Consider the following 57,671-nt stretch of genomic DNA (forward strand, 5'->3'; position numbering starts at 1 on the left):
AGCACCGGCTTGCGTGGCTACTACCCCAACAGCCACGGCAAGAGCCAAGGTGGACTTGTACATGTTTCACTCCTCAAGTTTTTTAGTTCTTGTGTTCAATGGCTGGGGATCTGTCGCCCCCTGGCCGCTGATGGGCGATTAGCACCAAAGTGTGATTGACCAGTCAATCGCGACTGGTCATTTCGAGACTATGGTCTAACGCGCCGACTCACTGAACACAGGTTAAAGACATTCCAATAAATCCAAAAAGAATTGTTTCTTAGTTTTTAAGATGATTATGGAATAATGAGCGCAACAGCTCAACTGCCGTGCCAGAGATTTTTTTAATTTCCTTAGGCTCTTAGTAGATTTTTTTTAGATCGATATCGCTGGGAGCCGCCCACCTTCCCTTAAACCGATTAGCTCCTAAGCTAATTCTAAAAAGTTATTTATTTTCATTTTCTTAGATCATCTAGTCTTCTCGCCAGTCGATCCCGACCGCCTGACAAGGAGTTGCGCCATGACCCTGCACACACCGATTCGCCTGCTGGCAGCTCTGTCGCTGGCGGGTGCGAGTTTCTTCAGCCAAGCGGCCGACCTCACCGTTGCCTACCAGACCACCGTCGACCCGGCGAAAGTCGCCCAGGCCAACGGCGAGTATGAAAAAGCCAGCAAGGCCAGCATCGACTGGCGCAAATTCGATGGGGGTGCCGAGGTCATCACGGCGGTTGCTTCAGGCGATGTGCAAATCGGCTACCTGGGTTCCAGCCCCCTGGCCGCAGCAGCCACTCGCAAGCTGCCGGTAGAAACCTTCCTGATCGCCACCCAGATCGGCGCCGCCGAAGCGCTGGTGGCGCGCAATGGTTCGGGAATCAATACACCTGCGGACCTGATCGGCAAGAAAATCGCCGTACCCTTCGTCTCCACCGGCCACTACAGCCTGCTGGCCGCACTCAAGCAGTGGAACATCGACCCTGCGAAAGTCACGATTCTCAACCTCGCCCCACCGGCGATCATCGCCGCCTGGAAGCGCGGTGATATCGATGCCACTTACGTTTGGGACCCGGCCCTGGGCGTGGCCAAGGAAAACGGCAAGGTCCTGATCACCTCGGGTGAACTGGCCAAGACCGGCGCCCCCACCTTCGATGCCTGGATCGTGCGCAAGGACTTCGCCGCCAAGCATCCGGAAATCGTCAAGGCCTTCGCCAAGGTCACCCTCGATGCCTACGCCGACTACCGCAAAAACCCACAGGCCTGGCTCGCCGACAAGAGCAACGTCGACAAGCTGGTGAAGCTCTCCGGCGCCAAGGCCAGCGATATCCCCGTGCTGCTGCAGGGCAACGTCTACCCGCTGGCCAAGGACCAGGTGACGCAACTGGGCGCACCGACGACCCAGGCGATCACCGATACCGCCACCTTCCTGAAGGAGCAAGGCAAGGTCGATAGCGTGCTGGCGGACTACTCGCCTTACGTCAACGCCACCTTCATCACCCACTGACGTCGAGAAGCGCAGCCATGGCCCTGTTACAACTGGAGCGCATCAGCGCACAGTACCCCGGCGCAACCGCGCCGGTGCTGGCGGACATTTCTCTGAGCCTGGGGCCCCGGCAATTGCTGGTGGCCCTCGGCCCTTCGGGCAGCGGCAAGACTTCCTTGCTGAACCTGATCGCCGGTTTCGTCGAACCCAGCGCCGGGCGGATCACCCTCGACGGCGTTGCGGTCAAAGGGCCGAGTGCCGAACGCGGGGTGGTGTTCCAGGACGACGCCCTGCTGCCCTGGCAGGATGTGCTGGCCAACGTCGCCTTCGGCCTGGAACTGGCCGGTGTGCCGCGCCAGCAACGGGAGCAGCGAGCGAAGGAAATGCTGGCGCTGGTGGACCTGGCGGGTTTCGGCAATCGCCGAATCTGGCAATTGTCTGGCGGGCAGAAACAGCGCGTGGGCCTGGCCCGCGCCTTGGCGGCCGACCCACGGGTACTGCTGATGGACGAACCCTTCGGTGCGCTCGATGCCTTTACCCGCGAGCAAATGCAGGAGCTGTTGCTGCAGGTCTGGCAGCGAAAACTGGTGCCCTGGCATGGCCAGAGTCACTGAGCCCGAACCGCCAACGAGACTAATCATGAGCCTGACCATCACGCCCCTTAGCCCAGCCCTCGGCGCCCAGATCAGTGGTGTCGACCTGAGTGCCGAGCTGAGCCTGGAACACCGCGACGCCATCGAACAAGCATTGCTCGAACATCAGGTGCTGTTTTTCCGTGATCAGCCGCTCACTCCACAGCAGCAGGCGCGTTTTGCGGCGCGTTTCGGTGATCTTCACATCCACCCGATCTATCCGAATGTGCCGGAGCAACCGCAAGTATTGATTCTCGACACGGCCGTGACCGACGTGCGCGACAACGCTGTCTGGCACACCGACGTGACCTTCCTGCCGACACCGGCCCTCGGCGCGGTGCTGAGCGCCAGGCAGCTTCCGACCTATGGCGGCGACACCTTGTGGGCCAGCGGGATTGCCGCTTATGAAGCGCTCTCCGAGCCGCTGAAAAAGCTGCTCGAAGGCCTGACCGCGACCCATGACTTCACCAAGTCCTTCCCGCTCGAACGCTTTGGCACCACTGCCCAAGACCTGGCCCGTTGGGAGCAGACTCGACGCAACAACCCGCCACTGTCACACCCGGTGATCCGTACCCATCCGGTCAGCGGACGCAAGTCACTGTTCGTCAACGAAGGCTTCACCACCCGCATCAATGAGCTGCACGAAGCTGAGAGCGAGGCAATCCTCAAACTGTTGTTCAGCCATGCCACCCGCCCGGAATTGACCATTCGCTGGCGCTGGCAGGAGAACGACGTGGCCTTCTGGGATAACCGCGTCACCCAGCATTACGCGGTGGATGACTACCGGCCGCAGCGGCGGGTGATGCACCGGGCGACGATATTGGGCGACAGGCCGTTCTAGTCGTTACCCCTCGTTCCCACGCTGCGTGGGAACGAGGAATCCTGCGCACCAACGGCGGCTTGATCTGACCCTTGCCTCAGCGCACCAGATGCAGGAACTGCAAGTGCCGCTCGTACTGGTCGAGGATGTCGTTGATGATCTGCTCCTTGCTGTAGCCGACCAGATCGTAGTCCTGGCTACCCTCGCTCAGATGCACTTCGGCACGATAGTAACGGCGGTTCTTCAACTCGGGAGTTCCCATGCCGCCACGCGCGAAGGAGGGCGTGAAATAGCCGCGCATCTGCACTTGATAGATGAACGGGCGCTCCTCGCCATGGCCGACTTCCAGGCTGACGTTATCGTGGTTCAAGTCCTCCTGCGTGGCCACGTTCAGCCCTTTCTCGGCGAACACCTCGGTCACCTCGGCGATGGCCGGGCGCACCGAGCTTTCCATGAAGCGATAAACCTCATCGCGCGACGGGAAATGCAACGCATGGCTCAAGCGCTGCCGCCAGCCACCGCGGCCGGAAGCCGAGACCGGCGCCAGCGAATAAAGCTGGGCAATCTGTCGCTGCGATTCCAGGTAGAACGCCTTGTGCAACCCCCACATCATCGCCAGCAGAATCAGCGAGAACGGCAGCGAGGTCAGCACTACTGCCGATTTCAATGAGTCGATGCTGCCGGCGAACAATAGACCGCCGGTGACCAGCCCGGTCATCACCCCCCAGAACACGCGCAGCCAGTTCGGCCCGTCCTCATCGGCGCCGCCGCCACGCGCCGACAGGGTCGAGAGCACCACGGTGCCGGAGTCGGCCGAGGTCACGAAGAAGACGAAGCTGATCAACACCGTGACGGCGATCACCGTCTTGCTCCAGGGGTAGGTCTCCAGCAGCAGGTAGAGGGTCATCGAGGGATTATCGATGGCCGATTGGCCCAGCGCGGTCATGCCGTGATTGAGCACTTGATCGAGGGCGCTGTTACCGAAGATCGACATCCAGGCCAGCGTGAAGCCCAGCGGAATCAGCAACACGCCGAAGACGAACTCGCGAATGGTCCGCCCACGCGAAATACGGGCAATGAACAGACCGACAAAGGGCGACCAGGCAATCCACCACGCCCAGTAGAACACCGTCCAGTTGCCCAGCCAGTCACCCGGGTCCTTGTAGGCGTAGACATCGAAACTCTTGCTCGGCAAGGCGCCGAGGTAGTCGCCCAGGTTCTGGATCAAGGTATTGAGCAATTGCTGGGTGGGACCTGCGAACAACACGAACAGCAGCAGCGCGCAGGCCAGCAACATGTTGATGTCGGACATCACTCGCACGCCCTTGTCGACCCCGGCGACGGCGACAATGATGGCCGCGCCCATCATCAACGTGATCAGGATCACCTGCACCCATTGGGTGTGGGCAATGCCGAACAGGTAGTCCAGGCCGGAATTGAGGTGCAGTACACCAAAGCCCATGTCGGCACCCAGGCCGAAGACAGTGGCGATGATGCCGAAGCCATCGACCGCATAGCCGATCGGCCCGTTGATGCGTTTGCCAATCAGCGGATACAGGGCCGAACGCAAGGCCAGCGGCAGGTTGTGACGGTAGGCGAAATACGCCAGGGCCATGCCGACGAAGGCGAACACTCCCCAGCCATGCAAGCCCCAGTGCAGGAACAGCAACTGCATGGCCTGCCGCCCGGCTTCCCGGGTGCCGGCTTCGCCCTGGGGCGGTTGGAGCATATGGGTCAGCGGCTCGGAAACGCAGAAGAAGAACAAGGTAATGCTGATGCCGGCGGCGAACAGCATGCCGGCCCACGACAGGTAGCTGAACTCGGGCTCGTCGTGGTCGGCACCGAGCTTGATCTTGCCGTAGCCGGACAAGGCGGTGACCACCACGAAGACCAGGTACAGCGTCATCGCCAGCATGTAATACCAGCCGACCGTGTTGGCCGCCCAGTTCTGCGCCGCCAGCAACCATTGCCCGGCGCGCTGCGGCTGGGCGATGACCACCAGGCCGAATAACAGGATAAAACTCGCCGAGAAGTAGAACACCGGCGGGTTCATGCCGATCCTGGTGGCGCTTGTTGAGGTAGAGGTATTCACGTGTTGAACACCTCGCAGACGAAGGGAAACTCCGGATAGAACAAGATCGGCCTCCTGGCGTGCTTAACTTGAACAAGCATTCAAGTTAAGCACGAATCGGAAGGCCAAGACCAATCGACGGGATCGCCGGTCGCTCACCGCCGGTCCGCTGGAGTGATGCAAAGCCTTTAGATCTGCGCCTCGAAGTGAATCGTCACGACGCCTTCAAACTGGCTGCCAGGATGATCCAGCATCCGGGTTACGGCCGCAGCCTGGGCCTCGAAATGCAAGGCAGCCGGTTCATTGAAGGCCGCATTGACGGTGCGAAACGCCAGCGCGCCACCTGCTCCGACCGGCAAGCGCTCACGACGCACCGGGCGACCGCTGGCGACCTGGACATGAGCGGGCAATGTCACGGCGACGCTGTAGGGCACCAGCACATCGTCGGTGCCGCGCTTGCGCATGGCGCACTGGCCCGCCGACTGGTACTGGCAGGTGGTGTACATCTTGAACGGGCCGGAGGCCCAGACCCTGAAGGGCATCTCCCGCTGCAGGCCGGTCGGACGTTGGCCTTGGTGTACCCAACTGCCCCAGCCCCCCTTTGGCTCCAGAACGGCCAGATTGGAGCCTGGCGGGAACTCGGTCTTGAGGTGATGGTTGACGGCCAGTTCGAAATTCAGGGTCACCGTGCTGGTGCTCAGGTTGCTGACACCGTTGCCCGGATCGAAGTCCCCACCCGGGCCGACAGTAAAGGTCTGCTGAGCGGAGTACATGCCATTGGGCAAGTCCAGCGGTGGCGGCAGCATCAATTCGAAGCCGATGCCGAACTCATCGATGTCGACCGGGTTGAGAAAACCAGTCTCCTCGTTGAGCGAATGGGAATGGCATCCCGTGGGAGCCGCAGGACTCCTGGTGGCCCATACGTAATAAACCTCGGTGGGCCGATGCGCATAGTAGAATGCCTGAAGATATTGGCATCCCCCGCCTACATACGCTGTGTTGAGGGGATGACTGTTGCCGCCGCCGTTACGAGCGCTTGCTTTCTGGCTGATATGTGTCATGCGGAACTCGACCGGATAACTGCCCCCCGTGGCGTTATTGGTAATCCTGAAGTTGCGCTGAGCAGGCAGTTGGATGAAGAATCGATCCCGTACGTCGCCGGCTCCGCGTTCGGTCTCTTTTGAATAGGTAACAGGCAACCCCACCGAGAAAGCATTGAGCCCACGACAATGGTTCGGCCAGCGAACGCAAAAGGCCGCTTGTGGCGTCGTATTGATGAAGCGGGTATTCATTGGGTCCTTCGGGTCCGGCTCGTAAAACGCCTTGATCGTCACCGTTTGCGCCTGAACTGACAGCGCACCCGCCGCCAGCAGAACGACCATGACCAGACGCATCAGCGCACACTGCAATTTAGAACGTGGCATGACAATCAACTCCTGGCTCCCGGGTGCATGTCATTGATGGCCAGGCTCGACTTCTCGCAGGAGACGTCCCCAGCCAGTAATACATCCTGTTCACGACGATGATCGCCTTTGCCCAGATCCAGCAGGCAGAGGGTGGCATCGCGCAGGCGCACCTCCAGTGTCGGCGTGGTTTGGCTCATCTCAACGGCGAAGAAGCCGTCGGCCTCAGTGACGCTGCGGCTGGCATGATTGATCAACAGGGCTCCGCTCAAAGGCCGGCCGCGCCCATCGACCAGGCGGCCGATAACGGTCAGGGTCTTCATCACCCTGATCTGCTGGTAGCTCACGCCACCACGGTTGAGGTGGTAGCCGACTGCCTGCGGCTGGATGCTGGCGGCATGGGCTTCGTCGCCGGCGAAATCGAACTGGACGCTGCCGGCCTTATAGGCCGTGACCGGCACGACGTTACGGCCGGGATGCATAATCGCCGAATAGCCATTGAGATCGTCTGCCCGCAGAGTGATCGCTTCGCCGTCGGTTTCCACGTCAACGATCAGGCCGGCCTGGAAATTTTGGTAATCGCCGGAGGCCGCCAGCGTTCCTGCCCCCAGTGCCACGGTACTATCCAGGTTCAGCCCGCCCAGCCAGGCATTGTCCAGGGTCGATTGCTGCGCATGGATATCGCCGCGCAGGATCTCGTTCTGGTAACTGGCGCTGCCGCCCACGCCTACGCCATAGCGATCGGCGGTCAGGGATGTGGAAACAGCTTGCAGCGCTCCTTCGGTGAACGTTTGCTGGTAAATCAGCGAGGCATTCTGGTCCCGGCCACCGTCGCGGGAGGTCCGGCTGCCAAAGCTGCCTGACACGCGCCGACCGTCCCTGCCCAGCAACACATTGAGCGACAGGTCGAAACCGCGATTGCGACGCTCACCCGTGCTGAGCGTGCCCGGGCGATCGAACAGTGACAAGCGCCAGGTCGAATCGGAGCCCAGGAACTTGCCGCTACGTAGCCAGCTGATATCCAGACCGGCACCCTTGAGCGCGCCATTGCTATGGGAGAGGCGCACGGTGGCGCTGTCCTCGCGGGACAAGCGCTGCTGCAACGAAATCGAGCTTTGCTGGACCTGCTCCACTTGGCTGGCCCGCCGTCTGCGATCACTTTCATAGCGGGTGACATCCAGCCAGCTACGGCTGTGGTTGAGCACCAGGCTACCCTCGCGGTGCCGGTAGATGCCCTGCAGATCGAAACCATTGCCGACGCCCGCCGTATGGAACAGGTTGCCGTAGAATTGCAGGTCATCGCGCACGGCCCAATCGAGCGCCGTGCCGTATTGCATGGCCTCGTCCACCCGTTGTGCCGACAGTCCGACGACCGCGCGCGGGTGAGCCAGATAATTGGCAACGACCCCGGCACTCAGTTGGCTGCTCTGCTCATCACTCCAATTGCTCAACAGGTTGCTTTGTTGACCGATGAAGGCACTGTAACGCAACGGCTGGTCGGGGTTGCTCCAATTACTGGGCTTGTAAATGAATTCCTCATTGCGCTGGGTCACTTCACCGTCTTCGACCAGGCGCACTTCGATTTCATAGATACCGCCGGGCAATCTGCGCGTATCCAGGGTCTGCAGCCCCGGTTGGACCGGCTGACTGTTGATCAGCACGCCGTTGCGATAAATTTCTACCACCCCGGGACGAGTGGGCGTGACATGGATCGGCGTGGCGCTTGGCATCCCGTTGTCGATGGCCAGCAGATCGCTGGTGCCATACATGACCCCGACCGTACCCTCCGGACGGCTGCCCAGCAGGCGCGGCTGGCGCACGATGCCATTGTCGTCGGGGGTGAAGAAGCCCAACCGCCAGAAATGATCTTCAACCAAGCGTTCCGCGTACAACTGCTGGGCATAGTAGCGAAGCTTGTCTGCGTCCTGACTGTCGGCACTGCGGTGAAACTGGCCCCCAGCCACGCCGGTCCACAGGCCCAGGCTACCCTGCGCCTCGAAGGCGTAGCGGCCCGAGGTCGGCTGGCCTTGTCCGCCGGTAAGGTTCAACTGGTTACCGATCAACAGGCCATGGCTACCCTGATCCGGAAGGCGGTGGTAGCGCGAAGCCTGTGCATCATGCTCGGCCTTGCGCGTCAAAATCGAAACCTGGGACGTCACCAGGCTGTAGTCCAGCGCCAACAGGTCATGCGGGCAGGCCTTGCTGCACGCGCCCAACGGCCAGCCATCGGCGAGGGTATCGCGCCAGCGCTGCTGCTCGATCGGGCCATAGGCGCTCTCGCTCAGCTCGGTGAACTCTATGAGTTGCAGGCTTTCATCACGCCCCAGAATGACCAATGCTTCGCCCAGAGGGCGACCGTCGAGGTTCACCCGCACCGCCAGCGGCACATCGAAAAAATGCGCGTGAAAGTCGGCCGGCAGCCCTTTGGCCTGGCCCAGCACACCCAAGGGGCTGGCACTGGTGTGCATGCCCATTCCCAGGGTGCCCAGGCACAGCAGCCCAAGGGCTGCCCATCGAAATCGGGAGCTCATACGGAAACTCGAGTAAAGCCCTGAACAGCCGCTCGCGATGCGAGCGACTGTGGGTTTCAGGGAGATGAGCGGGAAGGGTGTTACGGCGCGGCGGTTTCGAACATCATGCCGACCATGCCCTGGTAGGAGCCCGGCACGTAACTGCCGCTGGTGGGGGCCAGGGCCGCCAGTTCGAAGTCCACCATTCTCCCGCCCGTGGCTGCGCCATTTGGAACAACGATGTTACTGGCGGTCGTCAACTCGACACCGTGCACCTTCACTTGCAGATCAATCGAGTTGCCGCCACTGGAAATCGCCGCCGGCGAGGTCAGGTAGGCGCTGATCGGTCCGATGGTGCTTTTGACATTGAACTGCTTGCGCAGCGTGCTCAACTCTTCTCTAACAGGGTCCCAGGACAGCTCCTGAGGGACACTGGTCCAGTTGTCACCGACCGGCGTAACCACATAGAAGCTGTCGGTAGGCACGGTGGCGACGACCGTCACTTGGTGCTGGACGGGGTCAGCGGCCTGGGCGCCAACTGCAAAAGCCAGTGCCAGGGGAGCTGCCAAAATTATCTTTTTCACATTAAGCCTCATTGCTTTTCAATCAATGTTGGAGAGATCAACCGGCTATCTCGACGGTGCGGGTCTTCTCACCTTCGATCAGATCGAAGCGATATGAGCGACCCGCGGCTTTCTCGAACACACGCTCAGTGCCGGGACGAACGTGATACTTGCTGGGCACTTCGCACCGCTTGCCGTCGGCGGAACAGTCGTTGAAGTGATCCAGGATCAATGTGGTATTGCCTACGTTGGCGACCAGAAACCGATGCGGTTCTTCCTTGAGTTCGGCGCGGAACAGGGGCTGAGTCGGTCGCACGAACAGAATCGCGCCATAACCGGCCATCACATTGATCCCGGTCGACAAGGCTTGGCGGTAGTCGCTGGATTGACTCGCCGACAGCCCGAAACCATCGCCTTGGTCGGGCAATACTGGCTCGAAACGCACGCGAAAATAGCGCTCGAACTCACGCTCACCCATGTAGAGCAGGCGCAAGGTCTGCATGCCGCTGGCGGGCACGATCAGGCGCGCTGGGCTGACCACCAGGCTGCGCGTGCTGGCGCCTGGCGCGGCATCGCCATCAACAGGCACTTCTCGGCTGTTACCGTCCTGGTCGTAGATGAGTTCGGCGACACTGACCTTGACGAAGGCGGTGGCGTCGCCGGCATTGCGCACGCGTTTGAGCAGCGTGCTTTTCTGGCCTTCCATGTAGTCGTACATGGCGCCGATATTGATATCGGGGGCCGCTTGCAGCATCAGCGGCGCCCATAGCAGAACGAATAGTAGCGGTCTCATATTTCCCGGCTCGCAGAGCACTGCCCCAATCAGCGTGTGGGAGTAGTTTGCGAAAACCGCAGGCTTGATCAGACCGGACGCATCTCAAGGAGACAGGAGAAATTTCCCAAGCTGTTATTGGATTGCAGAGACAAAAAAACCGCCTGATTCGTCATCAGGCGGTTTCATGAAAAACAACTCCCGGGAAAGAAGACCGTTTATTTCTGCGTCCCGTCATCATGCTGCAGATTGGCCTGGGTCAGGTTGCTCCCTGCCGCCACGCTACGCGTCAGCCAGACATTCCCGCCGATGGTCGAACCCTTGCCGATAGTGATTCGCCCAAGAATAGTCGCCCCGGCATAGATCACCACATCGTCCTCGACGATCGGGTGACGTGGCTGCCCTTTCTGCAGCTGGCCATCTTCATCGGCCGGGAAGCGCTTGGCACCCAGGGTCACGGCCTGGTAGATGCGTACCCGCTCGCCGATGATCGCCGTCTCGCCGATGACCACACCGGTGCCGTGATCGATGAAAAAGCTCGGGCCGATCTGGGCGCCGGGGTGGATGTCGATACCGGTCGCCGAATGGGCGATCTCCGAGCTGATCCGCGCCAGCAATGGCAAACCGGCTCGATACAGGTGATGGGCCAGGCGATGGTGGATTACCGCCAGAATCCCCGGGTAGCACAGCAACACTTCATCGACGCTGCGGGCGGCCGGGTCGCCGTGATATGCGGCCAGCACATCGGTGTCGAGCAAGGTGCGCAAGCCCGGCAAGGCCGCGGCGAAGTCCTGGATCAGGCGGACCGCGTGGCTATCGAGCTCGGCATCATCGGCCTTGCCCCTGCGCGCCACATAACGCAGTTCCAGTCGAGCCTGGGCCAACAGCGCGTTGAGGGCGACATCGAGGGTATGCCCGACATAGAAGTCCTCACTTTCCTCACGCAGGTCCACCGGCCCCAGTCGCATGGGAAACAACGCGCCGCACAACTGCTCAAGGATCGTACGCATGGCTTCGCGCGACGGCAGTTCACGACCGCCCTGTTCGCCACTGCTGCGTCCGTTCTTGCTCCGCCACTCATCACGGGCTGCACGCAATTGACCGACAATCGTCTGTAACTGCCAATGTCCTGAACGGCTCTGGGCCTGTACTTGCGCACTCTCGCTCACGGTTGCCACTCCTGCCACGCTTGATGGTCGGCGGCACCGAAAAACTGGCCGCCCTCTGGGCGTCCACTGTACGGCAAATCGTCATGTTCAAAAAATAACGGATTCTGTTCCCAGCGCCTCTCCAAGACATAAGCGCCATTTTCCACGACAGTTGCCCAGTGCCCGATGGCTGCCTATAGTCGAGACTTTTCCTACAGCTGAAATCCCATGATCAATCAACAGCTCGCTCGCTTCAATCGCCTGGATTTACTCGGTGCCCCGACCGCACTGGAAAAGCTCGAGCGTCTGTCCGAGTGGGCTGGGCGCGACATCTACGTCAAGCGCGATGACACCACCCCGCTGGCCCTGGGTGGCAACAAATTGCGCAAGCTCGAATACCTGGCAGCCGATGCACTGGCTCAGGGTGCCGACACGCTAATCACGGCGGGGGCGATCCAGTCCAACCATGTTCGGCAGACCGCCGCCCTGGCCGCCAAGCTCGGCCTGGGTTGTGTCGCCCTGCTGGAAAACCCCATCGGCACTACCCAGAGCAACTACCTGCACAACGGCAATCGACTGCTGCTCGACCTGTTCGACGCAAAAGTCGAACTGGTCGAAAACCTCGATAACGCCGACCAACAACTGGATGCGCTCGCCGAACGCCTGCGCAACAGCGGCAAGAAGCCGTACCTGGTGCCCATCGGCGGCTCCAATGCCCTGGGTGCGCTGGGCTATGTGCGCGCCGGTATCGAGTTGGCCGCGCAAATCGAACACACCGGCCTGACGTTCGCCGCCGTGGTGTTGGCTTCGGGCAGTGCCGGTACCCATAGCGGCCTGGCCCTGGCCCTCAGCGAGGCGCTGCCGCAGTTGCCCGTGATCGGGGTCACCGTTTCGCGCAGCGATGCAAACCAGCGCCCGAAAGTACAGGGCCTGGCCGAACGCGCCGCCGAACTGCTGGGGATGCCTGTGCCCGACAGCTTCAAGGTCGAGTTGTGGGATGAGTTCTTTGGCCCGCGTTACGGCGAGCCCAATGCCGGGACCCTCGCGGCGATCAAATTGCTGGCAAGCCATGAAGGCCTGCTGCTCGATCCCGTCTATACCGGCAAGGCCATGGCCGGCTTGCTCGATGGCATTGGTCGACAGCGCTTCAACGACGGCCCGCTGATTTTCCTGCACACCGGTGGGGCACCGGCATTATTCGCCTACCCTGACATGTGGACGGCTTGATACACGCGAACGCCTTAATTCACAAATAGAATATTAAAATGATTTTTTATTATTTTAAATAATATAACAAATCGCTCTATAGTTTTTCCCGCATCACCTGAAACACGATGATTGCCTGACCTTCACAACAACATTGGGGCTTTTCATGAGAATTTCTGCATTCGGTAAACACCTGCTTTCCGCCAGCCTGGGCCTGGTGCTCGGTGCCAGCCTGCTCGGTCAGGCGGTCGCTGGTGAGCAACTGCAAAAAATCAAGGATGCCGGCGTTATCAACGTTGGCCTGGAAGGCACCTACCCGCCGTTCAGTTTCGTGGATGCAGACGGCAAGCTGGCCGGTTTTGAAGTGGAGTTCTCCGAAGCGCTGGCCAAGGAACTGGGGGTCAAGGCCAAGCTACAGCCGACCAAATGGGACGGCATCCTCGCCGCGCTGGAATCCAAGCGCCTTGATGCGGTGATCAATCAGGTGACCATCTCCGAGGAACGCAAGAAGAAGTACGACTTCTCGACGCCCTACACCATCTCCGGTATTCAGGCGCTGACCCTGAAAAAGAACGAAGGGACCATCAAGACCGCCGCTGACCTGGCCGGCAAGAAAGTCGGTGTGGGCCTTGGCACCAACTACGAGCAGTGGCTCAAGGATAACGTGCCACAAGCCATCATCAAGACCTACGACGATGATCCGACCAAGTATCAGGACCTGCGTGTAGGCCGTATCGACGCCATCCTGGTCGACCGTCTGGCCGCTCTCGAACTGGTCGCCAAGGCCAAGGACACCGCGGTCTCCGGCGAACCCTTCTCTCGCCAGGAAGCCGGCATCGCCCTGCGCAAAGGCGAGCCGGAGCTGTTGGCCGCGATCAACACGGCCATCGAGAAGCTGCGCGCCGACGGCACCTTGAAAAAGCTATCGGAAAAGTATTTCAACGCTGACGTCACCCAATGATCGAAGAAAGTCTGCAGCTTGCGCTGGACTCTGCGCCCTTTCTGCTCAAGGGCGCGTACTACACGGTCATCCTCAGCCTCGGGGGCATGTTCTTCGGCTTGCTGATGGGGTTCGGGCTGGCGCTGATGCGCCTGTCGCGCTTCATGCTGCTGCGCTGGATCGCACGGGTCTACGTGTCGTTTTTTCGCGGCACGCCGCTGCTGGTCCAGTTGTTCGTGATTTATTACGGGTTGCCGCAGCTGGGGCTGGAGCTCGACCCGCTGCCGGCGGCCCTGATCGGCTTCTCGCTGAACATGGCGGCCTATGCCTGCGAAATCCTGCGCGCGGCCATCAGCTCGATCGATCGCGGCCAATGGGAAGCCGCCGCCAGTATCGGCATGACCCGTGGCCAGACCCTGCGCCGGGCGATCCTGCCCCAGGCGGCGCGCACCGCATTGCCGCCGCTGGGCAACAGTTTCATTTCGCTGGTCAAGGACACGGCGCTGGCAGCGACCATCCAGGTGCCGGAGTTGTTCCGCCAGGCCCAGTTGATCACCGCCCGCACCTTCGAAATTTTCACCATGTATCTTGCCGCCGCCTTGATCTACTGGGTTCTGGCCAGTGTGCTCGCACACTTGCAGAACCGTCTGGAAGCGCGGGTCAATCGGCACGACCTGGAGTCCTGACAGCATGATTGTGGTTGAAAAACTGACAAAGAAATTCAATGGCCAGACGGTCCTCGAGGGCATCGACCTGCGGGTCGAAGCCGGCGAGGTCATTGCGATAATCGGCCCCAGCGGGTCAGGCAAGACCACCTTCCTGCGCTGCCTGAATTTCCTGGAAGTCCCCACCAGCGGCCGGATTCGCATGGGCGACATCGAAATCGACGGCAGCCGGCCGCTGAGCCAGCAACAAGGCCTTGTCCGCCGCTTGCGCCAGCAGGTCGGCTTCGTGTTCCAGAATTTCAATCTGTTCCCCCATCGCACCGCGCTGGAGAACGTGATCGAGGGCCCGCTGGTGGTGAAGAAAACCCCACGTGGCGAAGCCGTCGCCCTGGGGCGCAAACTGATGGCCAAGGTCGGCCTGGCAGGCAAGGAAGACGCCTATCCACGCCGGTTGTCCGGTGGCCAGCAACAACGCGTGGCAATCGCCAGGGCGCTGGCCATGGAACCGGAGGTGATTCTCTTCGACGAGCCGACCTCTGCGCTTGACCCTGAGCTAGTCGGAGAAGTGCTGGCGACCATTCGTAGCTTGGCCGAGGAACACCGCACCATGGTCATCGTGACCCACGAAATGAGCTTTGCCCGTGACGTGGCCAACCGGGTGATCTTTTTCGACAAGGGCGTCATCGTCGAACAGGGTGAAGCCAAGGCGCTTTTCGCCAATCCCCAACAGGAGCGTACCCGTCAGTTTCTCAGCAAGTTTCTTACCTCGGGCAACTGACACCCCCTAACTTGATAATTATCTCCGCTTGTCGCGACCTTCGTTGATTGAAGGCCTCGCGACATTGCGCCTGCACCATAAATATATAAGCGCATGTACTTACATACCACCTTATAAGTCACGCCGTGTACCGCGTATAAAATTCTACTTCTACGGAAATAAATCCCCCCTGATATCTTACTGCAATCACCCTCCTTTCTGAACCTGGCCTGAACAGCTAAATCTCAAGCATTACAAGGCTTCCACCCAGTCAGCAACGTACACTCGAGTTAACGATTTCTGGCTTGATCGGTAGTTTCAGCTCATCCAAAAGAAACGGAGGCGTAGGACACTTCTGAACTAATCAAGATCCCCCTTATTCGCTTGACACTTGCCCCCGCAAAAACCTATCTATTCGAACGCCAAGCACATTGCCAACTAAGAGACTTTATATCCGCTGCTCGCATTCGGTTATGTGCATGCCACGAAGAATGTCTGTAACGCGCTGCTTCAGGGAATACACCATCGGATAGCCAGGAGAAACATCAAGATGCCCCATGCGTACAAAGGATCCTTACTGCCGCCGCCCTCACTTGCACACAAGGGCATCGGCCTGCATGCCGCCGCCAATCTTCAGGTCAGGATCGACCCCAGCCCCGGCATGGATGAAGGCGACCTGCTGGAGTTGTTCTGGGACGACTGCTATGTCACTTCGCATCCGTTGACCCAGGCCGAACTGGGGAGGCCGGTCTTTCTCAGCGTTCCGGAAAGCTTCCCCGACGGCGCGACCGCACGGATCCACTACCGATGGATGAAAACAGGGCGTTGCCCGCGCATTTCCTCCTCTCTGCCCGTGCGGATCAAGCTCGATTGCCCGGGTGGCCCGCCGCTTCACCCGGGCGAGGAGGAAAACCAGGCACTGGCGCCGCTTGTGCTGCCCAAGGCCCTGCGCCAACAAGGCATCAGCGCCAGGAATATCAGGAACGGCGTGCCCTTTTCCATCGAGCCTTATCTGAATATGGCCCGTGAGGATGAAATCACGCTGCGCTGGGGCGATGTTCGTCTCGACCTGCCCTTGCTTGAAACCCGCGATGTCGGCAAGACGGTTCACGGCAACGTGCCGACGGCCGTCATTCTGGAGGCCGGCGAAGACGATCATCTGGAGATCAGCTACTGCATCATCGACCGGGTCGGCAACAGTTCGCGCTGGTCGCCACCGCTCTCGCTCAGGGTTTTCGGGCTCGACCGGCACAAGCCTGAGTACTTCTATTGATATTACTAAAAGTTAGTATATTTATTTTTTAAGTGCCATTAGGGTATATATACCGGACCACCGGACCACCGCCTGTTAGTTATCGCTGCAACCCACGCAGCGCTCCATATGACGCGAGGAAGGTATGGTCAGGAACACGATTACCCCAGTGCATAACGCCAGGGCATTGAGTGCAGCCAAGGTGCGGTACTGATGTCCAGTCTGGCAAATTCCCACATCCAGAGTGATCTGGACCACGCCCCATTACTCTTGCCTGCCAAGGTCTTGCGCAGTGATGCCCAGGCCCTGCAGGCAGCCCATGAATTGGCTGATGCCGCCCGCCTGCAGGCAGCCCGTCGCGATCAGCAGCGCAAGTTGCCCTGGGCCGAAATCGAGCATTTCACTCGCAGCGGGCTGGGCAGCATTTCCATCCCGAAGCAATACGGCGGCCCACAGGTTTCATTCGTGACCGTGGCCGATGTGTTCCGGATTATCTCGGCAGCCGATCCCGCGCTGGGGCAAATTCCGCAGAACCAGTTCGGCATCCTCCAGCTGCTCCAGGGCGCTGCCAGCGAGCGGCAAAAGGAACAGCTCTTTGCATCGGTGCTCAACGGCTGGCGCATTGGCAATGCCGGGCCCGAGCGCGGCAGCAAGAACACGCTGGAACTGAAGGCTCGCATCACTCGCAGCAGCGATGGCTTCGTCATCAACGGGCAAAAGTTCTACTCCACTGGCGCGCTGTTCGCCCATTGGGTGGCGGTCAAGGCCATCAACGACGAAGGCCGGCAGGTCATGGCCTTTGTGCGCCGGGGTACCCCGGGGCTGCGCATCGTTGATGACTGGTCGGGCTTTGGCCAGCGCACCACGGCCAGCGGTACCGTGCTGCTGGACAACGTGCACGTCGACGCCGACCTTGTGGTGGATAACTGGCGCCTGGCCGAAACGCCGAACATCCAGGGCGCCGTCTCGCAATTGATCCAGGCTGCCATCGACGCCGGCATTGCCGAAGCGGCCATCGACGACAGCATCCGCTTCGTTCGCGAACGCTCGCGGCCATGGGTCGACGCCCAGGTCGAGCGTGCCAGCGACGACCCCTATGTGATTGCCGACATCGGCCGTCTCAAGCTGGACCTGCATGCCGCCCAGGCATTACTGCGCAAGGCTGGACAGGTGCTGGACCAGGTCAGCACGGCGCCGATCGATGACCAGGCTGCAGCCCGCGCCTCCATCGCCGTCGCCGAAGCCAAGATACTCACCACCGAGATCTCGTTGCAGGCCAGCGAGAAGCTCTTCGAGTTGGCCGGCAGCCGCGCCAGCCTGGCCGAATTCAACCTGGACCGGCATTGGCGCAACGCGCGCGTCCACACCCTGCATGACCCGGTGCGCTGGAAGTACCACGCCGTGGGTGCTTACCACTTGAACGGTACGTTGCCTGCCCGGCATTCCTGGATTTGACCAGACCTCTGGAGCCCCTATGAGCTTTTTGCCGCAACCGCACGAACCCGTGACGGTCATCCAAAGTGATGCCCACGCCTTGAGCGTCGCCAGCGAACTGGCCGCTCTCTTGCGCCAGGACAGCGTCCTGCGCGACCGTGAACGGCGCTTGCCCCATGCCGAACTGGAGCTGTTTTCGCGCTCTGGCCTGTGGGGTATCAGCGTACCGAAAACCTTCGGTGGCGCCGGTGTCTCGAACGTTACCCTGGCCAAGGTCATCAGCCGGATTGCCCAGGCCGATGCATCGCTCGGGCAAATTCCACAGAACCATTTCTATGCCCTGGAAGTGCTGCGGGTCAACGGCAGCCACGAGCAGCAACAACGCCTGTACACGGAAGTGCTGGCCGGTCGGCGCTTCGGTAATGCACTGGCAGAACTGGGCACCAAAACCGCCCACGATCGCACCACTTCGCTGACCCGCGATGGCGCAGGCTTTCGCATCAACGGCCGCAAGTTCTACGCGACCGGCGCACTCTATGCCCAACGTATTCCGACCTCGGTGAAAGATGAGCAGGGCGTGCAACACCTGGCCTTCGTCGCCGCAGACAGCCAGGGCCTCAATGTCATCGACGACTGGAGCGGCTTTGGCCAGCGCACCACCGGTAGTGGTTCGGTGGTATTGGACAACGTACCTGTGGCCGCCGACGACGTCGTGCCGTTTCAGACAGCCTTCGAGCGCCCGACGCCGGTCGGTCCGCTTGCGCAGATACTGCATGCCGCCATCGACACAGGCATTGCCCGCGCCGCCTACGAAGATACCTTGCAGTTCGTCCATAGCCGCACCCGGCCCTGGATCGATTCAGGTATCGATAAAGCCATCGACGATCCGCTCACGCTCAAAAGCATCGGCCACTTGGCGATCCGCTTGCACGCTGCCGAGGCCCTGCTTGAACGCGCAGGGGAATACCTCGATCAAGCCCAGGCACAACCCACTGCCGAAACCGTGGCGGCCGCCTCTATCGCCGTCGCCGAAGCGCGCGCGATCAGCACCGAGATCTCCCTGGCTGCAGGCAGCACGCTGTTCGAACTGGCCGGCAGCCAGGCCACATTGGCCGAGCATGGGCTCGACCGTCATTGGCGCAATGCGCGTACCCATACCCTGCACGACCCCGTGCGCTGGAAGTACCACGCCATCGGCAACTACTACCTCAATGGCGAGCGTCCACCGCGGCGGGGGACGATCTGATGGCAAAGAAAAAGATCCTGCTCAATGCCTTCAACATGAACTGCATCGGGCACATCAACCATGGCTTGTGGACCCATCCACGGGACACTTCGACCCAGTACAAGACGCTTGAGTATTGGACCGAACTGGCCCGGCTGCTGGAACGTGGCCTGTTCGACGGGCTGTTCATCGCCGATATCGTCGGGGTGTATGACGTCTATCAGAATTCGGTAGAGGTACCGCTCAAGGAGTCGATCCAGTTACCGGTCAACGACCCGCTGTTGCTGGTCTCGGCAATGGCCACGGTAACCCGGCATCTGGGTTTCGGCCTGACCGCCAACCTCACCTACGAACCGCCTTATCTGTTCGCCCGGCGCATGTCGACCCTCGACCACCTGAGCCGCGGCCGCGTCGGCTGGAACATCGTTACCGGTTACCTGGACAGTGCCGCAAAAGCCATGGGCCTGCATGAACAGCCCGAGCACGACCGCCGCTACGACCAGGCCGACGAGTACCTGCAAGTACTCTACAAGCTCTGGGAAGGCAGCTGGGAAGACGACGCCGTAGTCAACGACCCGCACCAGCGGATCTATGCCCGGCCAGACAAGGTGCACAAGGTGAGGCACCAGGGCGAGTTCTATCAGGTCGAGGGCTATCACCTCTGCGAGCCTTCGCCTCAGCGCACGCCCGTGCTGTTCCAGGCGGGTAGTTCCGAACGCGGCCTGGCGTTTGCCGGGCAGCACGCCGAATGCGTATTCATCAGCGGCCAGAACAAGGCCTCGACCCGCGCCCAGGTGGACAAGGTCCGCACCAGCGCCGTAGCCGTCGGCCGCGCCCCGGACGCCATCAAGGTGTTCATGGGCGTGAGCGTGATCGTCGCCCCGACTCGGCAGCTGGCCCACAAAAAGCATGAAGAGTACCTGCGCTACGCCAGCGCCGAGGCCGGGGTCGCCCACTTCTCCAGCTCCACCGGCATCGACTTTGCCGAATACGAGCTGGACGAGCCGATCCAGTATGTGAAGAGCAATGCCATCCAGTCGGCGACCAAGAGCTTGCAGAACAACGACTGGACCCGGCGCAAGCTGCTCGACCAGCACGCCCTGGGCGGGCGCTACATCACCCTGATCGGCTCGCCCGAAGAGGTCGCCGACGAACTGGAATCCTGGATCGCCGAAACCGGTCTGGACGGCTTCAACCTGACCCGGACCGTCACGCCGGAGAGCTATGTCGACTTTATCGACCTGGTGATTCCTGAGTTGCAGCGGCGCGGTTCGTACAAGACGGCTTATGAGACTGGCAGCTTGCGCGAGAAGCTGTTTCGCGGTGGGCAGGCACATTTACCTGCCGACCACGCAGGTGCGCGTTATCGAGATTTTTGAAGGTCCTACGGACCTTGGCGCAGCCTGGCGGCAGCGGCTACAGGGCTCCGCGCGATCTCTGTAGCCGCTGCCGCAGGCTGCGCTCGGCCGCTTCGCGGCCGCAACGGACACCCCCATTACCGACTGGAGTACACCAATATGTTCAAACAAATCCTATCCCGACCAGTCCAGGTACTGGCCCTCGCCCTCGGCCTGTTCACCACAGGCGCCCACGCCACCGACGCGCCCCTGAAAATCGGCACCACCGCCGCCTTCGCCATCCCGCTGGAGGCCGCCGTCGCTGAAGCCGGCAAGCAAGGCCTGAAAGTCGAACTGATCGAATTCAGCGACTGGATCGCCCCCAACGTAAGCCTCGCCAGCGGCGATATCGACGTGAACTACTTCCAGCACATCCCCTTCCTGGAAAACGCCAAGGCCGCAGCCGGTTTCGACCTGGTGCCCTACGCACCGGGGATCATCAACAACGTCGGTCTCTACTCCAAGCAATACAAAAGCTTCGACGCGCTGCCCATCGGTGCCAGCGTGGCCATTGCCAACGACCCGATCAACAGCGGGCGCGGCCTGCAATTGCTGGCCAAGGCTGGACTGATCACGCTCAAGCCCGGCGTTGGCTACAAGGCCACCGAAGAAGACATCATCACCAACCCGAAAAAACTCAAGATCCTGCAAGTCGAAGCGGTGCAGCTGGTGCGCGCCTACGATGATGCCGATCTGGTTCAGGGCTACCCGTCCTATATCCGCCTGGCCAAGACCTTCGATGCCGGTTCCGCCCTGCTGTTCGATGGCCTCGATCACAAGGAATATGTGATTCAGTTCGTGATCAAGCCCGAGAACAAAAACGACCCACGCCTGGCCAAGTTCGTCGACATTTATCAGCACTCGCAGAAAGTACGTGCAGCTCTGGAACAGGCCCACGGCAAGCTTTACCAACCTGGCTGGGAGAGCTGAGATGAGTGCCGCCCAAGCCTTGCAAAAACAGGATGATCCCGCACACCCGGCAGTGCACCTGACGGAGCTGCACCCCGAGCGGAACAACGCCCATGTGCGCTTCATCGGCGTGGGCAAAACCTATGACGGCCAGCAAGGCCCAGTGGCGGCCCTTGAAGGCATCGACCTGGCGATCCAGCGTGCCGAGATCTTCGGCATCATCGGCCGCAGCGGTGCGGGCAAGTCGTCGTTGATCCGCACCATCAACCGGCTCGAGCAACCCAGCACGGGACGGGTATTGATCGACCAGGTGGACATCGGCACCTTCAATGAAGACAACCTGGTAACGCTGCGTCGGCGCATCGGCATGATCTTCCAACACTTCAATCTGATGTCGGCCAAGACCGTCTGGCAAAACGTCGAGCTGCCACTGAAGGTCGCCGGCGTGGCCAAGGCGCAGCGCCTGCGCAAGGTCACCGAGTTGCTGGCACTGGTCGGGCTGCAGGACAAGCACAACGCCTACCCGGCGCAGCTCTCCGGTGGCCAGAAGCAGCGCGTGGGGATCGCCCGCGCCCTGGTTCATGACCCGGAAATACTGCTGTGCGATGAAGCGACCTCGGCGCTGGACCCGGAAACCACCGAATCGATTCTCGGCCTGCTACAGGACATCAATAAGCGCCTGGGTCTGACCATCATCCTGATTACCCACGAGATGGCGGTAATTCGCGATATCTGTGTCCGGGTGGTGGTGCTCGAACGCGGCCGGATCGTCGAGCAGGGGCCGGTCTGGCAAGTGTTCGGCAACCCTCGGCACGAGGTCAGCAAGACCTTGCTCGCCCCCCTGCAACATGGCCTGCCGGAAGAACTGCAAGCACGCCTGCACGCCCATCCAGTCAGCCCGAATGCCGCCCTGGTACTCAGCCTGCGCGTGACTGGCAGCGACGGTCAGGCGCCCGATCTGTCAGCCCTGTTCAGTGCCCTGGCTGGCCAGGTGAGCCTGCTGCAAGCCGGCGTCGAGCGCATTCAAGGGCGGGCGCTGGGGCAGCTGGTGGTGTCGGTAGCCAACTCGCCCCATGACCGCGTCACGTTGATTAACCGCGCCGGGCAATGGGCGCAACAGGTGGAGGTACTCGGCTATGTGGTTTGATCGTTTACTGCAGGGCGTGATCGACACCTTCCTGATGGTCGGCGTGTCGTCGCTGATCGCGCTGGTCCTGGGCATTCCGTTGGCGGTGATCCTGGTCACCAGCAGCAAAGGCGGGATCTTCGAGGCCCCTACGCTGAATCGGGTGCTGGGGGCTTTCGTCAATCTGTTCCGCTCGATTCCCTTCCTGATCCTGATGGTGGCGCTGATCCCCTTCACCCGCCTGATCGTCGGCACCACCTACGGCGTCTGGGCTGCCGTGGTACCGCTGACCATCGCCGCGACGCCATTCTTCGCCCGGATTGCCGAGGTCAGCCTGCGCGAAGTCGACCATGGTTTGATCGAAGCGGCGCAAGCCATGGGCTGCCGTCGCTGGCACATCGTCTGGCACGTGCTGCTGCCTGAAGCGTTGCCCGGCATCGTCGGCGGCTTCACCATCACCCTGGTCACCATGATCAACTCCTCGGCGATGGCCGGCGCCATCGGTGCCGGTGGGCTCGGTGACATCGCCTATCGCTACGGCTACCAGCGCTTCGACAGCCAGATCATGCTGACGGTGATTGTGTTGTTGGTGGTGTTGGTGGCGTTTATTCAATTTGGCGGGGATCGACTGGCCAGGGTGTTGAACAAGCGTTGAGGTATAGTCGTGGGTCTCACCTCCTTGGCAGACCCGCGATGACCCTCGAACCTGACGAACTCAAGCAGATCAGCGCGACTACCCTCGCTCACTACAACCAAAGCGCCGAAGACTTTCGTGCCGGCACCCGCGACCATGACGTCAGCCAGAACATCGATGCGCTGCTGCGGCATATCCAGGGCCAGGGGCCGTTTCAGATTCTCGACTTCGGCTGCGGGCCGGGGCGCGACCTGAAAACCTTCACCCGCCTGGGCCACGTCGCCATCGGCCTGGATGGCGCCCAGCGCTTCGCCGAAATGGCCCACGCCGACAGTGGCTGCGAGGTCTGGCAGCAGGACTTTCTCAAGCTCGATTTACCCGATAGCCGCTTTGACGGGATCTTCGCCAATGCGGCGCTGTTCCATGTTCCCGTTCAGGAACTGCCACGAGTACTGCGCCAGCTGCATGCCACGCTCAAGCCGGGTGGCGTGCTGTTCAGCTCCAACCCGCGCGGGGAAAACCAGGAAGGCTGGAATGGCAACCGCTATGGGGCGTATCACGACCTTGAGCACTGGCAGCAGTTGCTGACGGCGGCGGGGTTTGTGGAGCTGGAGCATTACTACCGGCCTGCCGGGCTGCCGCGTGAGCAGCAGCCGTGGTTGGCGAGCGTCTGGCGCAAGACCTGAATCACACCACCCTGTAGCCGCTGCCGCAGGCTGCGCTCGCGCGCGTTAGCGGGCGCAGGATTTCAAGATCGCCGGGGAGCCCCTGCGGTGTCGTGCGCGACCCCGGTCCAGCGCAGCCTGGCGGCAGCGGCTACAGGTTAGTGCGCAGCTTTATTGACCGGCTCCTTGATCTTGTACCAGGCCACATAAAGCGCCGGCAAAAACAGCAACGTCAGCAGGGTCGCGACAATGATCCCGCCGATCATCGCATACGCCATCGGCCCCCAGAACACTTCGCGAGCAATAGGAATCATGCCCAGGCTGGCGGCGGCAGCGGTCAGCAGAATCGGCCGACGCCGGTGCTCCGTGGCCTGCATCACCGCATCCCAGGGTGCCAGGCCATCGCGCTCATACGCTTCGATCTGGGTCACCAGAATCACCGAGTTGCGGATGATGATGCCGATCAGCGCCAGGATCCCCAGGATCGCTACAAAGCCCATCGGCGTGCCCGTAGGAATCAGCGCCAGCACCACACCGATCAGCCCCAGCGGCGCGACACTGGCCACCAGGAACAGCTTCTGCACACTGTGCAACTGGATCATCAGAAAGGTCGCCATCAAAAACAGCATCAACGGCACCACCTTGGCGATCGGCCCCTGGGCCTTGCCGCTCGATTCCACGGTACCGCCGGTGGCGACGCTATAGCCAGGTGGCAGGGATGCGGCGAACTGGTCGATCTCCGGCTTCAGCAACTTGACCAGGTCGGTGGGCTGGATTTCGTCGCGTACCCCTGCCTTGATGGTGATGGTCGGTTTGCGGTCACGTCGCCATACCAGCGGCTGTTCCAGCTCATAACGTACGGTGGCAAAGGAGAGCAGCGGAATCGACGTGCCACTGGGCGTAACGATCTGCAAGTTCTGCAAGGTCTCCGGTGACCCCCGCTCGCTATCGACAGCCCGCCCGACCACATTGATCAGGTAGATACTGTCGCGCACCTGCGTGACGGTGGAGCCCGTGACAATGCTGTTCATCAAGTCGGCCACGTCTTCGGATGACAGGCCCAACTGCCGCGCCTTGTCCTGGGCGATATCGATGCGCAGGACTTTGCCGGGCTCGTTCCAGTCGTAGATCATCTCGCCGATATGCTCATTCTTGTCGAGCAAGGTCGCCAGGTCGATCGCATGCTTGCGCACCTGGTCGATGTCCTTGCCGCTGACCCGGTACTGGATCGGCCGACCGACGGGCGGCCCCATTTCCAGCGCCTGGACAAAGCTGCCGATACCGACGAAGTCATCGCGCAGTCGCTTGCGCAGGCGCTCGCTCAAGACCTCGCGCGCCTCGAAATCCTTGCTGACGATCACCAGTTGCGCGTAGTAGGGATTCTGCAGCTGCACGTCCAGCGGCAGATAGAAACGGATCGCGCCCTGGCCGATGTAGGTACTCCAGCGGACGATGTCCGGGTCGCCCTTGAGCGTTGCCTCCAGGCGGTCGACGGCCTTGCGCGTTTCGTCGAGCGAGGCGTTCTGTGGCAGGTTCAGGTCCACCAGGATTTCCGGGCGATCGGACGCCGGGAAGAACTGGTTTTGCACCAATCGCATGGAAAATACTGCCAACACGAACAACAGCACAGTGATGACGATCGTGGTCCAGCGAAAACGCATGCACCACAGCAGCCCATGGTTGAAAGCCTTGCCGATGCGGCCCGGCTCCTCGGCGTGCGGTTTGACGTCCGTGCTGAGGATATGCACGCCGAGCACCGGCGCGAACAGCACCGCCACGACCCAGGACACCAGCATGGCCACGGCAATCACTGCGAACAAGGTGAAGGTGTATTCCCCGGCAGAACTGGCGTTAAGGCCGATCGGTACGAACCCGGCCACCGTCACCAGGGTACCGGTGAGCATCGGGAACGCCGTCGAGGTGTAGGCGAACGTCGCCGCCTGCTCCTTAGTCTCGCCCAGCTCCAGCCGAGTGACCATCATCTCCACGGTGATCATGGCATCGTCCACCAACAGCCCCAGGGCAATGATCAGGGCGCCAAGGGAGATCCGTTGCATGGTGATGCCGCTGTACTCCATGAACACGAAGACCATCGCCAGCACCAACGGAATCGAGAAGGCCACCACCAGCCCGGCGCGCACGCCGAGGCTGATGAAGCTCACCAGCAGCACGATCACCACGGCTTCGAACAAGGCACTGGTGAAGCCGCCGACCGCCTCCTCGACCACAACGGCCTGGTCCGAAACGATATGCACGCCGACCCCCATGGGCAAATCGGCGATCAGGCTGTCCATTTTCGCGTGAAGATCCTTGCCGAACGCCTGGATATTGCCACCGGCCTTCATGGCGATGCCCAGGCCGATGGCCGACTGGCCATTGAAGCGGAACATGGGCGACTCCGGGTCGACATAGCCCCGGCTGATGTCGGCAATGTCGGCCAACCGGTAGAAACGATCATTGAAGCGCAGGTTGACTGCTTCCAGGTCCTTCTCCGAGGCAAACTGCCCGGAGGTACGTACCGAGATTCGCTCGGGGCCGGCTTCGATCACCCCTGCCGGGGTCACCGCATTCTGGGTTTGCAAGGCCTGCACCACTTGACGCTCGTCCAGACCTAGGCCTGCCAGTTTGCGTGTGGAGAAGTTCAGGTAGATCACTTCATTCTGCTGGCCGATCATCTCGACCTTGCCCAGGTTGGGCACCTCGCGAATCTCGGCGCGGACCTGCTCCACATAGTCGCGCAGCTGGCGCATGGACAAGCCATCGGCCGTGAACGCGTAGATCGAGCCATACACGTCACCGAACTCATCGTTGAAGCCCGGCCCCTGGATACCCGGCGGGAACTGACCGCGAATATCCTGGAGCTTCTTGCGCACCTGGTACCAGATTTGCGGGATGTCCTTGGCGTTGGTGGTGTCGAGCAAGTTCACATACACCGTCGACTCGCCGGGCCGGGTGTAGCTTTTCACATAGTCGAGCGAGTCCAACTCCTCGAGTTTTTTCTCGATGCGGTCGGTGATCTGGTCCAGGGTTTCTTCCTGGGTCGCCCCCGGCCAACTGGTCTGGATCACCATGGTCTTGATGGCGAAGGAAGGGTCTTCCTCGCGACCCAGATTGAAGTAGGAAAATACCCCCATCAACAATCCGACGAACATCAGGTACCAGACAAAGGATTGGTGCTTGAGCGCCCATTCGGACAGGTTGAAGCCTTCTTTCATCACTGGTCTTCCTTGTCCACTTTAACCTTCTGTCCCGGCTTGAGACTGTTCACGCCCGCGGTGACTACCCGCTCACCGGCCTTTACACCCGACGCCAGCACCACTGAATCCTCGCTGCGGCTGGCGATTTCGACCGCACGTTCCGAAACGGTCTGAGTCTGGGGGTCGATCACCCAGACGCGGGTCTGACCGTCGACCTCCAACAGAGCATTGAGCGGCAACTCGGTACGCGGCGCGATCGCCGAACTGAGGGTGACACTGATCGCAGTGCCCAGCCTGAATGCCGTTGGCGTGTTGGCCAAGGTCAGTCGGGCACGGCGTGTGCGCGTCGTGCTTTCGGCCTGCGGCTCGATTTCGCGCAAGGTCGCGGTGGTGTTGATGCTCGGGTCCAGTTGCGCTGCGACCTGAAACTCGATACCGACCGGCAATTGCTCGGCCAGCGTGGCAGGCAGGTCGATCACCGCTTCCTTGATGTCCGGGCGTGCCAGTGTCACCACGCCCTGACCGGCGCTGACCACTTCGCCCGCCTCGGCATGCCAGGCAGTGACGACGGCAGCATGATCGGTGTGCAGTTCGCAGTAAGCGAGTTGATCACGGGCCTGGTTGACAGCCGCCCTGGCCTGGTCCAGCGAAGCTTTCGTGGTACTCAGATCTGTCATGGCGATGTCCAGCTGCGCCTGAGCCCCAACGCCCCGGTCGAACAGCTGACGCTGACGCCGCGCATTGGCCTGGGCATTGATCAGCTGCGCCTGGACCTTGGCGAGGTCACCCTCAGCGGCACGTAACTGGTTCTGCTGATCGGTGGGGTCGAGGACTGCCAGTAACGCACTTTTCTCGACCTGGCTGCCGACGTCGACCAGGCGCTGGGCGATACGCCCGGATACACGAAAGCCCAGGGTGCTTTCGAAGCGCGCCTGGATGCTTCCGGCAAAGCGCCCGAACTGCTCCTGGCTCTGCTGCTGGACCGTCACGAACAGCACTGGCCGCACAGGCTCGGCAGGTGCTTCCTGTTCTGAACAGGCGGCGAGTACAAGGCCGCACAGCACAAGCATCGGTAAATGCTTCATGGCGCGACTCCATCCTTGCTCGCATTGGCGATTTCCACTTCCATGCCCGGGTGCAACAACTGTCCGCCAGCCACCACCACTGTTTCCCCATCCTTGAGGCCATCATTGAGAATGACTCTACCGGTCAGGTAACGCATGACCTTGACCGAGCGCAGGCTCACCTTGTTTTCGCCATCGACCACCCATACGGCGGGCTCGTGCAGCCCTTTGGTCAATGCCGACCAGGGCAACTCGATACTGGTTTCGCCCTTTTGGACATCCCCGGTCGCGCTGACGACGGAGCCAAGGTCCATCCCCGCCGGCAATGCCGTCAAGGCAACCTTGACCTGCACCGTACTGCTTTCGGCGGAGACCACCGGGGTCACTTCACGGATTTTGCCGAGCGCCTGGATTTTCGGGTTGTCGACCAGGCTGACCGTGATCGGTCGATCCTTGCTGGCGCCGACCAGAAGTGATTCATAGACGTTGAATACCGCATCGCGCTCACCGTCACGGGCCAGGCTGAAGATCGGCACCGTGGCCTGCACCACCTGGCCCACCTCGGCCTGCCGCGCCGTAATCACACCCGGCGCCTCGGCAAACAGTGCGGTGTAGCTGAGCTGCTCACGGGCATTGGCCAGCTGTGCCTGCGCCGCCTTCAGGGCACTCTGGCTGCTGCGTAGCGCCGCTTCGGCGGAATCGTATTCACTTTGGCTGGTGTAGCCCTTGGGCAGCAGCTTCTGCTGGCGGACGAACGCCGCGCTGGCCTGCTTGACCCGTGCCTGCTCGGCGGACACTTCGGCCACGGCTGAGTCGACACTGGTTTGCAGGTCCTTGGGGTCGAGACTGGCCAGCACTTGCCTGGCGGCCACCCGGTCACCGACATCGACTGTTCGGGAAATGATCTTGCCACCGACCCGGAATGAAAGATCGGTCTGTACCCGGGCCTGCACATCGCCCGTCAACGTCACGGCCGCCGCAAAATCCGCCGCCTTGACTTGCTGGACGCTGACCCGGGGGCGCTGTGGCTCAGTGGGGTTTTGCTCGCCACACCCGACGAGTACGGCCAGCACTCCCAGGCCGACGATGAACTTCGATCGTAGAACAGCCATGCAGGCTCCTTGCGTGTGCTGTGCAGCTCTGTGATTCTGCGCTTGTTAGCGTAGATCACGGTTCCTTGAGTGCCTACTCTACTACGTACACTTGCCGTTTATACTGGGGCGGCAAGGAACCCGCAGATGCAAAAACGCCGACGCTGGTGTTAGCCGTCGGCGTGGAAACTTTCAAGACCGGTTACAGGCGACTCAGAACGCCGGCAGAACCGCACCACTGTACTTCTTGGCAATGAATTCCTTCACTTCCGGGCTGGTCAGTGCCTTGGCAAGTTTCTGGATCGCCACGCTGTCCTTGTTGTCAGGACGGGCGACCAGGAAGTTCACGTAAGGCGAGTCGCTGCCTTCGATAACCAATGCATCCTTGGCCGGATTCAAGCCCGCTTCCAGCGCATAGTTGGTGTTGATCATGTCCAGGTCGACCTGGTCCAGCACGCGCGGCAGCATGGCCGACTCCAGTTCCTTGAACTTCAGGTTCTTCGGGTTGCTGGCGATGTCTTTTGGCGTGGCCAGGGCATTTTTCGGATCTTTCAGGGTGATCAGGCCGGCCTTCTGCAACAGCAGCAGGGCGCGACCACTGTTGCTGCCTTCGTTAGGGATGGCCACGGTGGCGCCATCCTTGAGCTCGCTCAGGCTCTTGACCTTCTTCGAGTAGCCGCCGAAAGGTTCGACGTGAACGCCGATCACCGTTTCGAGGTGGGTGCCTTTACCTTCGTTGAAACTCTTCAGGTACGGCAGGGTCTGGAAGTAGTTGGCGTCCAGACGCTTCTGATCGACCTGCACATTGGGCTGCACATAGTCGGTGAAGACCTTGATCTCCAGATCCACGCCTTCCTTGGCCAGGGCTGGCTTGATCAGCTCGAGGATTTCGGCATGGGGTACCGGAGTAGCGGCTACCAGCAACTTTTCTCCAGCCTGGGCGAAACCTGCCACCGACAGTGCGGCCGCCAACGCAGTGAACAACAGAGCCTTTTTCATGCAGAGTCCTTATTCGAATATCTCGGCCGCACAGTGACGGCTCAAAAATGGTGCCAGGCATGAGTGATCGCTGGCGTGGAGCGGACAATACCGAGATTTTTTATGCCAGAACAATATCTTTTACTTAGCTTCTTATTCCATTTCTTACAACCAAAGCAAAAGGCCATCTCGAGCGCCTGATGCGGGGCTCTAGCCCAAGCTCTGCGTCAGGCGCAGCAGGCTTTTTTCCAGCAGCGATTTCAATGCCGAAAGCTGCAACCGGTCGCCCTGGGCCAAGGCGTGCTCCAATTGCTGCTCAAGCCCAAGCACAGGCTCCAGCGCGACGGGCAAGTTCAGGTGCTCGGGCAGGATCTCCTCGCCGCTGCTGACCAGCAGGGCAAAATGAATGACGTTTTCCAGCTCACGGGTGTTGCCCGGCCAGTTGTGCTGCTCCAGTACCGTTTGCGCAGCCGCACTGATCAATGGCACGGCCAGGTTCAGGCGCTGGCTGTAGATACCGATGAAGTATTCGGCCAGGGGCAGAATATCCCCCACCCGCTCGCGCAGGGCCGGCAGGAGCAAACTTCCTTCGCTGAGGTAGCGATAAAGTCGGTCGTGGAATTTGCCAGCCGCAACGGCCTGGGCCAGGTCGATGCTCGACGCGGCGACCAGACGCACGTCCACCGGGCTCGGTTGTTGCGCGCCGACGCGGGTGACTTCATGGTTTTCCAGGGCAGCAAGCAACTTGAACTGGATGGGCAAGGGCAGATCGCCGATTTCATCCAGGTACAGGGTCCCGCCATTGGCCGAACCGAACCAGCCCGCCCGGCTGCCGGCCGAACCGCTGTAGGCCCCGGCGCTGTAGCCGAACAGCTCGGCATCGGCATAGGTGGGACTGATCGCTGCGCAGTTGACCGAGACGAACAGGCCGCCGCGATCACTGGCACGATGGATCTGCCTTGCCAGCAATTCCTTGCCGGTGCCGGTCTCCCCGCGAATGAGCACCGGCAGTGCACGCGGCGCCAGTTCTTCAAGCGCTTCGCGCAGCTGCCGCGAACGCGGGTCGACGAAGACCAGGGCTTTGGCACGGATGCTCAACGGGCTCTTGTCGGCCTCGGGAAACGTCAGCAATGGTTGACCGAAGATTTCATGAAAACTCATGGCGAACTCCCGCCCAGGCCGCTCGAGGGCCTGGGCGTTTTAAGCAGAATCATTGAAGCGCCGTGAAAATCAGGCGCGGCGTAAAGCGTGCTGTTCCAGCCGGTTTTGCAGGCGATACAGATATGCGAAACCTTGCTCCCAGCGCTGGTGCCCGGACTTGACGTTGATGTGCCCGGCGCCTGCGAGAATCCCCGCCTCCGCACCCCAGGCACGTGCCAGGTGCATCGCCCTGGGGGCACTGACAGCGGCATCGTTGTCGGAGCTGACCACCTGGCAGGGGAACGGCAACAGGTGCTGAGGGATCGGCGCGAAGTTGCGCAAGGCAGGCGCGCAGGCCGGGCGTTCGACATCCGCTGGCGCGACCAGCAACGCGCCGCGCACCCGACGCAACAGACTGACCGACGCCTGGCTGGCCCAATGCGCGACGGTGATGCACCCCAGGCTATGAGCGATCAGAATCACCGGCGAGCTGTCGACAGCAATGGCCTGTTCCAGCGCGGCAACCCAGTCCTGGCGCTTGGGCGTCAGCCAGTCGGCCTGTTCCACGCGCGCACTGTTGGGCAAACTGTTCTGCCAGTGGGTCTGCCAGTGATCGTCCGGCGAACCTTGCCAGCCCGGCACAATCAGGTAACGGATCGACTCGTTGCGCATGGGGTGCGCCTCCTGCATCGTTTGCGTTCTTGGGCAAAGTATAAAGACGAGCCATATATTCGTTAAGGAATAAGAAGCTATTTATTTATGCAATTAAGGAATATTGATGGTTTTTGCAAAAAAAAATGGCCGCCCCCTGCCAGAGGTTCGGCCCCGATAACCAGTTCAAAATTCAGAGCACAAAGGGCGCCGCGACGCCCTCTCGCTGAGTGAATTATTGGCTTCGTTTATTATTTCTTAAAGTAATTTTTTACTAACTTATTAGACCTAAATAGAATATACATTGCACAACGCTTGACCCGCCCGGTGAGTCGATTGGCGCGAGTAAAGATGTCGAACTCGTTGACGCTCATACCCCTTTCAACCATCAATTGAATGACACTCCTTGGCTCTGCAAGCTTCCATCCTCTGATTGTGAGGATCACACTGTGTGCTAGAACAAAAAGACAGGCCTTCGCCTTGAACGCCACCTGTTGACCGGAAACGCCTATCAGCATGCCTGAACCGACTTCCCTCGCCAGCTGGACCCGCGCCCTGCGCAAACAGCTCGATGCCCTGGGTCTGGACAGCACCGAGCTTTGCCGCCAGGCCGGGCTCGACCCACAGTGGATGGACGATCCCAATGCCCGTTATCCGCTGACGGCCACTACGCGCCTGTGGCAGTTGGCGGTCGAGGCCAGCGGCGATCCGGCTATCGGGCTGCGGGTGTCGCGCTTCGTCAGCCCCACCACTTTCCATGCCCTGGGCTATGCGCTGGTGGCCAGTGGCAGTCTGCGAGAGGTGTTCGAGCGAATCGTGCGTTATCACCAGGTGGACAGCGATGCCCTCACCCTGCAATTGAGCCGCGAACAAGGGCGCTACCTGTTTCGCCTGCAACTGCCACAAGCCAGCAGCCCTCCGGCACCCGAAGCCATCGACGCCTTCATGGCGATTTACGTGCGCACTTGCCGCAACCGCCTTGGCCGTGACTACGCGCCGCTGGCGGTGGCCCTGACCCGGCCGGAACCGGCAGACCCGTCGCCTTGGCACTCGGTGCTGCGCGCGCCAATCGAATTTGGCGCCCAGGAGAATCGCCTGGAGTTCGCTTGCGCCGACTTCGATTGCCACCTGGACGATGCCAACCCGGAACTGGCCCAACACAATGAAAGGGTACTCAACCGCACCCTCGAAATACTGCAACCGTTAACCTGGGAACGCCGGGTGCGCCAGGCCATCGAGGTACAACTGCCCGAAGGCGTACCCTCGGCCGACAAGATCGCGCAAGCCCTGCATCTGAGCCTGCGCAGCCTGCAGCGCCACCTGGCTGATGAAGGCTGCCGCTATGACAGCCTGCTCGACGAGTGTCGGCAAAACCTGGCGCTGCAACACCTGCGCGACGCCAACAGCTCTTTGAGCGAGATCAGTTCTTTGCTCGGGTTTGCCGATACCGGCAGTTTCAACCGGGCCTTCAAGCGCTGGACCGGCCTGTCGCCGGGGCAGTATCGCGATAGCCTGATCTGACTTTGATCAAGAGGAATAACAATGAAAAACCTCGTCCAGCACCTCAGCCGATACGCGGCCTACCACCGCGACCCGCGCAATATCGCCACCCACTTCATCGGTGTGCCGATGATCGTGGTCGCCGTCACGGTATTGCTGTCGCGTCCGGGCTGGTCTGTTGCCGGCGCATGGTTGTCGCCCGCGGCGCTGGCCGCGATGGCCTCGGCCTGGTTCTATCTGCGCTTGGACCAACGTTTCGGCGTGCTGATGGCAATGCTTCTGGGCCTGTGCCTGTGGGCGGGGCAGGTTCTTGCCCAACAGAGCACGCTGGTCTGGCTTGGCGCCGGGGTGAGCTTGTTCGTGATCGGTTGGGTGATTCAATTTGTGGGGCATTACTACGAGGGGCGCAAGCCGGCGTTTGTCGATGATGTCACGGGGTTGATCGTCGGGCCGTTGTTCGTGGTGGCGGAGTTGGGGTTTTTGATGGGGATGCGGTTGGAGTTGAAGCGGGAAATCGAGCGCAATACGGGGCCTGTGGCGTTGCGATGAAAGCACGACCGCTTCGGTCGGGCGCGACTCCGAGTCGATCGCTGGCAAGCCAGCTCCCACAGTGGACCTGTGTTGAATCACAATTTCGTGAACCACATCACCCCTTGTGGGAGCTGGCTTGCCAGCGATTGGCCGGGCGACGCCCGGCCCAACCGCCACTAAATGTTCGGCACCTGCTGCCAAACCTTCGGCTTGAAGAACAAGGTCTCGCCCCGCACCAGCCCGATCAGGCTGTCGTGATCTTTCACCACTTCCGCCTCGATCAGGTCGCTCTGCCCCTCCACCTTCAAGGTCACCCGCGTAGTGGCGCCCAACGGACGAATGTCGCGCACTTCGGCGGCATGGTGATCTTCCAGCTCATGGCGTGACAACGACACCTCGTGCGGGCGGAACAGCACATGCTGGTCATTGCCCATGTACAGACGGTTGGAGTCGCCCAGGAAGTGGTAGACGAAATCGCTGGCCGGGTTCTCGTACACCTCTCCCGGCGATCCGATCTGCTCGATCACGCCCTTGTTCATCACCACGATGCGGTCGGCGACTTCCATGGCTTCTTCCTGGTCGTGTGTCACGAACACCGAGGTCAGGTTGATGTCCTCGTGCAGCCGCGCGAGCCAGCGCCGCAACTCCTTGCGGACCTTGGCATCGAGTGCGCCGAAAGGTTCGTCGAGCAGCAACACCTTGGGTTCGACCGCCAGGGCACGGGCCAGGGCGATACGCTGGCGCTGACCACCGGACAGTTGCTCCGGGTAGCGGTCCGAGAGCCAGTCGAGCTGAACCATGTTCAACAGCTCGTGCACCTTCTCGGCGATTTTGCTCTCGCTCGGCCGCTCGTTCCTGGGCTTCATGCGCAGGCCGAAGGCGACGTTGTCGAACACGCTCATATGGCGGAACAAGGCGTAGTGCTGGAATACAAAGCCGACGTTGCGATCACGCACATCGTGGCCGGAAACGTCTTCGCCATGGAAAACGATGCTGCCCTGATCGGGTGTTTCCAGGCCGGCGATGATCCTCAGCAAAGTGGTCTTGCCGCAGCCTGAGGGGCCAAGCAACGCCACCAGCTCACCGCTCTGGATGTCCAGATTGATGCTGTTCAGCGCCTTGAAAGCATGGAAGTTCTTGCTGACATTACGGACTTCGATCGACATGACTTATTCCTCCGCAGCGCTGGCGCGCAGGCGGTTAATACGGGATTCGCTCCACTGCTTGAGCAGCAGGATGAAGAGCGCCAGAATCAGCAAAAGGCTCGCAACGGCGAACGCGGCAACGTGGTTGTATTCGTTGTAGAGAATCTCGACATGCAGCGGCAAGGTGTTGGTCACGCCGCGGATATGCCCCGAAACCACCGAGACCGCCCCGAACTCACCCATCGCCCGCGCGGTACACAGCACCACACCGTAGATCAGACCCCATTTGATGTTCGGCACGGTGACATGCCAGAACATCTGCCAGCCGTTGGCGCCCAGCAGGCGTGCGGCTTCCTCTTCCTGAGTCCCTTGCTCCTGCATCAACGGGATCAACTCACGAGCCACGAACGGCACGGTGACGAAGATGGTCGCCAGGACGATGCCCGGCAGGGCGAAGACGATCTGGATATCGTGGTCCTGCAACCACGGCCCGAACAAGCCCTGGGCACCGAACATCAGCACGTAGACCAGGCCGGCGATCACCGGCGACACCGAGAATGGCAAGTCGATCAGGGTCACCAGCATGCTCTTGCCACGGAACGAGTACTTGCTAACGCACCAGGCAGCACTGACGCCGAACACCAGGTTGAGCGGTACCGAAATCAGCACGGCGATCACCGTCAGTTTCAGTGCCGAAAGTGCATCGGGCTCGAAGATCGCGGTAAAGAACGCACCAAGGCCGAGCTTCAACCCCTGAGACACCACGATAAACAACGGCAGCAACAGGAACAGAGCAAAAATCAGCCAGCCTAATCCGATCAGAATCCGCCGCGAAGCGGCACTGCCACGGCGGGCAGCATTGGCCGAGGAAGCGGCGGCAAGCGTTGAATTGGACATATTCCGGGCCTCCTTATGGGGTTTCGATGCGCCGCTGCAACAAGTTGATCAGCAGCAACAGGACGAAGGAAACCACCAGCATCAACACGCCGATGGAGGTGGCGCCGGTGTAGTCATATTGGTCGAGCTTGACCATGATCAGCAGCGGCAGGATTTCGGTTTTCATCGGCATGTTGCCGGCGATGAAAATCACCGAACCGTACTCGCCGACGCCACGGGCAAAGGCCAGGGCAAAACCAGTCAGCCAGGCGGGCAGCAAGGCCGGCACGAGGATGTAGCGGAACACCTGCAAAGGCTTGGCCCCCAGGCAGGCAGCGGCTTCTTCGACTTCGCGAGGGATGTCGGCCAGTACCGGCTGCACCGTACGCACCACGAACGGCAGGGTGACGAAGGTCAGTGCCAGGGTGATCCCCAACGGGGTATAGGCGATCTTGAAGCCCAGGTCGGTGGCAAACTGGCCAACCAGCCCGGTGGGTGCGTACAGCGCCGTGAGGGCGATGCCGGCGACCGCGGTGGGCAGGGCGAACGGCAGATCGATCATTGCATCGATCACCTTGCGCCCGGGGAAGGTATAGCGCACCAGCACCCAGGCCAGCAGCGTGCCGATAACGCCATTGATGATGGCGGCATACAGCGCCGTGCCGAAACTCAGCTTCAGCGCTGCCAGCACGCGAGGTGCCGTGATGATGCCCCAGAACTGTTCCCAGGTGAGTTGAGCGGCATGCACGAACATCGCCGCCAGTGGTATGAGCACAATCAGGCTGAGGTACACCAAGGTGTAGCCCAGCGTCAGCCCGAAGCCGGGTATGACGGGGGAGATACGACGCGACATAAGAGTCCTTGGTCAACGCAACAAGCCCGGAACGAATCCCGGGCCTTGTGCTGGCTAATACAGGTTACTGCGCCTGGTAGATCTGGTCGAACACGCCACCGTCATTGAAGAATTTCGGTTGTGCAGTTTTCCAGCCGCCGAAGTCCTTGTCGATAGTGACCAGTTTCAACTCCGGGAACTGCTTGGCGTATTCCGCTGCCACTGCCTTGTCACGCGGACGGTAGAAGTTCTTTGCGGCGATGCGCTGGCCTTCAGTGCTGTACAGGTGCTTGAGGTAGGCCTCGGCAACTTCCTTGGTGCCCTTTTTCTCGGTGTTCTTGTCGACCACGGCCACTGGCGGTTCGGCCAGGATCGAGATCGAAGGCGCGATGATTTCGAATTGGTCGCCACCTTGCTCCTTGAGGGCCAGGAAGGCTTCGTTTTCCCAGGCCAGCAGCACGTCACCGATATTGTTGTTCACAAAGGTGATGGTCGAGCCTCGGGCACCGGTGTCCAGTACCGGTACGTGCTTGAACAGGCTCTGCACGTATTCCTTGGCCTTGGCTTCGTCACCGCCGTTGGCTTTCAGGCCATACGCCCAGGCGGCCAGGAAGTTCCAGCGCGCACCGCCGCTGGTTTTAGGGTTCGGCGTAATCACTTCGACGCCATTTTTGGTCAGGTCGCCCCAGTCCTTGATGCCTTTGGGGTTGCCCTTGCGCACCAGGAACACGATGGTCGAGGTGTAGGGTGTGCTGGCATCGGGCAGGCGGGTCTGCCAGTTTTCCGGAATGCTCTTGCCCAGCTTGCTGACTTCGTCGATGTCACCGGCCAGGGCCAGGGTCACCACGTCGGCGCGGAGCCCGTCGATAACGGCCCGTGCCTGCTTGCCCGAACCACCGTGCGATTGCTGGATTTTGATGTTGTCTTCAGGGTGCGTCTTCTTCCAGTAATTGGTGAACTCGGCGTTGAATTCCTGATACAGCTCTCGGGTCGGGTCATAGGACACGTTGAGCAGCTCGATGTCCTTGGCAACAGCGGAACCGGCAAATACAGCGCTGGCAAGAGCAGCCAGGGCATAACGGCGGATGGTCATGGTGAAGCTCCTGAAATTGGCGTTTTTCTAATAATGTTTTTGGCAGTTTCTATGGCGCTTCAGGTCCGCATTCGTGCCTGAACGCTATACGACGGGCTGGCTGAGTTCATCGGGTGCTCGATTCAGCCGGGTTTGTTGTTGGGTGCCTGCAAACGGAATTTTTCCTTGCGTTCGATCTGCACCACTTGAGCGTTGTGAACAGTGATCTCCACCGCGCCAAAACGCAGGTCGCGCAAGGCAGCCTGGATCTCGCGCAAAATGGTTGCTTCGTCCTGACCGTCAACGCTACGCAGAGATGCGCTCATGTTCGTGCTCCTGAAATGAGAGGTGCCTGCAGTTGCGTTGGCTGGCGACTGCTCCTGGCTTGAGAGCAATAGTAGATAGGCAGAGTTATTCTTAAAAATACTATTTGAGAATTTTAATATAACTAAAATGCAGGAGTTATCATCGCGCGATCTGCAGATGACATTGCGCCGACCTGCAGGGGCTCTGGCCCGGTGCTGAGGAGGTATTACCAGCTCAGCCGTTCCTCCGGCACGGGGCGACCGAACCAATAACCTTGCCCCATGTCACAGTGGTGTTCGAGCAGGAAACGGGATTGCTCGGCCTGCTCGATGCCTTCGGCATGAACCCGCATGCCCATGCTCTGGGCCAGGGCGATGATCACCCGCACGATGGCAGCATCGTCTTCATCACCGGGCAAACCGGCGACAAAGCCCTGATCGATCTTGAGCTTCTGCACCGGCAGGCGCTTGAGCCGCAATAATGATGAATAGCCCGTGCCGAAGTCATCGATAGCCAGGCGCAGGCCCAGTTCGCGCAGACGGTGCAGTTGCTCCAGCGCGACCTCGGGGTCGTCCATAACCGCGCTTTCGGTCACTTCAATCTCCAGGCAAGCCGGATCCAGGCCCGTCTCGCGCAGCATCCGGGCAACTTGCTGGAACAGGTCGCGGTGAGCGAACAAGCGGCTCGAGACATTCACCGCGACAAACTCCAGCGCTCGCCCTTGGGCTTGCCATTGAACCATTTGCCTGCAGGCCTGATGCATCACCCAGGTATCGATCTCGCTGATCAAGCCGGTACGCTCGGCAATCGCAATGAATTCTCCAGGCGGCACCAGGCCACGCTCCGGGTGCTGCCAACGCACCAGTGCCTCGACGCCGATCATGCGGTGGCTGAGCAGGTCATGCACGGGCTGGTAGTAGACGCAAAGTTCCTGCTGCTCCAGGGCCCGGCGCAATTCGCTGGAGGTTTCCACCCGTTGCTGGGCGTCGGCGGTCAATTCCTCGGTGTACAGCGCATAGCCGGCACGGCCACTGCTCTTGGCCTTGAACAGCGCCGAGTCGGCATTGCGCAAGAGTTGCTCGGCGTTCAAGGCGTCACTGGGGAACAGGCTGATGCCGATACTGGCGCCGATGAACAGCTGATGCCTGGCGAGCACGAAGGGCTCCTTGAGCCCCTCAATGATGGATAGCGCCAGCGCCGCGGCCTCTCCCGCCTGCTGGCAATGCTCGGCCAATATGGCAAATTCGTCGCCGCCCAGGCGAGCCAGGGTAATGCCGTTGCCAGATACCCCCTGCAATCGCTCGGCAACCGCCTTGAGCAGCAGGTCGCCAGTGGTGTGGCCGAGGCCGTCGTTGATGCTTTGAAAGTGATCGAGGTCGAGCAACAGCAAGGCGCAACCACGTTTGCCGGCCTGGGCCGCGACCAGGGCCTGTTCGGTTCGCGCGTTGAACAGCAACCGATTGGGGAGGTCAGTGAGCGGGTCATGGTGAGCCAGGTGGGCCAGTTCGCGCTCCGAATGCTTGATCGCGCTGACATCGCTGAACACCGCCACATAGTGACTGAGCTGGCCATGGTCATCATGGACAGTGCTGATGGTTTGCCATTGCGGATAGATTTCACCGTTTTTGCGCCGGTTCCAGATCTCGCCGCTCCATTGCCCCGTTGCCGCCAGGGTAGCGAACATGTGCTGGTAGAACCCGAGGCCATGGCGGCCGGACTTGAACTTGTTCGGCTGCTGCCCAAGGACTTCATCCTGCCGGTAACCGGTAATGTTCATGAAGGCCCGGTTCACATGCACGATCAGGCCCTGGCGGTCGGTCACCAGCACCCCTTCCAGGGTGCTTTCGAATACCGCAGCCGCCATGCGCAGGCGTTGCCGGTCTTCTCTGTGCAATTGCACGCCGGCACCGATCAGGCGATACAACCGGCTGCGGTTGAAAAACATGAGCCCGGCACTGCAGACGACCCATGCGTAGATGCTGCTCAGGCGCCAGCGTTCCAGCGATGGCGACCCATCGAAAAGGCTGTTCAATAATTCATCAGAAAGCAGCAGCCAAAGGACCGAAACCACGAGGTAGAGCGCGGCCGTGCGCAGAGCGACTCGAGCAGAAGTTGCCATAAGTTCCTGAATATCCACACATAAAAGTGGGGCATTATAGGGTAGAAACATTCAGCCACTCTTATCTAAAAGGGTGACTGGTTTTATTTATAGGCTCGGAGATAATGCCTGCTGCTGTTTTTATTCATCCGAGGGCCATACAGCCTATGTGGTACAACGGTTTTCTCGACCTGTCAGCCTGGCAACTGGTGGCAGCCACCCTGTTGATGACCCACGTGACCATCGTCAGCGTCACGGTTTATCTGCATCGCTACTCCGCCCACCGCTCCCTTGAACTCAATGCGGGGCTCAAGCACTTCTTCCGTTTCTGGCTGTGGCTGACCACGGCGCAGAACACCCGCGAGTGGACCGCCATCCACCGCAAGCACCATGCCAAGTGCGAAACCATCGACGACCCGCACAGCCCTGTAATCAAGGGTTTGTCCACGGTATTGCGCAAAGGCGCCGAGCTCTATCGCGCCGAAGCCGAGAACCCGGAAACCCTGCGCATCTACGGCAAGAACTGCCCGGAAGACTGGATCGAACGCAACCTTTACTCGCGCTATCCGCTGGCCGGCGTGGCGCTGATGGGCCTTATCGACCTGGCGTTGTTCGGCACCATCGGGATCACCATCTGGGCCATCCAGATGATGTGGATTCCATTCTGGGCCGCCGGTGTCATCAATGGCCTGGGCCATGCCGTCGGTTATCGCAACTTCGAATGCCGCGATGCCGCGACCAACCTGGTGCCCTGGGGCATCCTGATCGGCGGTGAAGAGCTGCATAACAACCACCACACCTACCCCAACTCGGCCAAGCTGTCGGTCAGGAAGTGGGAGTTCGACATGGGCTGGGCCTGGATCAAGCTGTTCAGTGCCTTGCGCCTGGCCAAGGTCCAGCGCGTCGCGCCGATTGCCCATCGTGTCGAAGGCAAGGGCCACCTGGACATGGATACCGCCATGGCCATCCTCAACAACCGCTTCCAGATCATGGCCCAATACCGCAAGCTGGTCATCGCGCCGCTGGTTCAACAGGAGCTGGCCAAGGTCGACCATTCGGTCCGCCACCAGTTTCACCGCGCCAAGCGTTTGCTGTCGCGTGAACCCAGCCTGCTTGAAGAGCGCCATCATGCACGTATCCAGACCATGCTCGAGCACAGTCAGGCGTTGAAAGTGATCTACGAGAAACGCCTGGCCCTGCAACAGATCTGGGCCCGGACCAGCTCCAACGGTCATGACATGCTCGCTGCCATCAAGGATTGGGTTCACGAAGCCGAAGCCAGCGGGATTCAGTCGCTGCGCGATTTCGCCGCGCAACTGAAAACCTATTCGTTGCGCCCTGCCCTGGCCTGACGCCACTGATCGGCGCGCCCCGTCCTGGAGCGCGCCCTGCGGAACTTCGCTACGAATTTCGCCTCTCACCGCTATGGTCGACAAAACACCACCACCACTACCCTTCAACCAGTTGCCCGATGCTGCGCAAACGCTGATGGCGTTGATGCATGCCCAGGGGGAAGTGGCGCGGCTGAGTGAGCGCGAACAATTGATCAGCTCCCTGCTGGTCAGCGTGAATGCCGTGTTGTGGGCGTTCGACTGGGAAACCCAGCAGATGATCTACGCCAGCCCGGCCTACGAGCGGATTTTCGGGCGCTCGGTCAGCCTGCTGCTGGCCGACTACAACGAGTGGCGCGACAGCATTTACCCCGATGACCTGGACTACGCCGAACGCAGCCTGGCCGATGTGCTGGTCAGGGGCGCGGTCGAGGATCGCGAGTACCGCATCATCAGCAACGACGGGCAAATCCGCTGGCTCAGCGACAAGTGCTTCATCAATCAGCAGGCAGGCCCGGGGCAACGGCTGATCGTGGTCGGTATCGCCGAAGACATCACCGACAAGAAGCAGGCCGAAGGTGAACTGCACCGCCTGGCGACGACCGATGTCCTGACCCAGAGCAGCAACCGCCGGCACTTCTTTGAATGCGCCCACCGGGAGTTCGAGCTGGCATGCGCGCAGGGCTCACCCCTTTCGTTTCTGCTGCTGGACATCGATGACTTCAAGGTCATCAACGATACCTACGGCCATCAGGAAGGTGATCAGGTGCTGCAACGCATCGCCGAGACCGGCAAGGCCGTATTGCGCCGTGGTGATCTGTTCGGGCGTATCGGTGGCGAGGAGTTTGCGGCGGTCTTCCCGGGTTGCGCGCCGCACATGGCCAAGCAGATCGCCGAACGACTGCAGCGGGAAATCCAGCGGCTGAGTTTCAGCCGGGACGGCCAGGACTATGGCGTTACCGTGAGCCAGGGTCTGACCGGCCTGACCGAGGCAGACGAAGCGCTCGACAACCTGTTCTCACGCGCCGACACAGCGATGTACCAGGCCAAGCGACAGGGTAAGAATCAGATTGTGGTGGGATGAAAGGTTGGCTTTCGGGCCTCATCGCTGGCAAGCCAGCTCCTACAGGATGTACGCGGACCTTGTAGGAGCTGGCTTGCCAGCGATCGACCGGAACGGTCGCAATCAGCTGCGCCGCAACCGATTCAGTTCCGCCAAGCTGATCCTCAACAGCCGCGCCGCCTTGCCACCGGCAATCGCTTCAAGCCCCTCATCGGCCGGCAGCCGGGCCATTTGTGCTGCCAGGTTCATGGCCAGCGCGTCACGCGAGTAAACGCCACCACCGAGCTGGTAAACCGCCGCGATCAGCTCCCGCAGCTCCAGCGGCAGGCGCCAGCGCGTTCTGAGCGCCGAGCCGAAGGCGGCGCCGAAAGCCTCCAGCGAATCGGTAATCACCTGCTCTTCGAGCATTCCACCTGCCAGCTTCCACTCTTGCAGACAACGCAGCAGCGCCAGATCGCCGAGGCAATGCAGCAGCCCGGCGCAGTAGCAGCGCTCCTGGTCGAGCTCCAGCGCCCTGGCCAGGGTGTGGCCATATTCGGCGGTGCGCAGGGACAGCTCCCAATAACGCTCGGCGTACCTGGCCAGCATCGGCTCGCTGAGCCTTGCGCTGCGCTTGAGGGTCAGGCCAAGGATCAGGTTCATGCTCTGGGTCGAACCCAGCTTGTTCAATGCCTGTAACAAGGACTGCACGGCACCGCCACGGTGCTGTGCAGCACTGTTGGCGGCGGCGATCAACACAGCAGTAACCTGCGGGTCGGTACGGATTTCTTCCTCCAGCACCTTCAGGTTCAAGCCATGGGAATTGAGGCTGCGTTGAACGGCCAACTGCACGTCAGCCAGCAAGGGCCCGCCATCGGAGGTGGCCCGACGCGACTCCAGGAAATGCTCGAGCGTCATGTTCGGCTTCAGGGCAGGAGCCTCGCAGACGACTTCCTGGCCAGCGTCCAGCAACAGGTCGTGCAAGCGCCCTCTCAAGGCCTCGATGTTCAATGGTTTGGTCAGATAGGCCGTCGGCGCCAGCGGCAGCGCTTCGCGTACGCTGGCGCTGTCATTGCGGCTGCTCAACAGGATAAACGGCACAACTGGCGCACGTCGCACGTGCCGGACGTTGCGCAGCAGTTCAAGGCCATCGAAACCTGGCAATTCGCGATCGGCGATGATCAGGTCCGGTTGCTTCTTGAGTAACCGCAACGCCTCCTGCCCATCGGCACACACACTCATGCGCGCATCGCAACGCACGCTGAGCAACAGCTGCGATAACAGCTCACGCGTCCACGGGTCCGCCTCCGCAATCAATACATGCGGTACCGCAGATGAAACTACAGCAGTCATTCAGCTCTCCAACGCAATGCCTGGCACCTTCCCAGGTACCAATTCCTGTTCACATTAGCGGCTGCTGCATGATCGAGTGCAATAAAAAAACCCGCCGAAGCGGGTTTTTTGCCAATCACGTCGCAGTTACGCCAATTCGGCGAAGCACTCTTCGATGATTGCCAGGCCTTTGTCCAGCTGCTCGTCAGGCGAGGTCAGCGGAACCAGGATACGCAGAACGTTGCCGTAGGTGCCGCAGGACAGCAGAATCAGCCCCTTGTCACGCGCCTTGGCCACAACCTGAGCAACGGCAGCAGCGTTAGGCTTGTGGCTGTCACCGCCTTCGAACAGCTCGACCGCGATCATCGCGCCCAGGGCACGCACGTCGCCGATCACAGGGTATTTAGCCTGGATCTTGCGCAGGCCAGCCACCAGGCGCTCGCCGACAGCCTTGCTGCGGTCCAGCAGGTTTTCTTCTTCGAACACTTCCATCACGGCCAGGGCCGCGGCGCAAGCGATCGGGCTACCGGCGTAGGTGCCGCCCAGGCCACCTGGAGCGATGGCGTCCATGTACTCGGCCTTGCCGCATACGCCAGCCAGCGGGAAACCACCGGCGATCGACTTGGCGAAAGTGGTCAGGTCCGGGGCAACGCCCATTTGTTCCATGGCGAAGAAGGTGCCGGTACGGCCAGCGCCGGTTTGTACTTCGTCAGCGATCAACAGGATACCGTGCTGGTCGCACAGGGCGCGCAGACGGCTCATGAACGCTTTTGGCGCCACGTAGAAACCACCTTCGCCCTGGACTGGCTCGATGATGATGGCGGCGATGTCACGCGGCTCGGCGTCGTTCTTGAAGACGCGCTCGATGCTGGCGATCGAATCGTCCACGCTCACGCCATGCAGCTCGCATGGGTACAGGGCGCGGAAGATACCGCCTGGCATCAGGCCCATGCCGGCCGAGTAAGGCACGACTTTACCGGTCAGGCCCAGGGTCATCATGGTACGGCCGTGGTAGCCGCCAGTGAAGGCGATCACGCCGGCGCGGCCAGTGGCGGCACGGGCGATCTTCACGGCGTTTTCGACAGCTTCGGAACCTGTGGTCACCAGCAGGGTTTTCTTGGCGAAATCACCTGGGACCTTGGCGTTGATCTTTTCGCACACTTCCACGTACGGTTCGTACGCCAGCACCTGGAAGCAAGTGTGGGTCAGCTTGTGCAGTTGAGCTTCAACGGCAGCGATCACTTTCGGGTGCACGTGACCGGTGTTCAGTACGGCGATACCGCCAGCGAAGTCGATGAACTCGCGACCTTCAACGTCGGTCACGGTAGCGTTCTTGGCCGAGTCGGCGAAGATCGGGTGGATCTGACCAACACCGCGCGGTACGGCAGCTACACGGCGTTGCATCAAGGATTCGTTAGTCTTGCTCATGGGTTTCCTCATTCGCCGCTCATCGGTCGGCGTGGTTCAAGGATTAAGCGGCCGGGGCCAACTGCAGCAGCATGCGATGATCGACTGCTGCAGCGTCCGCGCCGCAAGGACGTAATTCGTGTAAAAAAAGCCAACGGAGCGCTCTTGCGCGCCGTTGGCTGAACATCTGCGCTACGGGATTACACGCTGATGCAGAGGTATTTGATTTCCAGGTAGTCTTCGATGCCGTACTTGGAACCTTCACGGCCCAGGCCCGAAGCCTTGATGCCGCCGAAAGGCGCGACTTCGTTGGAGATCAGGCCGGTGTTGATGCCGACCATGCCGTATTCCAGCGCTTCAGCCACACGGAATACACGGCTCATGTCGCGAGCATAGAAGTACGAAGCCAGGCCGAACTCGGTGTCGTTGGACATCGCGATCACTTCGGCTTCATCTTTGAAACGGAACAGTGGCGCCAGTGGGCCGAAGGTTTCTTCCTTGGCCACGGCTGCGCTCTTCGGCACGTTGACCAGAATGGTCGGCTCGAAGAAGTTGCCTTCGATGGTATTACCACCGGCCAGTACCTGTGCACCTTTGCTGACAGCGTCGGCAATGTGCTCCTTGACCTTGGCCACGGCTTTTTCGTCGATCAGCGGGCCGGTAGTGGTGCCGTCTTCCAGGCCGTTGCCGATCTTGAGCTTGGCCACAGCAGCTTTCAGCTTCTCGGCGAACACGTCGTAGACGCCGTCCTGCACGTAGATACGGTTGGCGCAGACGCAGGTCTGGCCGTTGTTGCGGTACTTGGAAATGATCGCGCCTTCGACGGCCTTATCCAGGTCGGCGTCGTCGAACACGATGAACGGCGCGTTGCCACCCAGTTCCAGAGAAATTTTCTTGATGTCCTTGGCGCACTCGGCCATCAGCTGACGACCGATTTCGGTCGAGCCGGTGAAGGACAGCTTGCGTACGATCGGGTTGCCGGTCAGCTCGCTGCCGATATCGCCGGCGCTGCCGGTGACAACACTCAGCACACCTTGCGGAATGCCGGCACGGTGCGCCAGCTCAACCAGGGCCAAGGCCGAGTACGGAGTTTGCGAAGCAGGCTTGAGCACCATGGTGCAACCAGCCGCCAGGGCCGGGCCGGCTTTACGGGTGATCATGGCTGCCGGGAAGTTCCACGGAGTAATGGCCGCGGTTACGCCGATCGGCTGCTTGATCACGATCAGGCGCTTGTCTGGCTGGTGGCCAGGAATGGTGTCGCCGTAAACGCGCTTGGCTTCTTCAGCGAACCACTCGATGAAGGACGCGGCGTAAACGATCTCGCCCTTGGCTTCGGCCAGTGGCTTGCCTTGTTCGGTGGTCATCAGGCGAGCCAGGTCGTCCTGGTGCTCGATCATCAGTTCGTACCAGCGACGCAGCTTGCCCGCGCGTTCCTTGGCGGTCAGGGCACGCCAGGCCGGCAGCGCCTTGTCGGCAGCTTCGATGGCACGACGGGTTTCGGCAGCGCCCATTTTCGGCACGGTGCCGATGATTTCGCCCGTTGCCGGGTTGTTCACCTTGATGGTTTGACCGTTGTCCGCATCCAACCACACGCCATCTATATAGGCTTGCTGGCGGAACAACTGGGCGTCTTTAAGCTGCATGTCGGCTTCCTTAACAGCACCGTGCAGGCACGGAGCGTATTATTGATTGTGAGAAAGGCGCCACAAGGCGGGCTGCCGTCAGGAATTCATTCACTGTGCCTGCGCACATATAGCGCACGGAATTTCGTTCGTGCTGTCCAGCACCCGGGCAGGAGCGTTTGAAATCTCAAACGAATCCTAGGATCAAAGGGGGGAAAGGACAATAGGCTGTTCGAAAAAAAGAACAAAAATAGGCTGAGTGGAGGATTTTTCAGATCAACGTCACCTATAGACGTTGCCCCGTGCAAAATCGACAACAAATTACCGGCATGGACGGCCACCGCCGAGATGGGTATGATGGCGCCCGCGCTGCACTCGTAGCTCAGCTGGATAGAGTACTGCCCTCCGAAGGCAGGGGTCGTGGGTTCGAATCCCGCCGAGTGCGCCATATCGCAGTACCTGAAAGGCCCCGCGCTGAAGAAGCCGGGGCCTTTTTGCGTTTGGGGAGTTCTCGAAGCCCGGCCGGTACCCTTGTAGGAGATGCTGACACAACAGTGCTACGAATTTCCCCCGCACCGTTCCTACTTCTTGGGTAGGTTCTTGGGTGGTTTCTTGGGTAGTTTCTTGGGTGGTCAGCAACATCACAGCCGAAGTTTGTCCCAACAATGGTCGCGCATGATTCCCCATCTGCTGGTCTCCCACTTGGCAGGGTGGTGTCAGCTTGGCTTGTTATTACTACGCAGGCGTTTTTCCAGGCGTTCAAGCTCTGCCAGCTCCCGGGCATCCGCCTCTTTTGCTTCAATACCTCGGCGGCTCTGATCGAACTGCTCATAACGCTCATGGGCTACATGCTTCATTTGCTCGTGGCTGATGCTGCCGGCTGAGCGCAACAAGGGCTGCTCGTTGAAAGCCATGAAGCTGTCGATGTACTTTCGCCAGTCGGCCAATTGCAAATGCTGGCGCTGCTGGGCGCGCAGTTCGGCGAAATCCAGGAACATGCTGACCAGACGGTTGAGCTGATCCAGCTCCTCGGCATTCAAGTAGTTCTTGGCAACCACCACATCGGCCTTGCGTACCCGGTCGCCCTTGAAACTGAGCAGGTTCATATTCGGTGCGCTGGCATCAGCACGGCGCACGATCAGCTCGGCTGCAGTGTGACCGGTTACGGCGAAGAACAGCTTGTTCTGCACCTCGGCAAATAAGCGCGCCGTGTCCTGTTCATTAGCCCTGTAATCTTCCGCTAGCGTGAACAAATCACGTACTTTCTGGTAGAAGCGCTTCTCCGAGGCACGTATGTCGCGGATGCGTTTGAGCAGCTCATCAAAGTAGTCCCAGCGGGGCTCCTTCAGGCGGGCGTCGTCCATGACGAAGCCCTTGAGCATGTACTCACTCAAGGTGCGGGTGGCCCACTGACGAAACTGGGTGCCACGAGTCGAGCGTACCCGGTAGCCCACTGCAATGATCATGGGCAGGGTGTAGAGGAGGGTCAGGTAGTCTTTGCCATCTGCGGCAGTAGTAAACTTTTGGTTTACAACTGCCACTTCAGCCAGCTCCCCATCAGCGATGACAGCTTGAATATGCTTGCCGATATTCTGCTTGCTGGTCTGATACAGCTCGGCCATTTCCAATTGCGTGAGCCACACCTGGCCGTCCATCTCACGCAGGGTGAACTGCGCCAAGCCGTCTTCCGTGCTGTAGAGAATGAGGTCGTTATCCTTCATATCAGCCATCTGCCTCTGCAATAGTGCGGTCTGATACCACCTTGTCGATCATCGCCTTTACTGCGCGATCAATGGCCGAGCCATCAGTGTAATCGGCAGTGGTCGCTAGATTGGTACGCCCTTCCTTGACCAGGCTGTGCGCCTTGTCACGGGCACCGCGTTTGCCCTTGCCGTAAACGGCAATCGAGTGGCCGCCTTGGTTCTTGACCAGGCGCATAGAAGGGATGTCAGTCTCACCGTCGCCGATAAACACCATATTGCTGAACGGCACAGGCCGCTCAGCGGGTTCGACGAACTTGTTAATCACCGAATTATCGTGCACATCCAGACTGCCCTTGTTGATGCGGAACAAATACTGGGTTTTGGTGGTGTAATTCACCGCCAAGGCTGGCCAGTGCGCGATGTCGTTATGGTCATACATGAAGCCCGAGGCATAGACGCGGGTGAAATACTTATTGATCGATGTCCCTTCGATCATTTCGCGCAGCCCCGACGAGATGATGAAATGCTCAACCTTAACGCCCTTGGTGCGACCATATTCGGTGATGCGCTTGAACCAGTCCTGTACGCCTGGAAATAGCTGTATGTGCGCTCCAAAATCTGCAAAATTCTTCTTGCGTACCGAAACCTTGGCAACGTTCGCCCGCTCAATCATCAAGCGCATATAGGCCAAGATCTCATCCGCCTGCTGCTCCTGGGCCATGGCCTTGGCTTCGCGCCAGAATTCGGCCGGTTTGATGCCCAATGCCGGTACAAAGTCGTATTCCTGCATATTGCCCGGCGACAGGGTACCGTCGAAGTCATAGGCAATAACAAAGGGAATGTGTTTCTTGGCCATCAGTTGGTCTACCTGTAACGGGGTGCTCGTAGCCGAAGCGTTTGCGTGGCCGGACAGGTTATCCCATCCTGCTATTCATATCTCGTTCACGAGCCTTGAAGGACCGCCGCCCTACTAGAACTGGCCGGCGATACGAATGGCCAGAAACGCTACCCCGCGCTGAGCGAGCCGCGACGTTTGGTGTTTCAAAAGGTTTAATTGCTGGCGAATGCAGTGTTCTGGGAAATACCCTACGTGGCCTGTCTATCTCGGCTGGCTTGTCGCTATAAACCCATCTCCCTAGGCTGGCTCGGTCGCTGTAGGTTCAGCGATCGGGTGTGGTAACCCAGGTGTGATTGGATAGCTCATAAGCAATCGCTTATGGCGGCTGTACGTGGGAGGCCTTCGGGCCTGCCGGCATTCCAGTCCCCGGTTTACCACCCCGCGTACAGCTGCCACCCTCTCGTGTGGTAACGAGTGGACGCAGCTTCATCCTGACTGGAAAGCTCACCATGAAAAAAATAGTCCCAGACCCACCCCTCTCAAACTCCTGCACAACCGCCACCACGGCCTTCGGCAACTGCGACGCCGGGCACCCTCCACTCTTCTGCGTCAGGCCCGGCATCACCGCCCAGGACGCATTGGTGCATGCCTCGCTCTATCTACGCTGTGCCTATGACACTGGCATTAAAGGCCTGGACGGCATTGACCCCGCCAGCCAGGGCTTGCTGTGGTCGACCCTGCATTCGGTCGAGATGGCCAAGGGGTTGGTGGATGCGTTGCTTGATGGGGTGGAGCAGTCGACCTGAGAGCACTTTGTGGGAGCCGGCTTGCCGGCGATGGTATCCGCGCGGTGTCAGCTGCTGTGCGGTGCCTGCATCGCTGGCAAGCCAGCTCCCACAAGAATTAACCGAAGTCCGGATTATTGGCGTAGTAACTGGCTGTGGTCGTCACACATTGGCCGACCTTCTGGCGCAACCTCGCAGGTTCCAGCACTTCCAAACTCTCGCCATGGCTCAAAACCCACCAGACCAGGCCTTGTGAATAGGTCGTTTCGCACTCCAGCAACCACCACTTTTCATCCAGCCGGGTGAAGCACTGGTGTTCGGCGAGCGGTGTTTCGCTGGGGTCCAGGCGTCTCCGCATTTTTTCGTTGATGCGAAGCTTAAGGGTGATCGCACCAGGCTCCACCAACCTCTGTGTGTGAGCCTTCAGATTGAAACCCGCTGGCACAACCGCTTCGCGCGCACTCATCGGTTTGATTTCGCGAAAGCGTTGCAGCGGTAACGTGCGCACCAGCTCCTCGCCTGCAAAGGTGCAGATCACATAGATGCTCGAATCCTGATAGGAAAGACCCAGCGGGTTGATGACCTTGCGCTTCTCTTGAGCACTGTTTTGCGAGTAATAAAGCGCCTCGAGCTGGTAAGCACCGAGCAGCGCCAGCTGCACTTCATGCAGCCAACGCTCGTTGATTTGCGCTTGGCGCAGCTGCAGTTGTTGGGTGCCCATCACGACCTTGCCCAGCCAGCGGCCTTCGTGGCGCAGGTGCTTCTCCAACAGCTGCTTCGAGCTCTGGTATTGCTCTTCAAGGTCGTCCAGCGCGGCCTGGTGCAGCAGATGGCTAGCCTGTTCGTAAAGGGTAACGATGCTCAGCGCCACACGGGCCGACTTGAGCAGTTTAGGGTCCACGGTTGGGGGTTTGGCGAGTGTCTCCGTGAGGTTCAACCTGGACGTCTTGGCCAGAGACCACCGCGGCGCCGGGTCACCCTCTACCATTACGATCTCGTGATCATCGCGCAGGTGCTTCACGTCACGCTGCACCGTGCGAATGTCCTCCTTGAAGCCTTCTTCCTGAAGAAAAAATTCAAGCTCCGCCGTCGTAATGCCCGTCTTGCCCGCTGCCGCAATCTTCGCGTGCAAGCGATTGCGCCGATCACGGGTGATGGCCGCCTGCCCCCGTTTGCCATCCGGGCCAGTAGTGCGTTGATCCATTTCGTCTGACTCCCCGTGCGACAAGTCCTGTCGTTATCAGGCCGATACTAGCCAGACAGCGAAAGAGGAGCGAGTGCAGTGACGCAAATATCGATCATCCATGTATTGGATACCCTTCTCCCCTCGGTTGAATGCCTGGAATTTCAAGCGCCAGCAGGGCCGCAATTCTATGACTCGGGTATCGGCATGCCGGCGCGGCGTGTGTTCAAGCTGGCGAGCGAGCCCAGCCTGAGCGGCATAGAGGGGCTCAATGTTGTCAGCCCGGAACAACAGCTGGAGGATAACCAGGCACTGGCCCTGCACTACTCGCACCTGCGCCAGGCGGCCCTGGAAGAGGATGTCGAAGCCCTGATCGATCTCGGCTGGATATGGCTCAACGGGCGCGGCGTGCCGGCCAATCACCAGCTGGCATGGCGATTGAACAAACTGGCGGCCGCACAGGGACGTGGCGAAGCGTTGTTCAATCTGGCCGAACAGCGTGCCTACGGCAAGGGAGTGAAAGCGGACCTCACCGAAGCTGCCGATTATTACGAACAAGCCTTCAACAAAGGTATCCACCGTGCAGCGACAGCGTTGGGTGGTATCCACGAACAATTTTCGAACCTCAACATCGCCTACATCTGGTATCTGCGAGGTGCCACCTCAGGGGATCTGCAGGCCGCCTGTGGGTTGGGGCGGGTTTCACTGACTGACGCGATGCGCCATGATGTGGCCAATGGCCTTTACTGGCTGCAACATGCTGCCCTGATGGGGCACATGGAAGCGACACGGTTGCTGATCACCTTTCTGGAAAGCCCACACAACTTCCCGGACATTGACGGGCGCCTGCACAGATTCTGGTGCGAGCATCTGTTGCGCCTGGAAGGGCGTCTTTTTTAAAAACCTGATTTGGCTGGTTGCATCGCTGCAACGGCAAAAGACAAATGGCATTGGACTTCAATTCGCGAAGGAGCAATAGCGTGACACTGCATGACTCGATCATTCTGGAAGTTCAAAATGGCAAGCTGGCGAGAGAGCTCAGATCGACCGACCTGCTGGGCGATGAGCGCAAGGTTCTGCGCCGTACCAATGGCGTTGACGCGGAACGCTACCGAGTGGGTTTCGACTTCTATGCCGAAAGCCATATCCGCACCGAACTGGCCAACAATGCCGAAGACACCGGGTATTGGGTCAGAGCTGGGCAACCGGCCAAGTACAAACGGGTAGCCGAAGGTCTTTACCGAGTGATTGCCATCGAAGAAATGGAGGAGTTGCTGGACGGGAACGAGGACGCTCCCCTCCCTGTCCTGGCTTGTTCGCAGGTCACGGTCCTTGAAGAACGACTTGCCTGTTTCCTCGAACAGGAGCCCTTCCAGATTTTCGACAGAAAGCGCAGAAGCCATCACCCGCAACAGCCTGTAGTCGGTTTCGATGCTCGCCTATCCAGCTATTTCTGGCCCAACCCATCGGTCAGCTACGCTGCGACCGATTTACTCCTGCAGGGCTTTATGGGCAGGGCCCGGGACCTGCAAGGTGACCTGCACGCCAATGCCGCGCAGGTGCTCACGTTGTTCGCGGATATCTGCGCATGGGGTGGTGTTCAACTGCCGACCGACGATGCGCAGGTCGTGGTGGATAACCTGATTCGGGCAGAAAGTCGGAGCCGAAAAACACCGGCATCGATCAACAGTGCCTGGACCAAGCTCTATGCGATTTTCTACCCGGACGATTTCGTTATCTACGATTCGCGGGTTGCAACGGCCATGGTTGCAATCGCCGAGCAGTGCATGAGCGATTCCGAACTCGATACGTTCAAGAACAGCTATCCGCACCTTGGAAAAATTGCTGGCAGAGGCGGTTCTCGACCGCGAGCCACTGCTACCTTCTGGCGTAATGCCTACACTTCCTGGCCTGCTCAACTCGACGCGAATGAATTGGCGAAAAAGGTGCTGAGTCAGCTCAATCGGCGCTTGAACAAAACCTACAGCCTGCGGCAATTGGAAGCTGTGTTGTTCATGGAAGGTTACTAATCGGGGGCTTTCCATAGCTGACGGCTCAAGTGCGACTGCGGTGCGCGCATTGCAATGGCCACCAATGGAGCTCCGCCAGGAGCTCCATTCGGATTTATCTAGCGCTGTTTCAGATCAAGCCGTGCCCCATCCGGCACATCCAACAGCTGCTTCGCCGAAAGCGCTTCATCCGCCCGCAGCCCACCCACATCCATTTCACCGTACTTCACCAACCGACTACGGTGCTTGAAGCGGTAGCCCAGCCAGATGGCCAGGAACAGCGGCAAGCTGATATAGGTCGCCACCAGGCCGCCCCAGTCGATGCGCTCGCCGATCAAGGCGCTGTAGTTCTGCCCCAGGGTAATAAACAAGCACAAGGCAAAGGCGAACAGCGGGCCGAACGGGAACCACTTGGCCCGGTAAGGCAAGTCTTGCAGGCGGCCGCCCTGGGCGATGAAGCCCTTGCGGAAGCGGTAGTGCGAGACGGCGATACCCAGCCAGGCGATGAAGCCGCACATGCCTGAAGTGTTCAGCAGGGCGTTGTACACCACCTTGTCACCGAATGCCGAGGTCAGGAAGCACAGCGCACCGATCAGGGTGGTGGCGTACAACGCGTTGCGCGGCACGCCGCTGCGCGAGACCCTGGCGAACAGTTTCGGCGCCTTGCCTTGCACCGCCAGGCTGTAGAGCATCCGCGTGGAAGCGTACATGCCCGAGTTACCGGCCGAGAGAATTGCCGTCAGAATGACTGCGTTCATCACCGCTGCCGCTGCGGCAAAGCCGGCGCGTTCGAACAGCAAGGTGAAAGGCGAGACGCTGATGTCCGTAGCGTCATTACGAAGCAGGCTCGGATCGGTATAGGGAATCAACATCCCGATCACGAAGATCGCCAGGATGTAGAACAGCGTAATGCGCCAGAACACCTGACGAACCGCGATGGGAACGTTCTTGCTCGGGTTCTTCGACTCGGCGGCAGCAACGCCGACGATCTCGGTACCCTGGAAGGCGAAGCCGGCGATCATGACCACACCCACCATCGCCTGGAAGCCTCCGACGAAGGGCGCGTCGCCGCTGGTGAAGTTGCTGAAGCCAGGCGATTCGATGCCATGCATCAAGCCAAAGATGGTCGCCAGGCCAATGATGATGAAGACCACCACGGTGATGACTTTGATCAGCGCGAACCAGAACTCACTTTCACCGAAGTTTCTGACCGAAATCACGTTGAGCAGGAACATCAGGCCCAGGAACAATGCACTCCAGTAAACCCCCGACACATCCGGGAACCAGAAGCTCATGACCAGTTGCGCAGCCACCAGTTCGGCAGCAATGGTCACCGCCCAGTTGTACCAGTAGTTCCAGCCAAGGGCGAAACCGAAGCCGTCTTCGACAAACTTGCTGCCGTAGGTGCTGAACGAGCCGGCGACGGGCATATGCGCCGCCATCTCGCCAAGGCTGGTCATCAGGAAGTACACCATGACCCCGATCAAGGCGTAGGCCAGCAGCGTGCCGCCGGGGCCGGACGTGGCGATGGTCGCGCCGGTGGCAACGAACAGCCCCGTACCGATGGAGCCGCCGATGGCGATCATGTTCAGGTGGCGGGGCGAGAGTGCCCGCTTCAAGCCAGGTTTTTCTGCACTCACTTGCAGGCCTCCTGTAGGACGAACACAGGATCAGGCGCAAAGGGAATGCCGCTGTTGTGGTTGATCATTGCCGACCTTTTTATTGGATTTATTGTGATTCCGCCTCGACTGTCACGCGGGCGGATGCATGCAAGGCGCTGGGCTCCGTGACCTGTTGCAGACAGGACGTGCTCCTGATGAACGAGGAGGCAAAGCTCGCGGGGAAAGAAGTCTAGAAGCAAGCGAGTACGACGATAAGACGCAAAGTGCATTGATTTGACGAATGATTTGTCATTATGACGATAAATAGTGACGATGTGATGTATTGAGGCTTTTTCAGTAAACATAAAGTGCTGCTGCAAACGAAACGAGCCGCCAGTCTAAAGGTGTCAGCAACACGGGTTTACGAATTTTTCGGGTGAACTGTCGGCGAGATCTTTCTGGCGGGTTACATGCATGGCCGCTCTGCGGCCAATCGCTGGCAAGCCACCCACAGGGATCACAGATTGACTCGATTCTCTGTGTGGAGCTGGCTTGCCAGCGATTGGCCGTTACACGGATTCCTGAGCTGCGTTGAGAGGGCGGCTCAATGCTATCCCCCCAATCATCCGCTTCATCCGCCACTCAAACGCCAGCGTCAGCCCGACCGCCGCGCAAGCCAGCCCCAGCGCCAGGCCCCACCAGACCCCAACCGCGCCGCCCTCAAGGTTGAACGCCAGCAACCAGGCGGCCGGTGCGCCGATCAGCCAGTAGCAGCCCAGCCCGACCAGGAATGTGGTCTTGGCGTCCTTCAAGCCGCGTATCGCGCCCATGGCGATGGTTTGAGTGCCATCGAACAGCTCGAACCAGGCTGCCACCGCCAGCAGGCTCACGGCCAACTGGATGACGTCGCGGAAGGCGGGGTCGTTCTGGTCGAGAAAAAGCCCGACCAGCCAGTTCGGCGCCATCCAGAACAGCAAGGCGAAACCGAGCATGGTCGCGGCACCAAAACCGATGCCGATCCGCCCGGCACGCCGCGCCGCCACCAGCTGGCCGGCGCCATAGTGCTGGCCGATGCGCATGGTCACGGCATAGGAAAGCCCGGCAGGAATCATGAAGGCCACCGAGACGATTTGCAGGGCAATCTGGTGCGCCGCCAGTTGCGTGCTGCCCATGGTGCCCATGCACAGTGCGGCGAAGGCGAACAGCCCGACTTCCACGGCATAAGTGCCGCCGATGGGCAGGCCCAACCGCCACAGCTCGCGCAAGGCCGGCATGCAGGGGCGGGCAAGGCCCCGGCGGATCGGGTAGGCAACATAGGCCCGATGCCGACGGATATGCCAGGCCAGCAGCAGTGCCATGCAGTTGGCGACGATGGCGGTGACCAGGCCGATGCCGACAAGGCCCAGTTTGGGCAGGCCGAACATGCCTTCGATCAGGGCATAGTTGAGCGCGAAGTTGGCCACCGTGCCGCCAAGGCTGATGACCATCACCGGGGTGGCGCGGCCCAGCGCGCTGGTGAAACCGCGCAGGGCCATGAAACTCAGGTAGCCGGGCAGGGCAAACGGCAGCAGCAGGAGAAACTGGCTGGCGGCTTCGACGTTGCTCGGTGTCTGCCCGAGCAGGATCAACAGGGGGGACAGGTTCCACAGCAGCAGGCCGGCGGCCACGGCCATGATCCAGGCTAGCCACAACCCGGCCTGGGTCAGGCGGGCAGCGCCTGCGCTATCACCTGCGCCCTGCCGAATCGCGACCAGCGTACCGACCGCTGCAATCACACCGATGCAGAAAATCGAGACGAACGAATAGCTGGCCGCACCCAGCCCGCCGCCGGCCAAGGCCTCGGGGCTGATACGGGCCATCATCAGGGTGTCGGTGAGCACCATCAGCATATGCGCCAACTGCGAGGCAATCAGCGGCCCCGCCAACCGCAGAAGGGCCCAGAGTTCTTTGCGCGCTACAGAATGCATGAGGTTAAGGCTCGATCGGGAAGTGGAAGTCGAAGCCTGGATTCTCGGTGCTTGCGGGTATTTGCACAAAAGGATAAAAACGATTGCTCGCATGAGTAAAACTCATGGAAACAAGATTTCTCCCTGAAGCAGCACTGGAAGTGAGGAAAGCCCGTCATGTCGCGTCGTTTACCGCCTCTGTATGCCCTGCGGGCATTCGAGGCCGCTGCCAGGCACAGTTCGTTCACCCGCGCCGCCGAAGAGTTATCGATAACTCAAAGTGCAGTCAGCCGGCATATCCGCACGCTCGAAGAGCACTTTGCCTGTCGCTTGTTCCAGCGCAATGGCCGCAACCTGCAGTTGAGCGAGGCGGCCCGTTTACTGCTGCCGGGTGTGCGCGAAGGCTTTGCCGCGCTCGAGCGTGCCTGCAATACCCTGCGCAGTGACGATGACATCCTGCGCATGAAAGCCCCTTCGACCCTGACCATGCGTTGGCTGCTGGCACGTTTGAGTCGCTTCCGTCATCTGCAGGCCGGCAATGAGGTTCAGCTCACCAGCGCCTGGATGGATGTCGATAACGTCGACTTCAATCACGAACCGTTCGACTGTGCCGTCTTGTTGAGCGACGGCCATTTCCCCCCGGACTGGGAAGCGACGCTGCTGTTTCCCGAGCTGCTGATACCCGTGGGCGCGCCCAACCTGCTCAATGATCAACCCTGGGATGTCGAGCGGCTGGCCAGTACTGAGTTGCTGCACCCGACCCCGGACCGGCGTGACTGGCGCAGTTGGCTGGAACGGATGAACCT

General features: G+C 60.3%; 49 protein-coding genes, 1 tRNA gene and 1 pseudogene (2 of these 51 only partly in view). 24 read left to right on the forward strand and 27 right to left on the reverse strand.

All coding sequences use genetic code 11. The features are described from left to right. A protein-coding gene (locus NVV94_RS25645) for an OprD family porin (protein WP_258445065.1) crosses the window boundary here: on the reverse strand, positions 1–63 show its 5' portion. 1,260 nt of this gene lie to the left of the window's left edge; 63 of the gene's 1,323 nt are visible here — the first part of the coding sequence; it begins with the start codon at positions 61–63; its stop codon lies off the left edge, out of view. 436 nt (positions 64–499) lie between these two features. On the opposite strand from NVV94_RS25645, the gene tauA reads away from it, so the two are divergent. From tauA to tauD, 3 genes and pseudogenes are all read left to right on the forward strand, one after another. Beyond that, on the forward strand, positions 500–1,477 hold the full coding sequence (tauA, locus tag NVV94_RS25650; protein WP_258445066.1) for a taurine ABC transporter substrate-binding protein: 978 nt from the start codon (positions 500–502) through the stop codon (positions 1,475–1,477). A gap of 17 nt (positions 1,478–1,494) precedes the next feature. Continuing rightward, positions 1,495–2,049 (forward strand): annotated as a pseudogene (locus NVV94_RS25655) (ATP-binding cassette domain-containing protein); the annotation flags it as partial. Between the two features lie 46 nt (positions 2,050–2,095). Continuing rightward, positions 2,096–2,929 carry a taurine dioxygenase gene (tauD, locus tag NVV94_RS25660; protein ID WP_258445067.1) on the forward strand — a complete coding sequence of 278 codons (834 nt, stop codon included), beginning with the start codon at positions 2,096–2,098 and terminating at the stop codon, positions 2,927–2,929. Between the two features lie 76 nt (positions 2,930–3,005). Here tauD and betT read toward each other — a convergent pair whose 3' ends face one another. The 6 genes from betT to epsC all read right to left on the reverse strand — a co-directional run bounded on the left by betT (position 3,006) and on the right by epsC (position 11,396). Beyond that, positions 3,006–4,961: a choline transporter BetT gene (gene betT / locus NVV94_RS25665; protein ID WP_258447826.1), complete on the reverse strand. Its 1,956-nt coding sequence runs from the start codon at positions 4,959–4,961 to the stop codon at positions 3,006–3,008. Between the two features lie 206 nt (positions 4,962–5,167). Then, a complete protein-coding gene (locus NVV94_RS25670; protein WP_258445068.1) occupies positions 5,168–6,403 on the reverse strand; it encodes a hypothetical protein in 1,236 nt (411 codons plus the stop codon). A 5-nt stretch (positions 6,404–6,408) separates the two neighbouring features. Next, positions 6,409–8,913, reverse strand: a complete 2,505-nt coding sequence (locus tag NVV94_RS25675) for a TcfC E-set like domain-containing protein (protein ID WP_258445069.1) — start codon at positions 8,911–8,913, stop codon at positions 6,409–6,411. A gap of 80 nt (positions 8,914–8,993) precedes the next feature. Further along, on the reverse strand, positions 8,994–9,476 hold the full coding sequence (locus tag NVV94_RS25680) for a fimbrial protein (RefSeq protein ID WP_258445070.1): 483 nt from the start codon (positions 9,474–9,476) through the stop codon (positions 8,994–8,996). 37 nt (positions 9,477–9,513) lie between these two features. Further along, positions 9,514–10,248, reverse strand: coding sequence for a molecular chaperone (locus tag NVV94_RS25685; RefSeq protein WP_258445071.1), 735 nt, complete (start codon positions 10,246–10,248; stop codon positions 9,514–9,516). A 197-nt stretch (positions 10,249–10,445) separates the two neighbouring features. Continuing rightward, positions 10,446–11,396 carry a serine O-acetyltransferase EpsC gene (gene epsC, locus NVV94_RS25690; protein WP_258445072.1) on the reverse strand — a complete coding sequence of 317 codons (951 nt, stop codon included), beginning with the start codon at positions 11,394–11,396 and terminating at the stop codon, positions 10,446–10,448. A gap of 207 nt (positions 11,397–11,603) precedes the next feature. Here epsC and NVV94_RS25695 point away from each other — a divergent pair, with 207 nt between their 5' ends. The 12 genes from NVV94_RS25695 (at position 11,604) to NVV94_RS25750 (ending at position 23,606) form a co-directional block, all read left to right on the forward strand. Continuing rightward, positions 11,604–12,602 carry a D-cysteine desulfhydrase gene (locus NVV94_RS25695; protein WP_258445073.1) on the forward strand — a complete coding sequence of 333 codons (999 nt, stop codon included), beginning with the start codon at positions 11,604–11,606 and terminating at the stop codon, positions 12,600–12,602. 145 nt (positions 12,603–12,747) lie between these two features. Then, positions 12,748–13,542: a cystine ABC transporter substrate-binding protein gene (tcyJ, locus tag NVV94_RS25700; RefSeq protein ID WP_258445074.1), complete on the forward strand. Its 795-nt coding sequence runs from the start codon at positions 12,748–12,750 to the stop codon at positions 13,540–13,542. Next, a complete protein-coding gene (gene tcyL / locus NVV94_RS25705) occupies positions 13,539–14,207 on the forward strand; it encodes a cystine ABC transporter permease (protein WP_258445075.1) in 669 nt (222 codons plus the stop codon). The genes tcyJ and tcyL overlap by 4 nt, the downstream gene beginning before the upstream one ends. Positions 14,208–14,211: 4 nt before the next feature. Next, the gene (gene tcyN, locus NVV94_RS25710) at positions 14,212–14,964 is read left to right on the forward strand and encodes an L-cystine ABC transporter ATP-binding protein TcyN (RefSeq protein ID WP_258445076.1); all 753 of its coding nucleotides are present in this window, start codon (positions 14,212–14,214) and stop codon (positions 14,962–14,964) included. A 529-nt stretch (positions 14,965–15,493) separates the two neighbouring features. Next, positions 15,494–16,216 (forward strand): hypothetical protein, encoded by a 723-nt coding sequence (locus NVV94_RS25715; protein WP_258445077.1) that lies wholly within the window; start codon positions 15,494–15,496, stop codon positions 16,214–16,216. A 192-nt stretch (positions 16,217–16,408) separates the two neighbouring features. Beyond that, positions 16,409–17,650, forward strand: coding sequence for an SfnB family sulfur acquisition oxidoreductase (locus NVV94_RS25720; RefSeq protein WP_258445078.1), 1,242 nt, complete (start codon positions 16,409–16,411; stop codon positions 17,648–17,650). Positions 17,651–17,669: 19 nt separating this feature from the next. After that, positions 17,670–18,875: an SfnB family sulfur acquisition oxidoreductase gene (locus NVV94_RS25725; protein WP_258445079.1), complete on the forward strand. Its 1,206-nt coding sequence runs from the start codon at positions 17,670–17,672 to the stop codon at positions 18,873–18,875. Beyond that, positions 18,875–20,233 (forward strand): LLM class flavin-dependent oxidoreductase, encoded by a 1,359-nt coding sequence (locus NVV94_RS25730; protein WP_258445080.1) that lies wholly within the window; start codon positions 18,875–18,877, stop codon positions 20,231–20,233. Before NVV94_RS25725 ends, NVV94_RS25730 begins: the two co-directional genes overlap by 1 nt. Positions 20,234–20,371: 138 nt before the next feature. Further along, a complete protein-coding gene (locus NVV94_RS25735) occupies positions 20,372–21,181 on the forward strand; it encodes a MetQ/NlpA family ABC transporter substrate-binding protein (protein WP_258445081.1) in 810 nt (269 codons plus the stop codon). A 1-nt stretch (position 21,182) separates the two neighbouring features. Beyond that, on the forward strand, positions 21,183–22,307 hold the full coding sequence (locus NVV94_RS25740; protein ID WP_258445082.1) for a methionine ABC transporter ATP-binding protein: 1,125 nt from the start codon (positions 21,183–21,185) through the stop codon (positions 22,305–22,307). Then, complete coding sequence (locus tag NVV94_RS25745) at positions 22,297–22,941, forward strand: methionine ABC transporter permease (RefSeq protein ID WP_258445083.1); 645 nt, start codon at positions 22,297–22,299, stop codon at positions 22,939–22,941. The genes NVV94_RS25740 and NVV94_RS25745 overlap by 11 nt, the downstream gene beginning before the upstream one ends. Positions 22,942–22,979: 38 nt before the next feature. Beyond that, positions 22,980–23,606, forward strand: a complete 627-nt coding sequence (locus NVV94_RS25750) for a bifunctional 2-polyprenyl-6-hydroxyphenol methylase/3-demethylubiquinol 3-O-methyltransferase UbiG (RefSeq protein WP_258445084.1) — start codon at positions 22,980–22,982, stop codon at positions 23,604–23,606. Positions 23,607–23,743: 137 nt separating this feature from the next. Here NVV94_RS25750 and NVV94_RS25755 read toward each other — a convergent pair whose 3' ends face one another. From NVV94_RS25755 to NVV94_RS25780, 6 genes are all read right to left on the reverse strand, one after another. Beyond that, a complete protein-coding gene (locus NVV94_RS25755; protein ID WP_258445085.1) occupies positions 23,744–26,800 on the reverse strand; it encodes an efflux RND transporter permease subunit in 3,057 nt (1,018 codons plus the stop codon). Next, positions 26,800–27,867: an efflux RND transporter periplasmic adaptor subunit gene (locus tag NVV94_RS25760; RefSeq protein ID WP_258445086.1), complete on the reverse strand. Its 1,068-nt coding sequence runs from the start codon at positions 27,865–27,867 to the stop codon at positions 26,800–26,802. The genes NVV94_RS25755 and NVV94_RS25760 overlap by 1 nt, the downstream gene beginning before the upstream one ends. Continuing rightward, on the reverse strand, positions 27,864–28,958 hold the full coding sequence (locus NVV94_RS25765) for an efflux RND transporter periplasmic adaptor subunit (RefSeq protein ID WP_258445087.1): 1,095 nt from the start codon (positions 28,956–28,958) through the stop codon (positions 27,864–27,866). Before NVV94_RS25765 ends, NVV94_RS25760 begins: the two co-directional genes overlap by 4 nt. Positions 28,959–29,150: 192 nt before the next feature. Then, positions 29,151–29,936, reverse strand: coding sequence for a MetQ/NlpA family ABC transporter substrate-binding protein (locus NVV94_RS25770; protein WP_258445088.1), 786 nt, complete (start codon positions 29,934–29,936; stop codon positions 29,151–29,153). A 189-nt stretch (positions 29,937–30,125) separates the two neighbouring features. Next, positions 30,126–31,076 (reverse strand): sigma 54-interacting transcriptional regulator, encoded by a 951-nt coding sequence (locus NVV94_RS25775; RefSeq protein ID WP_258445089.1) that lies wholly within the window; start codon positions 31,074–31,076, stop codon positions 30,126–30,128. A 69-nt stretch (positions 31,077–31,145) separates the two neighbouring features. Further along, complete coding sequence (locus NVV94_RS25780) at positions 31,146–31,727, reverse strand: alpha/beta hydrolase (RefSeq protein WP_258445090.1); 582 nt, start codon at positions 31,725–31,727, stop codon at positions 31,146–31,148. A 495-nt stretch (positions 31,728–32,222) separates the two neighbouring features. Here NVV94_RS25780 and NVV94_RS25785 point away from each other — a divergent pair, with 495 nt between their 5' ends. Then, positions 32,223–33,227 (forward strand): AraC family transcriptional regulator, encoded by a 1,005-nt coding sequence (locus NVV94_RS25785; protein ID WP_258445091.1) that lies wholly within the window; start codon positions 32,223–32,225, stop codon positions 33,225–33,227. Between the two features lie 21 nt (positions 33,228–33,248). After that, positions 33,249–33,755, forward strand: a complete 507-nt coding sequence (locus tag NVV94_RS25790; RefSeq protein WP_258445092.1) for a DUF962 domain-containing protein — start codon at positions 33,249–33,251, stop codon at positions 33,753–33,755. Between the two features lie 158 nt (positions 33,756–33,913). On the opposite strand, the gene NVV94_RS25795 is transcribed toward NVV94_RS25790, so the two are convergent. The 6 genes from NVV94_RS25795 to dibA all read right to left on the reverse strand — a co-directional run bounded on the left by NVV94_RS25795 (position 33,914) and on the right by dibA (position 40,087). Further along, the gene (locus NVV94_RS25795) at positions 33,914–34,903 is read right to left on the reverse strand and encodes a sulfate/molybdate ABC transporter ATP-binding protein (protein ID WP_258445093.1); all 990 of its coding nucleotides are present in this window, start codon (positions 34,901–34,903) and stop codon (positions 33,914–33,916) included. A 3-nt stretch (positions 34,904–34,906) separates the two neighbouring features. Further along, positions 34,907–35,779, reverse strand: a complete 873-nt coding sequence (cysW, locus tag NVV94_RS25800) for a sulfate ABC transporter permease subunit CysW (protein ID WP_258445094.1) — start codon at positions 35,777–35,779, stop codon at positions 34,907–34,909. A gap of 13 nt (positions 35,780–35,792) precedes the next feature. Continuing rightward, positions 35,793–36,611, reverse strand: coding sequence for a sulfate ABC transporter permease subunit CysT (gene cysT / locus NVV94_RS25805; protein WP_258445095.1), 819 nt, complete (start codon positions 36,609–36,611; stop codon positions 35,793–35,795). A gap of 64 nt (positions 36,612–36,675) precedes the next feature. Beyond that, complete coding sequence (locus NVV94_RS25810) at positions 36,676–37,683, reverse strand: sulfate ABC transporter substrate-binding protein (protein ID WP_258445096.1); 1,008 nt, start codon at positions 37,681–37,683, stop codon at positions 36,676–36,678. Positions 37,684–37,805: 122 nt separating this feature from the next. Then, the gene (gene oscA, locus NVV94_RS25815) at positions 37,806–37,988 is read right to left on the reverse strand and encodes a sulfur starvation response protein OscA (RefSeq protein WP_258445097.1); all 183 of its coding nucleotides are present in this window, start codon (positions 37,986–37,988) and stop codon (positions 37,806–37,808) included. A 206-nt stretch (positions 37,989–38,194) separates the two neighbouring features. After that, the gene (gene dibA / locus NVV94_RS25820) at positions 38,195–40,087 is read right to left on the reverse strand and encodes a phosphodiesterase DibA (RefSeq protein WP_258445098.1); all 1,893 of its coding nucleotides are present in this window, start codon (positions 40,085–40,087) and stop codon (positions 38,195–38,197) included. A 146-nt stretch (positions 40,088–40,233) separates the two neighbouring features. Between dibA and desA the strand changes: the two genes are divergently transcribed. Both desA and NVV94_RS25830 read left to right on the forward strand, forming a co-directional pair. Further along, positions 40,234–41,418 carry a delta-9 fatty acid desaturase DesA gene (gene desA / locus NVV94_RS25825; protein WP_258445099.1) on the forward strand — a complete coding sequence of 395 codons (1,185 nt, stop codon included), beginning with the start codon at positions 40,234–40,236 and terminating at the stop codon, positions 41,416–41,418. Positions 41,419–41,491: 73 nt separating this feature from the next. Beyond that, positions 41,492–42,481, forward strand: coding sequence for a sensor domain-containing diguanylate cyclase (locus NVV94_RS25830; RefSeq protein ID WP_258445100.1), 990 nt, complete (start codon positions 41,492–41,494; stop codon positions 42,479–42,481). A gap of 102 nt (positions 42,482–42,583) precedes the next feature. Here NVV94_RS25830 and NVV94_RS25835 read toward each other — a convergent pair whose 3' ends face one another. The 3 genes from NVV94_RS25835 to gabD all read right to left on the reverse strand — a co-directional run bounded on the left by NVV94_RS25835 (position 42,584) and on the right by gabD (position 46,821). Then, the gene (locus NVV94_RS25835; protein ID WP_258445101.1) at positions 42,584–43,792 is read right to left on the reverse strand and encodes a response regulator; all 1,209 of its coding nucleotides are present in this window, start codon (positions 43,790–43,792) and stop codon (positions 42,584–42,586) included. A gap of 126 nt (positions 43,793–43,918) precedes the next feature. Then, positions 43,919–45,199, reverse strand: coding sequence for a 4-aminobutyrate--2-oxoglutarate transaminase (gene gabT, locus NVV94_RS25840; RefSeq protein ID WP_258445102.1), 1,281 nt, complete (start codon positions 45,197–45,199; stop codon positions 43,919–43,921). A 179-nt stretch (positions 45,200–45,378) separates the two neighbouring features. Then, positions 45,379–46,821, reverse strand: a complete 1,443-nt coding sequence (gabD, locus tag NVV94_RS25845) for an NADP-dependent succinate-semialdehyde dehydrogenase (RefSeq protein WP_258445103.1) — start codon at positions 46,819–46,821, stop codon at positions 45,379–45,381. 350 nt (positions 46,822–47,171) lie between these two features. Between gabD and NVV94_RS25850 the strand changes: the two genes are divergently transcribed. Continuing rightward, positions 47,172–47,248 (forward strand) — tRNA-Arg (locus NVV94_RS25850). A 268-nt stretch (positions 47,249–47,516) separates the two neighbouring features. Here NVV94_RS25850 and NVV94_RS25855 read toward each other — a convergent pair. Together NVV94_RS25855 and NVV94_RS25860 are read right to left on the reverse strand one after the other, a co-directional pair. Next, on the reverse strand, positions 47,517–48,521 hold the full coding sequence (locus NVV94_RS25855; RefSeq protein WP_258447827.1) for a virulence RhuM family protein: 1,005 nt from the start codon (positions 48,519–48,521) through the stop codon (positions 47,517–47,519). Between the two features lies 1 nt (position 48,522). Further along, positions 48,523–49,359, reverse strand: coding sequence for an HAD family hydrolase (locus NVV94_RS25860; protein WP_258445104.1), 837 nt, complete (start codon positions 49,357–49,359; stop codon positions 48,523–48,525). Between the two features lie 491 nt (positions 49,360–49,850). Here NVV94_RS25860 and NVV94_RS25865 point away from each other — a divergent pair, with 491 nt between their 5' ends. Further along, positions 49,851–50,147 (forward strand): DUF3077 domain-containing protein, encoded by a 297-nt coding sequence (locus NVV94_RS25865; protein WP_258445105.1) that lies wholly within the window; start codon positions 49,851–49,853, stop codon positions 50,145–50,147. A 97-nt stretch (positions 50,148–50,244) separates the two neighbouring features. On the opposite strand, the gene NVV94_RS25870 is transcribed toward NVV94_RS25865, so the two are convergent. Continuing rightward, complete coding sequence (locus NVV94_RS25870) at positions 50,245–51,330, reverse strand: YafY family protein (RefSeq protein WP_258445106.1); 1,086 nt, start codon at positions 51,328–51,330, stop codon at positions 50,245–50,247. A 78-nt stretch (positions 51,331–51,408) separates the two neighbouring features. Here NVV94_RS25870 and NVV94_RS25875 point away from each other — a divergent pair, with 78 nt between their 5' ends. Beyond that, positions 51,409–52,209 (forward strand): tetratricopeptide repeat protein, encoded by an 801-nt coding sequence (locus tag NVV94_RS25875; RefSeq protein WP_258445107.1) that lies wholly within the window; start codon positions 51,409–51,411, stop codon positions 52,207–52,209. 80 nt (positions 52,210–52,289) lie between these two features. Beyond that, positions 52,290–53,339 (forward strand): hypothetical protein, encoded by a 1,050-nt coding sequence (locus NVV94_RS25880; RefSeq protein ID WP_258445108.1) that lies wholly within the window; start codon positions 52,290–52,292, stop codon positions 53,337–53,339. A 98-nt stretch (positions 53,340–53,437) separates the two neighbouring features. Here the strand turns inward: NVV94_RS25880 and NVV94_RS25885 are convergent, their stop codons facing one another. Together NVV94_RS25885 and NVV94_RS25890 are read right to left on the reverse strand one after the other, a co-directional pair. Beyond that, positions 53,438–54,904, reverse strand: a complete 1,467-nt coding sequence (locus tag NVV94_RS25885) for an amino acid permease (RefSeq protein WP_408733530.1) — start codon at positions 54,902–54,904, stop codon at positions 53,438–53,440. 584 nt (positions 54,905–55,488) lie between these two features. Then, on the reverse strand, positions 55,489–56,886 hold the full coding sequence (locus NVV94_RS25890) for a NorM family multidrug efflux MATE transporter (RefSeq protein WP_258445109.1): 1,398 nt from the start codon (positions 56,884–56,886) through the stop codon (positions 55,489–55,491). A gap of 156 nt (positions 56,887–57,042) precedes the next feature. On the opposite strand from NVV94_RS25890, the gene NVV94_RS25895 reads away from it, so the two are divergent. Next, positions 57,043–57,671, forward strand: partial view of a LysR substrate-binding domain-containing protein gene (locus NVV94_RS25895; RefSeq protein WP_258445110.1) — the 5' portion only. Its footprint extends 292 nt past the window's final position; the window shows 629 of its 921 coding nt (coding positions 1–629); its start codon is at positions 57,043–57,045; its stop codon lies off the right edge, out of view.

It is taken from the genome of Pseudomonas sp. LS1212 (assembly GCF_024741815.1).
Classification (GTDB): domain Bacteria; phylum Pseudomonadota; class Gammaproteobacteria; order Pseudomonadales; family Pseudomonadaceae; genus Aquipseudomonas.

Excerpts from the sequence above, each read along its gene's own strand:
- tauA (WP_258445066.1), top strand. The coding sequence starts at position 500 with ATGACCCTGCACACACCGATTCGCCTGCTGGCAGCTCTGTCGCTGGCG.
- tauD (WP_258445067.1), top strand. The coding sequence starts at position 2,096 with ATGAGCCTGACCATCACGCCCCTTAGCCCAGCCCTCGGCGCCCAGATC.
- betT (WP_258447826.1), bottom strand. The coding sequence starts at position 4,961 with ATGAACCCGCCGGTGTTCTACTTCTCGGCGAGTTTTATCCTGTTATTC.
- NVV94_RS25670 (WP_258445068.1), bottom strand. The coding sequence starts at position 6,403 with ATGCCACGTTCTAAATTGCAGTGTGCGCTGATGCGTCTGGTCATGGTC.
- NVV94_RS25675 (WP_258445069.1), bottom strand. The coding sequence starts at position 8,913 with ATGAGCTCCCGATTTCGATGGGCAGCCCTTGGGCTGCTGTGCCTGGGC.
- NVV94_RS25685 (WP_258445071.1), bottom strand. The coding sequence starts at position 10,248 with ATGAGACCGCTACTATTCGTTCTGCTATGGGCGCCGCTGATGCTGCAA.
- NVV94_RS25695 (WP_258445073.1), top strand. The coding sequence starts at position 11,604 with ATGATCAATCAACAGCTCGCTCGCTTCAATCGCCTGGATTTACTCGGT.
- tcyJ (WP_258445074.1), top strand. The coding sequence starts at position 12,748 with ATGAGAATTTCTGCATTCGGTAAACACCTGCTTTCCGCCAGCCTGGGC.
- tcyL (WP_258445075.1), top strand. The coding sequence starts at position 13,539 with ATGATCGAAGAAAGTCTGCAGCTTGCGCTGGACTCTGCGCCCTTTCTG.
- tcyN (WP_258445076.1), top strand. The coding sequence starts at position 14,212 with ATGATTGTGGTTGAAAAACTGACAAAGAAATTCAATGGCCAGACGGTC.
- NVV94_RS25715 (WP_258445077.1), top strand. The coding sequence starts at position 15,494 with ATGCCCCATGCGTACAAAGGATCCTTACTGCCGCCGCCCTCACTTGCA.
- NVV94_RS25720 (WP_258445078.1), top strand. The coding sequence starts at position 16,409 with ATGTCCAGTCTGGCAAATTCCCACATCCAGAGTGATCTGGACCACGCC.
- NVV94_RS25725 (WP_258445079.1), top strand. The coding sequence starts at position 17,670 with ATGAGCTTTTTGCCGCAACCGCACGAACCCGTGACGGTCATCCAAAGT.
- NVV94_RS25730 (WP_258445080.1), top strand. The coding sequence starts at position 18,875 with ATGGCAAAGAAAAAGATCCTGCTCAATGCCTTCAACATGAACTGCATC.
- NVV94_RS25735 (WP_258445081.1), top strand. The coding sequence starts at position 20,372 with ATGTTCAAACAAATCCTATCCCGACCAGTCCAGGTACTGGCCCTCGCC.
- NVV94_RS25740 (WP_258445082.1), top strand. The coding sequence starts at position 21,183 with ATGAGTGCCGCCCAAGCCTTGCAAAAACAGGATGATCCCGCACACCCG.
- NVV94_RS25745 (WP_258445083.1), top strand. The coding sequence starts at position 22,297 with ATGTGGTTTGATCGTTTACTGCAGGGCGTGATCGACACCTTCCTGATG.
- NVV94_RS25750 (WP_258445084.1), top strand. The coding sequence starts at position 22,980 with ATGACCCTCGAACCTGACGAACTCAAGCAGATCAGCGCGACTACCCTC.
- NVV94_RS25755 (WP_258445085.1), bottom strand. The coding sequence starts at position 26,800 with ATGAAAGAAGGCTTCAACCTGTCCGAATGGGCGCTCAAGCACCAATCC.
- NVV94_RS25760 (WP_258445086.1), bottom strand. The coding sequence starts at position 27,867 with ATGAAGCATTTACCGATGCTTGTGCTGTGCGGCCTTGTACTCGCCGCC.
- NVV94_RS25765 (WP_258445087.1), bottom strand. The coding sequence starts at position 28,958 with ATGGCTGTTCTACGATCGAAGTTCATCGTCGGCCTGGGAGTGCTGGCC.
- NVV94_RS25770 (WP_258445088.1), bottom strand. The coding sequence starts at position 29,936 with ATGAAAAAGGCTCTGTTGTTCACTGCGTTGGCGGCCGCACTGTCGGTG.
- NVV94_RS25775 (WP_258445089.1), bottom strand. The coding sequence starts at position 31,076 with ATGAGTTTTCATGAAATCTTCGGTCAACCATTGCTGACGTTTCCCGAG.
- NVV94_RS25780 (WP_258445090.1), bottom strand. The coding sequence starts at position 31,727 with ATGCGCAACGAGTCGATCCGTTACCTGATTGTGCCGGGCTGGCAAGGT.
- NVV94_RS25785 (WP_258445091.1), top strand. The coding sequence starts at position 32,223 with ATGCCTGAACCGACTTCCCTCGCCAGCTGGACCCGCGCCCTGCGCAAA.
- NVV94_RS25790 (WP_258445092.1), top strand. The coding sequence starts at position 33,249 with ATGAAAAACCTCGTCCAGCACCTCAGCCGATACGCGGCCTACCACCGC.
- NVV94_RS25795 (WP_258445093.1), bottom strand. The coding sequence starts at position 34,903 with ATGTCGATCGAAGTCCGTAATGTCAGCAAGAACTTCCATGCTTTCAAG.
- cysW (WP_258445094.1), bottom strand. The coding sequence starts at position 35,779 with ATGTCCAATTCAACGCTTGCCGCCGCTTCCTCGGCCAATGCTGCCCGC.
- cysT (WP_258445095.1), bottom strand. The coding sequence starts at position 36,611 with ATGTCGCGTCGTATCTCCCCCGTCATACCCGGCTTCGGGCTGACGCTG.
- NVV94_RS25810 (WP_258445096.1), bottom strand. The coding sequence starts at position 37,683 with ATGACCATCCGCCGTTATGCCCTGGCTGCTCTTGCCAGCGCTGTATTT.
- oscA (WP_258445097.1), bottom strand. The coding sequence starts at position 37,988 with ATGAGCGCATCTCTGCGTAGCGTTGACGGTCAGGACGAAGCAACCATT.
- dibA (WP_258445098.1), bottom strand. The coding sequence starts at position 40,087 with ATGGCAACTTCTGCTCGAGTCGCTCTGCGCACGGCCGCGCTCTACCTC.
- desA (WP_258445099.1), top strand. The coding sequence starts at position 40,234 with ATGTGGTACAACGGTTTTCTCGACCTGTCAGCCTGGCAACTGGTGGCA.
- NVV94_RS25830 (WP_258445100.1), top strand. The coding sequence starts at position 41,492 with ATGGTCGACAAAACACCACCACCACTACCCTTCAACCAGTTGCCCGAT.
- NVV94_RS25835 (WP_258445101.1), bottom strand. The coding sequence starts at position 43,792 with ATGACTGCTGTAGTTTCATCTGCGGTACCGCATGTATTGATTGCGGAG.
- gabT (WP_258445102.1), bottom strand. The coding sequence starts at position 45,199 with ATGAGCAAGACTAACGAATCCTTGATGCAACGCCGTGTAGCTGCCGTA.
- gabD (WP_258445103.1), bottom strand. The coding sequence starts at position 46,821 with ATGCAGCTTAAAGACGCCCAGTTGTTCCGCCAGCAAGCCTATATAGAT.
- NVV94_RS25855 (WP_258447827.1), bottom strand. The coding sequence starts at position 48,521 with ATGAAGGATAACGACCTCATTCTCTACAGCACGGAAGACGGCTTGGCG.
- NVV94_RS25860 (WP_258445104.1), bottom strand. The coding sequence starts at position 49,359 with ATGGCCAAGAAACACATTCCCTTTGTTATTGCCTATGACTTCGACGGT.
- NVV94_RS25865 (WP_258445105.1), top strand. The coding sequence starts at position 49,851 with ATGAAAAAAATAGTCCCAGACCCACCCCTCTCAAACTCCTGCACAACC.
- NVV94_RS25870 (WP_258445106.1), bottom strand. The coding sequence starts at position 51,330 with ATGGATCAACGCACTACTGGCCCGGATGGCAAACGGGGGCAGGCGGCC.
- NVV94_RS25885 (WP_408733530.1), bottom strand. The coding sequence starts at position 54,904 with ATGATCGCCATCGGCGGCTCCATCGGTACGGGGCTGTTCGTTGCCACC.
- NVV94_RS25890 (WP_258445109.1), bottom strand. The coding sequence starts at position 56,886 with ATGCATTCTGTAGCGCGCAAAGAACTCTGGGCCCTTCTGCGGTTGGCG.